This is a genomic window from Curtobacterium sp. BH-2-1-1 (assembly GCF_001806325.1).
Classification (GTDB): Bacteria; Actinomycetota; Actinomycetes; order Actinomycetales; family Microbacteriaceae; genus Curtobacterium.
In genome coordinates, this window is the sequence record NZ_CP017580.1 from 457,117 (window position 1) to 513,129 (window position 56,013).

54 protein-coding genes (2 of these 54 cut by a window edge) are annotated in these 56,013 nt (G+C 71.7%); 19 read left to right on the top strand and 35 right to left on the bottom strand.

The window, feature by feature from the left end; translation table 11 throughout:
- From dapF to BJK06_RS02125, 14 genes are all read right to left on the bottom strand, one after another.
- Positions 1–191, bottom strand: partial view of a diaminopimelate epimerase gene (gene dapF / locus BJK06_RS02060; RefSeq protein WP_070416504.1) — the 5' end (the start) only. It extends 700 nt beyond the left edge of the window; 191 of the gene's 891 nt are visible here — the first part of the coding sequence; the start codon lies at positions 189–191; its stop codon lies beyond the left edge, outside the window.
- A complete protein-coding gene (gene miaA, locus BJK06_RS02065) occupies positions 188–1,129 on the bottom strand; it encodes a tRNA (adenosine(37)-N6)-dimethylallyltransferase MiaA (RefSeq protein WP_083295383.1) in 942 nt (313 codons plus the stop codon). The genes dapF and miaA overlap by 4 nt, the downstream gene beginning before the upstream one ends.
- Positions 1,130–1,163: 34 nt before the next feature.
- Positions 1,164–2,663 carry a tRNA (N6-isopentenyl adenosine(37)-C2)-methylthiotransferase MiaB gene (gene miaB / locus BJK06_RS02070; RefSeq protein ID WP_070416505.1) on the bottom strand — a complete coding sequence of 500 codons (1,500 nt, stop codon included), beginning with the start codon at positions 2,661–2,663 and terminating at the stop codon, positions 1,164–1,166.
- Positions 2,664–2,692: 29 nt separating this feature from the next.
- The gene (locus BJK06_RS02075; protein WP_083294985.1) at positions 2,693–3,559 is read right to left on the bottom strand and encodes a regulatory protein RecX; all 867 of its coding nucleotides are present in this window, start codon (positions 3,557–3,559) and stop codon (positions 2,693–2,695) included.
- Positions 3,556–4,623 (bottom strand): recombinase RecA, encoded by a 1,068-nt coding sequence (gene recA, locus BJK06_RS02080; protein ID WP_070416506.1) that lies wholly within the window; start codon positions 4,621–4,623, stop codon positions 3,556–3,558. The genes BJK06_RS02075 and recA overlap by 4 nt, the downstream gene beginning before the upstream one ends.
- A gap of 262 nt (positions 4,624–4,885) precedes the next feature.
- Positions 4,886–5,110, bottom strand: coding sequence for a DUF3046 domain-containing protein (locus tag BJK06_RS02085; RefSeq protein WP_022907383.1), 225 nt, complete (start codon positions 5,108–5,110; stop codon positions 4,886–4,888).
- A gap of 100 nt (positions 5,111–5,210) precedes the next feature.
- On the bottom strand, positions 5,211–5,519 hold the full coding sequence (locus BJK06_RS02090) for a helix-turn-helix domain-containing protein (protein ID WP_058742950.1): 309 nt from the start codon (positions 5,517–5,519) through the stop codon (positions 5,211–5,213).
- 154 nt (positions 5,520–5,673) lie between these two features.
- Positions 5,674–6,213: a nicotinamide-nucleotide amidohydrolase family protein gene (locus BJK06_RS02095; protein ID WP_083294986.1), complete on the bottom strand. Its 540-nt coding sequence runs from the start codon at positions 6,211–6,213 to the stop codon at positions 5,674–5,676.
- Positions 6,210–6,863: a CDP-diacylglycerol--glycerol-3-phosphate 3-phosphatidyltransferase gene (gene pgsA / locus BJK06_RS02100; RefSeq protein ID WP_083294987.1), complete on the bottom strand. Its 654-nt coding sequence runs from the start codon at positions 6,861–6,863 to the stop codon at positions 6,210–6,212. Before pgsA ends, BJK06_RS02095 begins: the two co-directional genes overlap by 4 nt.
- On the bottom strand, positions 6,860–9,802 hold the full coding sequence (locus tag BJK06_RS02105) for a DNA translocase FtsK (RefSeq protein WP_070416508.1): 2,943 nt from the start codon (positions 9,800–9,802) through the stop codon (positions 6,860–6,862). The genes pgsA and BJK06_RS02105 overlap by 4 nt, the downstream gene beginning before the upstream one ends.
- Positions 9,803–9,970: 168 nt before the next feature.
- Complete coding sequence (locus tag BJK06_RS02110) at positions 9,971–11,647, bottom strand: ribonuclease J (protein WP_070416509.1); 1,677 nt, start codon at positions 11,645–11,647, stop codon at positions 9,971–9,973.
- A gap of 48 nt (positions 11,648–11,695) precedes the next feature.
- Complete coding sequence (gene dapA / locus BJK06_RS02115; RefSeq protein ID WP_070419131.1) at positions 11,696–12,673, bottom strand: 4-hydroxy-tetrahydrodipicolinate synthase; 978 nt, start codon at positions 12,671–12,673, stop codon at positions 11,696–11,698.
- A gap of 252 nt (positions 12,674–12,925) precedes the next feature.
- On the bottom strand, positions 12,926–13,444 hold the full coding sequence (locus BJK06_RS02120) for a dihydrofolate reductase (RefSeq protein ID WP_070416510.1): 519 nt from the start codon (positions 13,442–13,444) through the stop codon (positions 12,926–12,928).
- Complete coding sequence (locus BJK06_RS02125) at positions 13,444–14,274, bottom strand: thymidylate synthase (RefSeq protein ID WP_070419132.1); 831 nt, start codon at positions 14,272–14,274, stop codon at positions 13,444–13,446. Before BJK06_RS02125 ends, BJK06_RS02120 begins: the two co-directional genes overlap by 1 nt.
- Before the next feature lie 58 nt (positions 14,275–14,332).
- Here BJK06_RS02125 and BJK06_RS02130 point away from each other — a divergent pair, with 58 nt between their 5' ends.
- The gene (locus BJK06_RS02130; protein ID WP_181015130.1) at positions 14,333–15,244 is read left to right on the top strand and encodes a TIGR01777 family oxidoreductase; all 912 of its coding nucleotides are present in this window, start codon (positions 14,333–14,335) and stop codon (positions 15,242–15,244) included.
- Between the two features lie 53 nt (positions 15,245–15,297).
- On the opposite strand, the gene BJK06_RS02135 is transcribed toward BJK06_RS02130, so the two are convergent.
- Together BJK06_RS02135 and BJK06_RS02140 are read right to left on the bottom strand one after the other, a co-directional pair.
- Positions 15,298–15,759: a tetratricopeptide repeat protein gene (locus BJK06_RS02135; protein ID WP_374930688.1), complete on the bottom strand. Its 462-nt coding sequence runs from the start codon at positions 15,757–15,759 to the stop codon at positions 15,298–15,300.
- A 5-nt stretch (positions 15,760–15,764) separates the two neighbouring features.
- A complete protein-coding gene (locus tag BJK06_RS02140; protein ID WP_070419133.1) occupies positions 15,765–16,511 on the bottom strand; it encodes a 4-hydroxy-tetrahydrodipicolinate reductase in 747 nt (248 codons plus the stop codon).
- Positions 16,512–16,534: 23 nt separating this feature from the next.
- Here BJK06_RS02140 and BJK06_RS02145 point away from each other — a divergent pair, with 23 nt between their 5' ends.
- Both BJK06_RS02145 and BJK06_RS02150 read left to right on the top strand, forming a co-directional pair.
- Positions 16,535–17,011, top strand: coding sequence for a GNAT family N-acetyltransferase (locus BJK06_RS02145; RefSeq protein ID WP_070416513.1), 477 nt, complete (start codon positions 16,535–16,537; stop codon positions 17,009–17,011).
- A 33-nt stretch (positions 17,012–17,044) separates the two neighbouring features.
- Positions 17,045–17,536, top strand: coding sequence for a DoxX family protein (locus BJK06_RS02150; RefSeq protein ID WP_070416514.1), 492 nt, complete (start codon positions 17,045–17,047; stop codon positions 17,534–17,536).
- Here BJK06_RS02150 and BJK06_RS02155 read toward each other — a convergent pair.
- Entirely contained in the window at positions 17,524–18,126 is a 603-nt protein-coding gene (locus BJK06_RS02155) for a histidine phosphatase family protein (RefSeq protein WP_070419134.1), read from the bottom strand. The two genes, BJK06_RS02150 and BJK06_RS02155, sit on opposite strands and share 13 nt — an antisense overlap.
- Positions 18,127–18,134: 8 nt before the next feature.
- Positions 18,135–19,469, bottom strand: a complete 1,335-nt coding sequence (locus BJK06_RS02160) for a pitrilysin family protein (protein WP_070416515.1) — start codon at positions 19,467–19,469, stop codon at positions 18,135–18,137.
- Positions 19,470–19,718: 249 nt separating this feature from the next.
- On the opposite strand from BJK06_RS02160, the gene BJK06_RS02165 reads away from it, so the two are divergent.
- Both BJK06_RS02165 and BJK06_RS02170 read left to right on the top strand, forming a co-directional pair.
- Positions 19,719–20,366, top strand: coding sequence for a TetR/AcrR family transcriptional regulator (locus tag BJK06_RS02165; RefSeq protein WP_070416516.1), 648 nt, complete (start codon positions 19,719–19,721; stop codon positions 20,364–20,366).
- A 127-nt stretch (positions 20,367–20,493) separates the two neighbouring features.
- Positions 20,494–21,021, top strand: a complete 528-nt coding sequence (locus tag BJK06_RS02170) for a YbhB/YbcL family Raf kinase inhibitor-like protein (protein ID WP_070416517.1) — start codon at positions 20,494–20,496, stop codon at positions 21,019–21,021.
- Positions 21,022–21,091: 70 nt separating this feature from the next.
- On the opposite strand, the gene BJK06_RS02175 is transcribed toward BJK06_RS02170, so the two are convergent.
- Entirely contained in the window at positions 21,092–23,365 is a 2,274-nt protein-coding gene (locus tag BJK06_RS02175) for a polyribonucleotide nucleotidyltransferase (RefSeq protein WP_070416518.1), read from the bottom strand.
- 279 nt (positions 23,366–23,644) lie between these two features.
- On the opposite strand from BJK06_RS02175, the gene BJK06_RS02180 reads away from it, so the two are divergent.
- A complete protein-coding gene (locus tag BJK06_RS02180) occupies positions 23,645–24,838 on the top strand; it encodes a hypothetical protein (protein ID WP_070416519.1) in 1,194 nt (397 codons plus the stop codon).
- Here BJK06_RS02180 and BJK06_RS02185 read toward each other — a convergent pair whose 3' ends face one another.
- The 5 genes from BJK06_RS02185 to BJK06_RS02205 form a co-directional block, all read right to left on the bottom strand.
- Entirely contained in the window at positions 24,839–25,759 is a 921-nt protein-coding gene (locus BJK06_RS02185; RefSeq protein ID WP_219810649.1) for an FAD:protein FMN transferase, read from the bottom strand.
- Positions 25,756–26,082 carry a hypothetical protein gene (locus tag BJK06_RS02190; RefSeq protein WP_070416521.1) on the bottom strand — a complete coding sequence of 109 codons (327 nt, stop codon included), beginning with the start codon at positions 26,080–26,082 and terminating at the stop codon, positions 25,756–25,758. The genes BJK06_RS02185 and BJK06_RS02190 overlap by 4 nt, the downstream gene beginning before the upstream one ends.
- A 107-nt stretch (positions 26,083–26,189) precedes the next feature.
- Entirely contained in the window at positions 26,190–26,840 is a 651-nt protein-coding gene (locus BJK06_RS02195) for a CE1759 family FMN reductase (RefSeq protein ID WP_070416522.1), read from the bottom strand.
- Positions 26,841–26,979: 139 nt separating this feature from the next.
- The gene (gene rpsO, locus BJK06_RS02200; RefSeq protein ID WP_070416523.1) at positions 26,980–27,249 is read right to left on the bottom strand and encodes a 30S ribosomal protein S15; all 270 of its coding nucleotides are present in this window, start codon (positions 27,247–27,249) and stop codon (positions 26,980–26,982) included.
- A 102-nt stretch (positions 27,250–27,351) separates the two neighbouring features.
- The gene (locus tag BJK06_RS02205) at positions 27,352–27,798 is read right to left on the bottom strand and encodes a VanZ family protein (RefSeq protein WP_175473608.1); all 447 of its coding nucleotides are present in this window, start codon (positions 27,796–27,798) and stop codon (positions 27,352–27,354) included.
- A 112-nt stretch (positions 27,799–27,910) separates the two neighbouring features.
- On the opposite strand from BJK06_RS02205, the gene BJK06_RS02210 reads away from it, so the two are divergent.
- From BJK06_RS02210 to BJK06_RS02220, 3 genes are read left to right on the top strand one after another with little or no spacing between them, the layout of a single operon-like run.
- Positions 27,911–28,957: a glycoside hydrolase family 6 protein gene (locus BJK06_RS02210; protein WP_083294990.1), complete on the top strand. Its 1,047-nt coding sequence runs from the start codon at positions 27,911–27,913 to the stop codon at positions 28,955–28,957.
- Between the two features lie 34 nt (positions 28,958–28,991).
- Positions 28,992–30,041 carry a M4 family metallopeptidase gene (locus BJK06_RS02215; protein ID WP_070416524.1) on the top strand — a complete coding sequence of 350 codons (1,050 nt, stop codon included), beginning with the start codon at positions 28,992–28,994 and terminating at the stop codon, positions 30,039–30,041.
- 28 nt (positions 30,042–30,069) lie between these two features.
- On the top strand, positions 30,070–30,342 hold the full coding sequence (locus BJK06_RS02220) for a protealysin inhibitor emfourin (RefSeq protein WP_070416525.1): 273 nt from the start codon (positions 30,070–30,072) through the stop codon (positions 30,340–30,342).
- A 155-nt stretch (positions 30,343–30,497) separates the two neighbouring features.
- On the opposite strand, the gene BJK06_RS02225 is transcribed toward BJK06_RS02220, so the two are convergent.
- From BJK06_RS02225 to BJK06_RS02235, 3 genes are read right to left on the bottom strand one after another with little or no spacing between them, the layout of a single operon-like run.
- Positions 30,498–32,741 carry an ATP-binding domain-containing protein gene (locus tag BJK06_RS02225; RefSeq protein WP_175473609.1) on the bottom strand — a complete coding sequence of 748 codons (2,244 nt, stop codon included), beginning with the start codon at positions 32,739–32,741 and terminating at the stop codon, positions 30,498–30,500.
- 59 nt (positions 32,742–32,800) lie between these two features.
- A complete protein-coding gene (locus BJK06_RS02230) occupies positions 32,801–33,637 on the bottom strand; it encodes an aldo/keto reductase (protein WP_070416527.1) in 837 nt (278 codons plus the stop codon).
- The gene (locus tag BJK06_RS02235) at positions 33,637–34,008 is read right to left on the bottom strand and encodes an FKBP-type peptidyl-prolyl cis-trans isomerase (RefSeq protein WP_092094011.1); all 372 of its coding nucleotides are present in this window, start codon (positions 34,006–34,008) and stop codon (positions 33,637–33,639) included. Before BJK06_RS02235 ends, BJK06_RS02230 begins: the two co-directional genes overlap by 1 nt.
- Before the next feature lie 79 nt (positions 34,009–34,087).
- On the opposite strand from BJK06_RS02235, the gene BJK06_RS02240 reads away from it, so the two are divergent.
- Both BJK06_RS02240 and BJK06_RS02245 read left to right on the top strand, forming a co-directional pair.
- Positions 34,088–35,410 (top strand): MFS transporter, encoded by a 1,323-nt coding sequence (locus BJK06_RS02240; protein ID WP_083294991.1) that lies wholly within the window; start codon positions 34,088–34,090, stop codon positions 35,408–35,410.
- Between the two features lie 102 nt (positions 35,411–35,512).
- Positions 35,513–36,604: a YihY/virulence factor BrkB family protein gene (locus BJK06_RS02245; protein WP_070416528.1), complete on the top strand. Its 1,092-nt coding sequence runs from the start codon at positions 35,513–35,515 to the stop codon at positions 36,602–36,604.
- Positions 36,605–36,635: 31 nt separating this feature from the next.
- On the opposite strand, the gene BJK06_RS02250 is transcribed toward BJK06_RS02245, so the two are convergent.
- From BJK06_RS02250 to BJK06_RS02260, 3 genes are all read right to left on the bottom strand, one after another.
- Positions 36,636–38,108 carry an aspartate ammonia-lyase gene (locus tag BJK06_RS02250; RefSeq protein WP_070419138.1) on the bottom strand — a complete coding sequence of 491 codons (1,473 nt, stop codon included), beginning with the start codon at positions 38,106–38,108 and terminating at the stop codon, positions 36,636–36,638.
- A gap of 198 nt (positions 38,109–38,306) precedes the next feature.
- Positions 38,307–38,603 carry a hypothetical protein gene (locus tag BJK06_RS02255; RefSeq protein WP_070416529.1) on the bottom strand — a complete coding sequence of 99 codons (297 nt, stop codon included), beginning with the start codon at positions 38,601–38,603 and terminating at the stop codon, positions 38,307–38,309.
- Positions 38,603–39,859: an inorganic phosphate transporter gene (locus BJK06_RS02260; protein ID WP_083294992.1), complete on the bottom strand. Its 1,257-nt coding sequence runs from the start codon at positions 39,857–39,859 to the stop codon at positions 38,603–38,605. Before BJK06_RS02260 ends, BJK06_RS02255 begins: the two co-directional genes overlap by 1 nt.
- 116 nt (positions 39,860–39,975) lie before the next feature.
- Between BJK06_RS02260 and BJK06_RS02265 the strand changes: the two genes are divergently transcribed.
- The 3 genes from BJK06_RS02265 (at position 39,976) to BJK06_RS02275 (ending at position 43,852) form a co-directional block, all read left to right on the top strand.
- The gene (locus tag BJK06_RS02265) at positions 39,976–41,664 is read left to right on the top strand and encodes a sodium:proton antiporter (RefSeq protein ID WP_070416531.1); all 1,689 of its coding nucleotides are present in this window, start codon (positions 39,976–39,978) and stop codon (positions 41,662–41,664) included.
- 61 nt (positions 41,665–41,725) lie between these two features.
- Positions 41,726–43,336 carry an ABC transporter permease gene (locus tag BJK06_RS02270; protein WP_070416532.1) on the top strand — a complete coding sequence of 537 codons (1,611 nt, stop codon included), beginning with the start codon at positions 41,726–41,728 and terminating at the stop codon, positions 43,334–43,336.
- Positions 43,337–43,561: 225 nt separating this feature from the next.
- On the top strand, positions 43,562–43,852 hold the full coding sequence (locus BJK06_RS02275) for a hypothetical protein (RefSeq protein ID WP_070416533.1): 291 nt from the start codon (positions 43,562–43,564) through the stop codon (positions 43,850–43,852).
- 25 nt (positions 43,853–43,877) lie between these two features.
- Here the strand turns inward: BJK06_RS02275 and BJK06_RS02280 are convergent, their stop codons facing one another.
- The gene (locus BJK06_RS02280) at positions 43,878–44,402 is read right to left on the bottom strand and encodes an 8-oxo-dGTP diphosphatase (RefSeq protein ID WP_181015131.1); all 525 of its coding nucleotides are present in this window, start codon (positions 44,400–44,402) and stop codon (positions 43,878–43,880) included.
- 64 nt (positions 44,403–44,466) lie between these two features.
- On the opposite strand from BJK06_RS02280, the gene BJK06_RS02285 reads away from it, so the two are divergent.
- Together BJK06_RS02285 and BJK06_RS02290 are read left to right on the top strand one after the other, a co-directional pair.
- Positions 44,467–44,817, top strand: a complete 351-nt coding sequence (locus tag BJK06_RS02285; RefSeq protein ID WP_070416534.1) for a tryptophan synthase subunit alpha — start codon at positions 44,467–44,469, stop codon at positions 44,815–44,817.
- 34 nt (positions 44,818–44,851) lie between these two features.
- The gene (locus BJK06_RS02290) at positions 44,852–45,742 is read left to right on the top strand and encodes an aminodeoxychorismate lyase (protein WP_070416535.1); all 891 of its coding nucleotides are present in this window, start codon (positions 44,852–44,854) and stop codon (positions 45,740–45,742) included.
- Positions 45,743–45,815: 73 nt separating this feature from the next.
- Here the strand turns inward: BJK06_RS02290 and BJK06_RS02295 are convergent, their stop codons facing one another.
- The gene (locus tag BJK06_RS02295; protein WP_070416536.1) at positions 45,816–47,015 is read right to left on the bottom strand and encodes an amidohydrolase; all 1,200 of its coding nucleotides are present in this window, start codon (positions 47,013–47,015) and stop codon (positions 45,816–45,818) included.
- A 174-nt stretch (positions 47,016–47,189) separates the two neighbouring features.
- Here BJK06_RS02295 and BJK06_RS02300 point away from each other — a divergent pair, with 174 nt between their 5' ends.
- Together BJK06_RS02300 and BJK06_RS02305 are read left to right on the top strand one after the other, a co-directional pair.
- A complete protein-coding gene (locus BJK06_RS02300) occupies positions 47,190–48,398 on the top strand; it encodes a Fic family protein (RefSeq protein ID WP_070419140.1) in 1,209 nt (402 codons plus the stop codon).
- Positions 48,395–50,539 carry a S9 family peptidase gene (locus BJK06_RS02305; protein ID WP_070419141.1) on the top strand — a complete coding sequence of 715 codons (2,145 nt, stop codon included), beginning with the start codon at positions 48,395–48,397 and terminating at the stop codon, positions 50,537–50,539. Before BJK06_RS02300 ends, BJK06_RS02305 begins: the two co-directional genes overlap by 4 nt.
- An 85-nt stretch (positions 50,540–50,624) precedes the next feature.
- On the opposite strand, the gene BJK06_RS02310 is transcribed toward BJK06_RS02305, so the two are convergent.
- Complete coding sequence (locus tag BJK06_RS02310) at positions 50,625–52,154, bottom strand: CYTH domain-containing protein (protein ID WP_070416537.1); 1,530 nt, start codon at positions 52,152–52,154, stop codon at positions 50,625–50,627.
- A 60-nt stretch (positions 52,155–52,214) separates the two neighbouring features.
- On the opposite strand from BJK06_RS02310, the gene BJK06_RS18765 reads away from it, so the two are divergent.
- Positions 52,215–52,487: a mycoredoxin gene (locus BJK06_RS18765; RefSeq protein ID WP_070416538.1), complete on the top strand. Its 273-nt coding sequence runs from the start codon at positions 52,215–52,217 to the stop codon at positions 52,485–52,487.
- 123 nt (positions 52,488–52,610) lie between these two features.
- Here the strand turns inward: BJK06_RS18765 and BJK06_RS02320 are convergent, their stop codons facing one another.
- Both BJK06_RS02320 and BJK06_RS02325 read right to left on the bottom strand, forming a co-directional pair.
- Positions 52,611–54,740: a DEAD/DEAH box helicase gene (locus tag BJK06_RS02320; RefSeq protein WP_070416539.1), complete on the bottom strand. Its 2,130-nt coding sequence runs from the start codon at positions 54,738–54,740 to the stop codon at positions 52,611–52,613.
- 466 nt (positions 54,741–55,206) lie between these two features.
- Positions 55,207–56,013 carry the 3' portion of an aminoglycoside phosphotransferase family protein gene (locus BJK06_RS02325; protein WP_070416540.1) on the bottom strand. Its footprint extends 438 nt past the window's final position, so 807 of the gene's 1,245 nt are visible here — the last part of the coding sequence; its start codon lies off the right edge, out of view — the gene reads right to left on this strand; its stop codon occupies positions 55,207–55,209.

Here is a 56,013-nt window from a genome sequence, read left to right on the forward strand (position 1 = left end):
ACGAGCGCCTGCCCTTCCGGCAGCGCCTCGGACCGGACCGCCCGGATGACGCCGTCGCCGCCGACACCGAACCGGCGGTCGGCGATGGCCCGGATCCGCTCGGGGGTCAGGTCGACCGACGCGTCGGGGTCGGCGAACAGGACGAAGTCGTTGCCGGTCCCCTGGCCCTTGGTGAAGTGCAGCTCGGTCACGGGACGATCCTACGGGCAGCCGCTGTCAGAGCCGCCCGATCGGCGCCGGTGACGTCGAGCAGCTCCGCGTCGGCGTACCGCCGGAACCACGACACCTGCCGTCGGGCGTACTTGCGCGTCGCGATGCCCGTCGCCTCCACCGCCTGGTCGACGGTCGCATCCCCGCGGAGCACCTCGAGCGCCTGCGAGTACCCGATCGCCGCCCGCGCGGTCCGCCCCGACTCGAGGCCCTGCTCGCGCAGCCCACGGACCTCCTCCACGAGACCGGCGTCGAACATGCGCGCCGCGCGCTCGTGCAGCGCGGCGACGAGCTGCGCTCGGTCGCGGTGCAGGTGCAGGATCCGAGCGGGTCGCCAGGCGCGGGGCGCGGACGGGAGGCTCGGTGTGACCACCTCGGATCGGCTCGCGATCTCGAGTGCACGGATCAACCTCCGCGGGTTGCGTGCGTCGATGGTCGCCGCGGCCGCCGGGTCCAGGCCGCGGAGTCGTTCCAGCAGGATGCCCGGCCCGAGTTCCTCGTGCTCGCGCTCGAGGCGGGCGCGGAGTTCGGGGTCGGTCCCGGGGAACGCGAGGTCGAAGAGCACGGCCGAGACGTACAGCCCGCTGCCGCCGACGAGCAGGGCGACGTTCCCGCGGCCGTGGATGGCCTCGATCTCCGCCCGCGCATCACGCTGGTAGGCGGCGACACTGGCCTCGTCCGTGACGTCGAGCACGTCGAGCTGGTGGTGCGGGATGCCCCGGCGCTCCTCGACGCCGAGCTTCGCGGTGCCGATGTCCATGCCGCGGTAGAGCTGCATGGCGTCGGCGTTGACGATCTCGGCGGGGCGGCCTGCGGCGCGGAGGCGTTCGGCGATCGCGATTCCGAGGTCGGACTTGCCGGTGCCGGTCGCCCCGACGACCGCGATCAGGTCGCCGCCGGGCTCGGGGTCGGCGCGCACGGGGCCCACGGGCTCCTCGCCGGCGCGCTCCTCGTCAGCGGCCGACACGGATGCTGGGCAGACCGAGCGACACCGGCCGCGGGCCGTCGGCGCCCCCGGCGGGGGCCGGCGTCGGGACGCCGCAGCTCTCCGCCTGGGCACGGTCCCACGCGTCGCCCGCGCGGGTCCGGCGGATCCGCAACGGTGCGTCCCCGTCGGCGATCAGGAAGTGCGGCGCCGAGCGGGTGACCTCGACGGTGACGACGTCCCCGGGGCGCGGCACGTCCGATCCGCCCGGCACCGAGAAGTGCACGAGTCGGGAGTCCTCGGCGCGCCCCGACAGCCGGTGCGTGGCGTCGTCCTTCTTGCCCTCACCTGTGGCGACGAGGACCTGGACCGTGCGCCCGACCTGCTTCGCGTTCTCTTCTGCCGTGATGTGCTCCTGCAGGGCGACGAGCCGCTCGTACCGCTCCTGCACGACGTGCTTCGGCAACTGCTCGTCCATCGTCGCCGCGGGCGTCCCCGGCCGGATCGAGTACTGGAACGTGAACGCCGAGGCGAACCGCGACTGCTCCACGACGCGCAGGGTGTCCTCGAAGTCCGCGTCGGTCTCGCCGGGGAAGCCGACGATGATGTCCGTCGAGATCGCCGCGTGCGGGATCTTCGCCCGGACGCGGTCGAGGATGCCGAGGAACCGTTCGCTCCGGTAGCTGCGGCGCATCGCCTTGAGGACGCGGTCCGACCCGGACTGGAGCGGCATGTGCAGCTGGGGCATCACGTTCGGCGTCTCGGCCATCGCGTCGATGACGTCGTCCGTGAAGGCGGCGGGGTGCGGGCTGGTGAACCGGACCCGCTCGAGGCCCTCGATCTGGCCGGCGGCACGGAGCAGCTTGCCGAACGCCTGGCGGTCCCCGAACTCGACGCCGTACGAGTTGACGTTCTGCCCGAGCAGGGTGACCTCGATCGCGCCGTCGTCGACGAGTGCCTGGATCTCGGCGAGCACGTCACCCGGGCGACGGTCCTTCTCCTTGCCGCGAAGCGACGGCACGATGCAGAACGTGCAGGTGTTGTTGCAGCCGACCGAGATCGACACCCAGCCACTGTGCGTCGAGTCGCGCTTGGTCGGGAGCGTCGACGGGAAGACGTCCAGCGACTCGAGGATCTCGATCTGCGCTTCGTCGTTGTGCCGGGCGCGCTCGAGCAGCGTCGGCAGTGACCCCATGTTGTGCGTCCCGAAGACGACGTCCACCCACGGCGCCTTCTCGAGGATGACGTTCTTGTCCTTCTGCGCCAGGCACCCGCCGACCGCGATCTGCATGCCGGGGTGCTCGCGCTTGATGCCCGCGAGCTGCCCGAGGTTGCCGTACAGACGGTTGTCGGCGTTCTCGCGCACGGCGCACGTGTTGATGACGACCACGTCCGCCTGCTCGCCGTCGGCAGCGACGTACCCCGCGGCCTGGAGCGACCCGCTCAGCCGCTCGGAGTCGTGCACGTTCATCTGGCACCCGTAGGTGCGGACTTGGTAGGTGCGGGGGCGCGCTGCGACGGTGGCCATGGTCGTCCCAGTGTAAAACCGTCGCGACGCTACTCGAAGCGGACGGAGCCGCGAGGTCCCGCCGGCGGACGCCCACCGCCGTCGAGCGCACGCTCGACCGCGATCCGCACGATGCCGCCGTTGTAGCCCTTGCGCATCAGGAAGCCCGAGAGCCGTCGCTCCGCCGTCGCTCGGTCGAGCCCGCGGAGCTGCCCGGCACGCTTCTGCGCGAGGTCGATCGCACGGACGAACTCGTCGTCCTCGTCGTCGGCGGCTGCGTCGAGCGCCGCGTCGATCGCGACCTGGTCGATGCCGCGGCGCCGCAGTTCGGCGACGACGCCCTGGCGCCCCAGACCCTTGCGGTCGTGCAGGCGGTCGACGAGGTCGGTCGCGAGCGCCACGTCGTCCACGAGTCCGACGCGGGTGAGCCGCTCGATCTCGTGCTCGACGACGTCCGGGTCGAGGTCGTTCTTTGTCAGCATCGTGCGCAGCTCGGACTCGCTGACGCCCTTGCGACCGAGCGCCCGCATGCTGAGCCGCTCGGCGTCGGCACGCTGTTCGTCGATCGGCCGTGGGGCGTCCGCGGGGTCGACTTCGGCACCGCCGTCGATCGCGAACACGGACGCCGTCGTAGCGTCTGCCGTCCGGTCGTCGTCGTAGCCGTCCTGCTCGGCACGGGCACTGCGGCCGCTGCCGTCCCCGACGACGGGCGAGAGCCACTCCGCCTGCGCCCGAGCGCCCTGGATCGGTAGCGGGACCGGCGCGTCGGCGTCGGCTCCGCCGTGGTCCGTCACGGCATCCGTGTCGCCCGCCGTCGCCGGCCCAGCCGCGGATCGGCGACGGGACCGCGCACCGCGCGCACCGAACAGGTCGGTGACCGGTGCGAGGTCCTCGTCGCCGTCGTGGTCGGTCGTCACGCGCCCTTGCGCTCCGCGATCTTCGGCGCGATCGACTCGACGGGAGCCTCGACCGCCTCGGCCGACGCACCGCCGACGCCGAGCTTCGCGAGGATCTTGCCCTCGATCTCAGCAGCGATCTCGGGGTTCTGGATCAGGAACGACCGCGAGTTCTCCTTGCCCTGCCCGAGCTGGTCGCCGTCGTAGGTGTACCAGGCACCGGACTTCTTGACGATGCCGTGGTCGACGCCGAAGTCGAGCAACGAACCCTCGCGCGAGATGCCCGTGCCGTACAGGATGTCGAACTCGGCCTGCTTGAAGGGCGGGGCCATCTTGTTCTTGACGACCTTGACGCGGGTGCGGTTGCCGACCGCGTCGGTACCGCTCTTGAGCGTCTCGATGCGACGGATGTCGAGGCGGACCGACGCGTAGAACTTGAGCGCCTTACCGCCGGCGGTGGTCTCGGGGCTGCCGAAGAACACACCGATCTTCTCGCGCAGCTGGTTGATGAAGATCATCGTGGTCTGCGTCTGGTTCAGGCCACCGGCGAGCTTGCGGAGTGCCTGCGACATGAGGCGGGCCTGCAGACCGACGTGCGAGTCACCCATCTCGCCCTCGATCTCGGCGCGCGGCACGAGCGCCGCGACGGAGTCGATGACGACGAGGTCGATGGAGCCGGAACGGACGAGCATGTCGGCGATCTCGAGCGCCTGCTCACCGGTGTCCGGCTGGGAGACGAGCAGCGCGTCGATGTCGACGCCGAGCTTCTTCGCGTACTCGGGGTCGAGCGCGTGTTCCGCGTCGATGAAGGCCGCGATGCCGCCGGCGCGCTGGGCGTTGGCGATGGCGTGCAGCGTCAGGGTCGTCTTACCCGACGACTCCGGGCCGTAGATCTCGATGATGCGGCCACGCGGGAGCCCGCCGATGCCGAGCGCGACGTCGAGGGCGACCGAACCGGTCGGGATGGTGGCGACGGGGGCGCGCTCGTCCGAGCCGAGGCGCATGACCGTGCCCTTGCCGAACTGACGATCGATCTGGGCGAGAGCGGTCTCGAGGGCCTTCTCGCGGTCCTGGGGTGAGGGCATGATGTGCTTCCTTCGTGCTCGGTGTCGGCCGCCTGTAGGCTGTCGCGTCCACCCGGCCGGTGGTGCAGGGCCGGTGCTTCAGCGACAAGGCTTCGGGCTGTTCCCGTTGACTCGAACCTAGGGCGGGCCACCGACATCACTGCCGACGACCGCGCGATCTGTGGACGAACTCTCCGGACAGCGCCGCTGTGGAGGAAGCTACCACCGATCGAACACCCGTTCGAGCAACACGCCGAACAGAGTTTCGGACGGAGACCGCGCGTCAGTCCCGCGGTTCCGCCAGCCCCTTGCCGTGCCGCTTCTCGAGCGGGACGTCCTGCGACTCGCACAGGGCCTCCCACACCCGGCGCGCATCGATGCCCGCGTCGAGCGCCTCGGCCGCCGAGCGTCCGCCGAGTTCCTCGAGCACCACGTCACGACTGACGACGGCACCGTAGGCATCGCCGAACACCTGGTCGACGGCCCGCCAGAACTCACTCACACGCATCATCCCAGCGTAACCGCGCCGCCCCGCAGCCAGAGCACGGCCCCGGAACGCCGAACACCCCCGCTGGCGGACCAGCGGGGGCGTTCGGGAAGCGGTGGCGTCAGCGCACCGCGAGGTCGTTGTCGAACTCGGCGACGAGGTCGTCCGGGAGCGTGTCGGGCACCGGGGTGAGCCCCTCGACCACCGCGAGACGGTCGCCGACCTCACGCATGATGGTCGAGATGGGGGTGTCCAGCGCGTCCGCGACGGACGCGAGGATCTCCGAGCTGGCTTCCTTCTGCCCACGCTCGACCTCGCTGAGGTACCCGAGAGCCACGCTGGCCTTGGACGCGACCTGACGGAGGGTCCGGCCCTTCTGCAAGCGGAAGTCCCGCAGAACGTCGCCGATTTCCTGACGAACGAGAACCATGAGAACTCCTCCTCTCTGTCGTCTCCGCGCCCGCTCGGTCCTGATGGCCGAGTTCGGGTTCAGCAACAGTAGCGTTGCCGGTTGCAGCATGCTAACCACGCCGGCTGCTCTACTGCTGGAGATTGCGTGAGATGTAACCCAGTGGAAACGGGACCTATTCCCGGGCCCGGATCGTGGACGACATCCGTGCCAGGAGTTCGGAGACGGTCGCCCAGCGGATTGCATCGCGATCGCCGTCGAGGTGCAACTCGTACGCCTGGGCACCGTCGGCGTCCGCGATGCCGACGAAGACCGTCCCCACCGGCTGACCGTCCTGCGGGTCGGGTCCGGCGACACCCGTCGTGCTGATGCCCCAGGTCGCGGGCGCTCCGTCGACCGCGAGTGCTGCTCGCACGCCCGAGGCCATCTGCCGAGCCACCTCGGGGTCGACCGCACCGTTGGACGCGAGCAGCGCCGACGAGACGCCGAGCACGGTGTGCTTCACGGGCGTCGCGTAGGCCACGACTCCCCCGCGCACCACGGCGCTGGCGCCCGGCACGCCGACGAGGGTCGCGACGACGAGTCCACCGGTGAGCGACTCCGCCACGGCGACGGTGTCGCCCCGTTCGGTCAGGCGCGCGACGAGGTCGCGGGCGTCCGTCCGGACGTCGGGTCCTGGAGGCGCGGTGCCGGTGACGTCGTCGGCCGCCGTCACGCGGTGGTCCGGTTGTGCTTCCACGCCTGGTACAGGTAGTCGATCCCGCTCAGGATGGTCGCCAGGAAGGCCGCGGTCATCAGGATGCCGTTCACCCAGTGCGCCCAGTCCCCCACGAGGTTCCACCACGGGAAGAGCGCGGCGGTCAACGCGACGGCCTGCAGCACGGTCTTGATCTTGCCGCCCCGGCTCGCCGGGATCACCCGGTCCGAGAGCACCGCGAACCGGAAGACCGTGATGCCGATCTCGCGCACCATGATCAGCACGGTCACGTACCAGGGGAGCTCGCCGAGGATCGACAGCGCGACGAGCGCACCGCCGATGAGGACCTTGTCCGCGATCGGGTCGACGAGCTTCCCGAAGTCCGTGACGAGGTTCTGCCGGCGGGCGATGATGCCGTCGGCGCTGTCCGTGACGATGGCGACGACGAACACGACGGCCGCCCAGATGCGCAGCGGCCCGTCCGTGCCGGCGTCCGTCAGGAGCAGCACGAAGAACAGCGGCGCCATGAGGATGCGCACGACCGTGATGATGTTCGCGACGTTGCCCGTCGACGCCGGGCCGGGGCCCTTGCGCAGGAGTCGTCCGCGCCACGGGAAGCGTGCGCCGTGCGTGGTCTCCGTGCTGTCCGAGGCGGTCATCGCACTCACTCCCTGCCCGTCAGTCCCCACGCGTCCTCATCGGGCTCGTCGTCTGCTTCATCGTACCCGCGCGTCATGTCCGCCACCGGGTCGGCACCGTAGCGGTCGCCGTCGTCGGTCGGGGCCGACGCCGGCGCCGGAGCCGCGGGAGCCGGACCGGCGGCGGGGGCGGCCGGGGCAGCACCCGCTGGTGGCTCCTCGCCCCGGAGCTTCGCGAGCACGGCCGGCAGCTGGTCGGTCGTGACGAGGACGTCGCGCGCCTTCGAGCCCTCGGACGGCCCGACGATGTCGCGGGACTCCATGAGGTCCATCAGACGGCCGGCCTTGGCGAACCCGACGCGGAGCTTGCGCTGGAGCATCGAGGTCGACCCGAACTGCGTCGACACGACCTGCTCGACCGCCGCGAGCAGCAGCTCGAGGTCGTCGCCGATGTCCGCGTCGATCTCCTTGCGCTCGACCACGGCCTGGACGTCCTGGCGGTACTCCGGACGGGCCTGGCGGGTGACGTGCTGGACGACCTCGGCGACCTCGCTCTCCTGCACCCAGGCACCCTGGACGCGGAGCGACTTCGAGGACCCCATCGGCAGGAAGAGCGCGTCGCCCTGCCCGATGAGCTTGTCGGCGCCCGGCTGGTCGAGGATGACCCGGGAGTCGGTGACGCTGGTCACCGCGAAGGCGATCCGCGACGGCACGTTCGCCTTGATGAGTCCGGTGATGACGTCGACCGACGGACGCTGCGTCGCGAGCACCAGGTGGATGCCGGCGGCACGGGCGAGCTGGGTGATGCGGACGATCGACTCCTCGACGTCACGCGGTGCGACGAGCATGAGATCGGCGAGCTCGTCGACGACGACGAGCAGGTACGGGTACGGCTTGAGCTTCCGCTCGCTGCCGGCCGGCAGGACGATCTCGTTGTTCGCGATCGCCTTGTTGAAGTCGTCGACGTGCCGGAACCCGAACGACGCGAGGTCGTCGTACCGCATGTCCATCTCCTTCACGACCCACTGCAGCGCCTCGGCCGCCTTCTTCGGGTTCGTGATGATGGGCGTGATGAGGTGCGGGACGCCGGCGTAGATCGAGAGCTCGACGCGCTTCGGGTCGACGAGGACCATGCGGACCTCGGACGGCTTCGCGCGCATGAGCAGCGACGTGATCATCGAGTTGATGAACACCGACTTGCCGGACCCGGTGGAGCCGGCGACGAGCAGGTGCGGCATCTTCGCGAGGTTGGCCACGACGAAGCCGCCCTCGACGTCCTTGCCGACGCCGATCGTCATCGGGTGCTTGGACTTGCGAGCGGCGTTCGAGCGCAGGACGTCACCCAGGGAGACGGTTTCACGGTCGGTGTTCGGGATCTCGACGCCGATCGCGCTCTTGCCCGGGATCGGCGACAGGATGCGGACCTCGTTCGAGGCGACCGCGTACGACAGGTTCTTCGACAGGGCGGTGACGCGCTCGACCTTCACGCCGGGGCCGAGCTCGATCTCGTACCGGGTCACCGTCGGCCCACGGGAGAACCCGGTGACCTTCGCGTCCACCTTGAACTCGGTGAGGACGCTCGTGATCGCGGCGACGATGTCGTCGTTCGCCTGGCTGCGTGCGACCGACGGCGTGCCGGAGCTCAGCGTCGTGGCGGCCGGCAGCCGGTAGGGCGCGGCCGGGTCTTCATCGGGGCCGGCCACCGGGGGCAGGCCGTCCGTGTCGTCGCCGGCGTCGACTGCGAGGTCCTCGGCCGGGAGCGACGGCGAGACCACCGGCGACACCGAGGCGTCCGGACGGACGACCTCGGCCGGCGCCGGGCGTTCCGGCACCGGGGTCCCGAAGTCGCGCAGGGCCTGTTCGGCGATCTGCAGGTCCTGCTCGACCGAGTCGTTGAGGTTGACCGAACCGGGCTCGGCCGGCGTGTGGTCGACCAGACCGGCGGCGGCACCGGCGTTCGGGCCGGGAGCCGGCGCGGCTGCGGCGGCCGGGGGCACGGTCGACGTCGCACCGCTGATCACGGGGCTGTCGTACGCGGGGTCCTCTTCGCGACCGGACTTGTTCCGGCGCCACCACGGGATGGTCCCGCCCTCGGCGTCGGACTCGGCGCCCTTGTCGTCCTCGAAGCCGAGGTCGTCGAACAGCTGGAAGTCGGTGTCGCCCTTCGCGCCGCGCTTCTTCGTCGGCTTGGTCCGTGCGGCGGGCGCCTCGGCGACGGGCTCGTCCGTCTCCGTCGCGGGGGCCGGCGCGCCGAACAGGTACGCGTAGAGCTCGTGCAGGCGCCGACCGATCTTGTTCGGCGGCGTCTTGGTGATGATGAAGAGCGAGAGCACGAGCAGCAGCACCGCGACCGGCACCGCGACCCACTCGGTGGCGACCGCGACGAGCCAGGCGATCACGACCCAGCCGATGACACCGCCGGCGGTCGCCAGCGCGGGCATGCCGTCCGAGGCGCTCGGCTGCCCGCCGAACACGTGGCAGAGCGCCGCGATGGACACGAGCAACAGGCCGAGACCGATCCCGATCCGGGTGTTGTCGTGCACGGACGCCGGGTGCCGGAAGAGCCACCCGGCGAAGACGACCATGATGACGGGCAACGCGAAGGCCAGCCGGCCGAACAGCCCGCCGAACGTGTACGCGTCGAGCGCCACCGAGACGGCGTTCGACGGGTTGAGCCACTCGACCACCGCGCCGGCGACCGCCAGCACGAAGAGCAGGAACGGGAACCCGTCGCGCCGCTGGTCCTTCTCGAGCGTCTCCGTGCCGAGCAGGCGGAAGACCGCGCCGACGCCGTGCGCCATCGCGAGCCAGAACGTCACGAGGGGGTTCTGTTCGCGGAAGACCGGGGTCGGTGCGGCCTGCGGCAGCTTCTTCGTCGTGGCCTGGGTGCGCGACGAGCCACGCGTCCCGCTTCCACGGGACGACGAGGACGCGCGCGAGCGCGTGGTCGACTTGGTGCCTCCGGCCATGGGCAGAACCCTAATCCCCCCTCAGGACAAACCGAGCGCGGCCCGCCGGTCAGCCGACAGGCCGGAACGTGCCAGGAGGCGCGGTGCACGTCCGTCAGGAACGTGCACCGCGCCTCCTGGACACGGCCACTGCGACCACCGCGACGTGCGCGGTGGTCGCGACGAGCACTACGCCTCGATGACCACCGGCACGATCATCGGACGACGACGGTGCTTCGTGTTCACCCAGCGGCCCACGGTCCGGCGGACGACCTGCCCGAAGGCGTGCCCGTCGCGCGTGCCGTTCGCGGCCGCCTCCGCGAGCGCCTTCGCGATCTGCGGACGGACGTCGTCGAAGACCGAGTCGTCCTCGGCGAAGCCGCGCGACTGGATCTCCGGGCCGACGACGCACTGGCCGGTGGTGAAGTCCACCGCGGCGAAGATCGAGATGAAGCCCTCTTCCGCGAGGACCCGGCGGTCCTTGAGGTCGGCGTCGGTGATCTCGCCCACGGTCGACCCGTCGACGTAGACGTACCCGATGTCGAGCTGGCCGGCGACCCGGACCTCGCCGTCCTTCAGGTCGACGACGATGCCGTCCTGCCCAAGGATGACGTTCCGCGGCGGCACACCGGTCTGGATCGCGAGGTCCGCGCTGGCGTACAGGTGGCGGTGCTCGCCGTGCACGGGCAGCACGTTCTTCGGCCGGAGGATGTTGTAGCAGTAGAGCAGTTCGCCGGCCGACGCGTGTCCGGAGACGTGCACCTTGGCGTTGCCCTTGTGCACGACCTTCGCGCCGAGCTTGGTGAGCCCGTCGATGACGCGGTACACGGCGTTCTCGTTGCCCGGGATCAGCGACGAGGCGAGGATGACGGTGTCGCCCTCGCCGATCTCGATCTGGTGCTCGAGGTTGGCCATGCGCGCGAGCACGGCCATCGGCTCGCCCTGCGACCCGGTCGACATGTAGACGATCTGGTCGTCGGGGACGTTCTTCGCCTTCTTCGTGTCGATGAGCACGTTCTCGGGCACCCGGAGGTAGCCGAGGTCGGCGGCGATCGTCATGTTGCGGATCATCGAGCGGCCCATGAACGCGACCTTGCGGTTCGCGGCGGCGGCGGCGTCGAGGACCTGCTGCACACGGTGCACGTGCGACGAGAAGCTCGCCACGACGACCTTCTTGCGGGCGCGCGTGATGATGTTCTCGAGCACGGGTCCGATGTCGCGCTCGGGCGCGGTGAAGCCCGGCACGTCGGCGTTGGTCGAGTCCGGCAGGAACAGGTCGACGCCCTGCTCCCCCAGGCGTGCGAAGGCACGGAGGTCGGTGATGCGGTCGTCCAGCGGGAGCTGGTCCATCTTGAAGTCGCCCGTGTGCAGGACACGACCGGCGGGGGTCGTGATCGCGACGGCGAGGGCGTCCGGGATGGAGTGGTTGACGGCCACGAACTCGAGGTGGAACGGGCCGAGCTGCTCGGTCTGGTCCTCGGCCACGACGAGCGTGTACGGCTTGATCCGGTGTTCCTTGAGCTTCGCCTCGACGAGGGCCAGGGTCAGCGTGGAGCCGATCAGCGGGATGTCGTCGCGGAGCTTCAGCAGGTACGGGACGGCGCCGATGTGGTCCTCGTGGCCGTGCGTGAGCACGACGCCGAGGACGTCGTCGAGGCGGTCCCGGATCGGCGCGAAGTCCGGCAGGATCAGGTCGACCCCGGGCTGGTGCTCCTCGGGGAAGAGCACGCCGGCGTCGACGATGAGCAGCTTGCCCTCGTACTCGTACACGGTCATGTTGCGACCGATCTCGCCGAGTCCCCCGACGGGGATGACGCGGAGGGTGCCGGCTTCGAGCGGCTGCGGTTCGGAGATCTGTGTGGGCATTCGGTCCTACGGATTCGGGCGACGCGCGTCCTGCGCGCCGCGTGTTCGCTAGCGGGTGGTGCCTGGCACCTTCGGAAGAGCACCGCCGGCCGCTGCGTTGCGGTCGGGGCGGAAGTTGGAGAAGTCGGCGCCCGGGATGTCCCGGACGGCTTCGAGCGAGGTCTCGATGGCGTACGCCTCGGAGTCCTCGGGGCCGACGAGCGGCAACCGGACGCGCGGGCTGCCGATGCGGCCGAGCCCGTGCAGGATGTACTTCGCCGCCACGGTACCCGGCACGCGCGTCATCACGGCACGGACGAGGGGTTCGACGCGCTTGTGCTCGGCGGTCGCGGTGGCCAGGTCGCCCCGGTTCACGGCGTCGACGATCGTGCGGTACGGCGTCGACGTGATGTTCGCCGTGACGCCGATGAGCCCCGTCGCGCCGATCGACAGGTGCGGGAGCACGTTCGTGTCGTCGCCCGAGAAGTACATGAGGTCGGTGTTGTTGAGCACCCGGGACACCTCGGCGAAGTCGCCCTTGGCGTCCTTCACCGCGAGGATGTTCGGGTGGTGCGAGGCCCGCACGATCGTCTCGTACGTGATCGGGATGCCCGTGCGACCGGGGATGTCGTACAGGATCACCGGCAGGTCGGTCGCGTCGGCGATCATCCGGAAGTGGGTGAGCACACCGGACTGCGTCGGCTTGTTGTAGTACGGCGTGACGATCATCACACCGTCGGCGCCGGCCTTCTCGCTCTGCTTGTAGAGGTGGATCGCGTGCGCGGTCTCGTTCGACCCGCCACCGGTGATGATCTTCGCGCGCCCGGCGGCGACGGACTTGCCGACCTCGACCAGCCGGAGCTTCTCGGGGTCGGTCAGCGTGCTCGTCTCACCGGTCGTGCCGGTGACCACGATGCCGTCGGCGCCGGCGGTGATGCAGTCGTCGATGTGCTGCTCGACGCCGGGCCAGTCGACCTCGCCGTCGGCCGTGAACGGGGTCACGAGGGCGACGAGGACCTGACCGAAGGGATTCTCACGCGGGGACACGGGCACCAGCGTACCGGGGATGCGCGCGAGGGCTGCCGTCCGCGTGGACGGTGCGGCCCAGGAGGCGCGGCTCGACCCCGCCCCGCACGCTGCGGCCGCGCGGCGCGTGGCCGGCCGGCGCTGGCGCGGCGCGTGCCCGGAACGTGTCGAACCAGGTTTCCGACGTCGAACCATCGGCGAGGCCTGGTGCGATGTCGTTTCCGTGGTTCCACGCGGCAGGGCCCGCCGCGGCGGCGCCCGCGGCGCCCGCCGCTACGCGCGCCGGCGCCACTCGAGGAAGCGGTAGCGCGTCCCGTCGACGCGCGACTCCTGCCACGGCCCCTCGTCGACGAGCGACCACCCGGCCGCCCCGGCGAGCGTCGGCGCCACGGTGTCCCCCGGCACCTCGACGTCGATCACCGTCTCGGAGACCCGGTCGGCGAAGGGCACCCCCGCCGCGTACACCTGCCCGCCGCCGATGATCCACACGGGCTCGTCGGTGTCCAGCGCGGTCGCCAGGTCGTGCACGACCTCGGCCCCGTCGGCCGTCCACGAGCCGTCATGCGTCAGCACGACGTTCCGCCGTCCGGGCAGCGGCCGGAAGCGCTCCGGCAGGGACTCCCACGTGCGACGCCCCATCACGACCGTCGCGTCGCCGGTGACCTGCCGGAAGTGCGCGAGGTCCTCCGGTACGTGCCACGGCATCCCGCCGTCGGCCCCGATCACGCCGTTGGTCGAGCGCGCCCAGACCATCCCGACACCACGGACGGGTTCGGTCCACGAGGACGACATCAGACGGCGACCGCGGCCGTGATCGCCGGGTGGTGGTGGTAGCCGACGACCGTGAAGTCCGCGTACTCGTAGTCGTCGATCGATCCCCGCGGCGCGAGCTCAAGTGTAGGGAGCGCGTACGCCGTCCGGGACAGCTGCTCCTCCACCTGCTCGACGTGGTTGTCGTAGATATGGCAGTCGCCGCCGGTCCACACGAACTCGCCGACCTCGAGCCCGGTCTGCGCCGCGATCATGTGGGTGAGCAGCGCGTACGAGGCGATGTTGAAAGGGACGCCGAGGAACATGTCCGCGCTCCGCTGGTAGAGCTGGCACGAGAGCTTGCCGTCGTTGACGTAGAACTGGAAGAACGCGTGGCACGGGGCGAGCGCCATCTCGGGGATGTCGGCGACGTTCCACGCCGAGACGATCAGGCGGCGGCTGTCCGGGTTCGTCGTGATCTGCTCGATGACCTGGGCGATCTGGTCGACGTGCTCCCCCGACGGCGTCGGCCACGAGCGCCACTGCACGCCGTACACCGGGCCGAGGTCGCCGTCCTCGTCCGCCCACTCGTTCCAGATCCGGACGCCGTGCTCCTGCAGCCAGCGGGCGTTGCCGTCGCCGCGCAGGAACCAGAGCAGCTCGTAGGCGACGGACTTGAAGTGCACCCGCTTCGTCGTGACGAGCGGGAAGCCCTTCGACAGGTCGTACCGGAGCTGTGCGCCGAACAGGCTGCGGGTCCCCGTCCCGGTGCGGTCGCCCTTCGGAGTCCCTTCGGTGAGGACACGCCGCAGCAGGTCCTCGTAGGGGGTCGCGACGGTGGGGTCGGGCTGCACGGTCTCGCTGTCGGTCACGACCACGAGCCTACGACGAGCCGGAGACATCCACGGGCAGTTGAGTAGCGTGAACGACATGACGACAGCGCCGCTCTCGATCCTGCTCGCCGGTGCGTCCGGCTTCATCGGTACGCCCCTCGTCCACGCCCTGCGCGAGGCCGGGCACCACGTCACCACCCTCGTCCGACGAGAGCCGCGCACGGCGAGCGAGTTCCGCTGGTCCCCGGGCCCCCGGAAGCTCGACCCGGCGATCCTCGACGGCGCCGACGTCGTGATCAACCTCGCCGGCGCGAACATCGGCAAGCTCCCCTGGACCGAGACCTACAAGCGGGAGATCCTGCAGTCGCGGGTGTCCGCCACCGAGACCCTCGTCGAGGCCATGCGCCACGCGACGAACCCGCCGCCGCTGTTCCTCTCGGGCTCGGCCTCGGGGGTCTACGGCGACCGCCCCGCCGACGTCCTGCAGGACGACGCGGCCGCCGGCACCGGCTTCCTCGCCGAGGTCTGCACCGCGTGGGAGGCCGCCGCGAACGCCGCTCCCGAGGGCGTCCGCGTCGTGACGCTCCGCACCGGCATCGTCGTCGGGAAGGGCGGCGGTGCGCTCGCACCGCTCGTCCCGCTCACGAAGACCGGGCTCGGCGGCCGCCTCGGCACCGGTGGGCAGCACTGGCCGTGGATCGCCCTCGAGGACGAGGTGGGCGCGATCGTGCACCTCGCGACGAGCCCCGACGCCGCGGACGTCGTCGGGCCGGTGAACCTCGCCGGCCCCGAGGCCGCCGTCGCCGACCGCATCACCAAGCGCGTCGCCGAGGACCTGCACCGGCCCTACCTCTTCCGGATCCCGGAGTTCGCGCTCCGGCTGCTCCTGCAGCAGGCGGCCGACGAGATGCTCCTGTCGAGCCAGCAGATGGTGCCGACGAAGCTGCTCGAGTCCGGCTACGCGTTCCGGTACCAGCGCGCCGAGGACGCGGTCGACGCCGCGTTCTGACGCGACCGGCTGTTAGCCCGGAGGCGCGGTGCGGGCCCGCACCGCGCCTCCTGTCAGGACACGCGTGCCCTGGTGAGCGCTTCGCGCATCGCGGCCCGCGCCCGCTTGCGGTCACCCGCGGCGTCGTAGACGACGCCGAGTCGGTACCACCCGCGCCAGTCCGTCGGGTCGGACTCGACGGCGGCCTGGTAGTCGGGGAAGAGCTCGTCGGCGGCCTCGCGCGTGGGACGCCCCGAGGGACGGACCGGGACGACGTCAGCGGGAGCGCCGCCCTCCTGCTCGAGCCGGGCGCCGAGCCGCGTGATGCGCAGGCCGAAACGGAACTCGAGCACGAGCAGCAGCGCACCGATCGCCGCGACGACGAAGAGCGCGACGCCGATGCCGATGCCGATCGGGATGCCCGTCGCGATGAACGCCACGGCACGCTGCCCGACGAGCACGATGTACAGCGCCAGCAGCACCGCCATGAGCGCCGCGCCCCAGAAGGGCGAACGGAGGGACCGGGTCAGGCGCACGGCGGTCAGCCGATGCCGAGGACGCTGCCGAGGCCGACCGTGAGGCCGCGCATCGACCCCACGGCGGACAGCGCCGCCCGGATGCCGGCCACGTAGGCGACGTCGTCGTTCGTGTCGTGCCGGATGGTCAGGGTCTCGCCGGGGCCGCTCAGCACCACGTCCTGCACGGCCGTGACGCCCGGCAGACGGAGCGAGTGGATCGGGACGCTCGCGACCTGCTGCCCCCGCGCGCGCTGGTCGACGTGGGGCGCGTCGACCGGACCGACCTCGCGCCGGGCGTCGGCGATGAGCTCGGCCGTGCGGACCGCGGTGCCCGACGGGGAGTCGATCTTGCCGGCGTGGTGCGTCTCGACGATCTCGACCGAGGGGAACCACGGAGCGGCGATCGTCGCCAGGTGGGTGCCGAGCACGGACCCGATCGAGAAGTTCGGGACCACGAAGACGCCCTGCTCCGGACGCGATTCTAGCCCCGCGCGGAGTGTCGCGAGTCGGTCGCCGGACCACCCGGACGTGCCGACGAGCACGTTCGCGCCGCTCACGAGGGCGTTGTCGACGATCGCGGGGCTGAGCGCCGGGACGGTCACGTCCACCACGATCGCCGCGCCGCCGAACACGTCGGGACCGGCCTCGTGCGCCCCGTCCTTGGAGGACAGGCTCGCGACGAGCTCGAAGTCGGGCAGTTCCTCGACCACGGCGGCCACGAGGCCCCCGAGACGACCGGTGGCGCCGACGACGGCGACGGGAGTGACCATGTCCACCATCCTAGGATCGACGCATGACGCTCGAGGTCAGGACCGTGCCGGCAGACATCCCCGAGGTCGACGCGCTGCTCGACGCGTACCTCGACGAGCGCGAGGCCACGTTCGCGAGCGCGCAGGGGTCGTACTCGCGGAAGCGCACCCCGGCGGCCGAGTTCACGCCGCCGGTCGGCACCTTCGTCGTCGCGTACGACGGAGGTCGCGCGGTCGGGTGCGGCGGCCTCCGCCGGATCCCCGACGACGGCGACGACGTCCGGTTCGAGGTGAAACACGTCTTCGTGACCCCGGAGGGGCGCGGACGCGGCGTGGCGACGGCGGTCATGGACGCGCTCGAGGCACGCGGTGTCGAGCTCGGCGCGACGGCGATCGTGCTCGACACGAACGACTCCCTCGTCGCCGCCGGTGCGATGTACCGCGGTCGGGGCTACGAGCGGGTACCCGCGTTCAACGAGAACCCGAACGCGACCGCCTGGTACCGCAAGCCGGTGCGCTGAGGCGATCCGCGCCTCCGCTCCGAACGGCAGGGCATGGTCCTGCTCCTCCGTGCCCTCGACTCCCCGACCCGCCTGCCGTTCCTCTCGATCTCGCTCGTCCGGGTCGCGCTCGGACTGTTCTTCGCCGCGTCCGGGTGGAACAAGACCGTGACCGCTCCGGGTCGCGCGGCGATGGCGGAGACGATCCGTTCGATCGGCGCGCCGGTGCCCGAGCTCACAGCCACCGTGGTCGCGGGCTGCGAGCTCGTCTTCGGCGTGCTGCTCGCCGTCGGCCTCGTGACGCGGGCGGCTGCGGCCGTGATTGGCGTGATCAGCACGGTCGCGCTCACGACCGTGGCGGTCCACCAGCTCGGGCCGGCGGACGCGGTGACCTGGTACAGCGACCTGCTGTACCTGCCCGAGGTGCTGTACCTGCTCCTCGCGGTGGTGCTGGTCGCGCTCGGCGGTGGGCCGTTCGGGCTGGACCGGGTGCTCCGAGCGCGGGTCGCCGCACTCCGGGCGCGCAGGGCCCGTCAGACGGGTTGACCGACCGGCAGGCCCGTCCTGAGCTCGACGGGCAGGTGCGCCAGGTCGTTGAGCGCGACGACCTCGGCCGGCTTGGCCGAGCGGATCCGGATGATCGTCAACGCCGTGTGCGCCACGTTCGTCCCCATCCAGCGCCACTCGGGTGCCTGGAACGCCTCGCGCACGAACCAGCCGATGACGGCGTTGTGCGTGATGAGGAGGTCGTGCCGGTCCTCGCGTGCCGGGGTGAACCACTCCGCCACCGCATCGCCCATCTGGGCCTGCCCGGCGACGATCTCCTCTTCCGTGATGCCGCCGTACCACCCCTGGTAGGCGTGCGGCATGTCCGGCGTCGGACCCGACGGGATGCAGTCGAAGAGCAGGGTCGACGGCTCGGGCTCGATCGCCGGGAGCCGCTGCGACAGGAACGACGCGGTCTCGCTCGGCGCTTCGAGCGGCGAGTGGTAGACGCCGTCGAACGGCACGCCGCCGAGACGGTCCGCGACGAGCATCGCCTGCCGCTTGCCGCGCTCGGACAGCTTGCCGTCCCGCAGCCCGTGTTCGGCGTCCTGGTGTTCTCCGTGCCGGACGAGGTAGAGGTAGTGCGACATGTCGGTGCTCAACCGCCGATCCCGATCGCGGCCGCGAGCTCGTCCTGCTGCACCGCACCGACCACCGAGGTGATCGTGGGCCGGGTCAGGAGGTCGCGGGCCAGGTCGAGGACGTCGTCGGTGGTGACCCGGTCCACGCGCTCGAGGGCGGTGGCCAGGTCGGTGAACTCCCCCGTGCCGAGCTCGGACCGGCCGAGTCGGGTCATCCGGGCGTCGGAGTCCTCGAGCGAGAGCGTGAGCGCCCCCTCGATCTGCCCCTTCGCGCGACGGAGCTCGTCGCTGGTGATGCCGTCGTCGACCATCCGGCGGAACTCCGCGTCGACGATCTCGACCACCCCGGCCACGTTGTCGGGGGCACACCCGGCGTAGACGCCGAAGGCACCGTTGTCGAGGTAGGCGGGCGCGAAGGAGCTCACCGCGTAGGCGAGTCCGCGGCGCTCGCGCACCTCTTGGAAGAGTCGGGAGCTCATGCCGCCGCCGAGCACGGCGTTGAGCACGCTGAGGACCGGCCGCCGTTCGTCACGGAGGTCGAGGCCCTGCGACCCGCGGAGCATCGAGACCTGTTCGGTCGGACGGTGCACGACCGAGAGCTTGGGGATCGCCGGGTCCGCCACCGGCTGCGGCGTGCGCCGTGCCAGCGGAGCAGCGTTCGGGGCGCCCTGGAACACGGCCTCGACGAGCTCGCAGAAGCGGTCGTGGTCGATCGCCCCGGCGGCGGTGACGACGATGCCGTTCGGCGCGTAGTGCTCGCGGTAGTGGGCGAGGACCTCGTCCCGCTGCACGGCGCGGATGCTCTCCGGTGTGCCGCCGATCGGCCGGCCGAGGGCGTGCCCGTCGAAGGCCGCGGCGAAGAACGCCTCGCCGGCGACGTCGGCCGGGTCGTCCGCCGCCATCGCCAGCTCTTCGAGGATGACCCCGCGCTCGATGTCGAACGCCGCGTCGTCGAGGACGGAGCCGGTGACCATGTCGCCGATGACCGAGACGGCCATCGGGACGTCGGCGTCACGGACCCGTGCGTAGTAGCACGTGTACTCCTTGGCGGTCGCGGCGTTGTGCTCGCCGCCGACGGAGTCGAACGAGATCGCGATGTCGAGGGCCGACCGGGTCCGGGTGCCCTTGAACAACAGGTGTTCGAGGAAGTGCGTCGAGCCGTACTGGCCGTCGCGTTCGTCGCGGGAGCCGACCCCGACCCAGAAGCCGAGGCTCGTCGAACTCGCTCCGGGCATGGCCTCGGTCAGGACCCGCACGCCGGACGGGAGGACGGTTCGGCGGACGAAGGCGCCCCCGGACGTCAGGAACGACGTGTCCGGGGCCTCGAGCGGCAACGGCACTGGGTGGTTCATCGCAGACGAGCCTACTGACCCCGGAGCGCCCGTCGCCCAGTTTCCACAGCCGCTCACGGTGTCACTCGAAGTGGGGTACAGATAAGGAGGATAGAAAGACTCGTCTGTCTGTCCTCCTTGTGGTACAGTTCTCGTACCGGATCGGAAGCCCCCCTATATTCCGATCCGGTGGCTCGGGACATCAGTCCTCACGCGGCACGAGTCCCCCCGCTCCGCCGCGGAGCCGATGAGCCCAAGGAGAGCCACGCTGTGACGGTCGATTCCCCCCAACCGACCGTCCAGCGTCTCCCTGGCCCGAGCACGAACCTCGCGTCGCCGGACGGGTCGAGCGTCCCCCCGGCTCCCCGTTCCGGCGGCGCGAAGGTCCGGATCCTCGAGACCGCCACGCGGCTCTTCTACGAAGAGGGCATCCACGGCGTGGGCGTCGACCGTCTCATCTCCGAGGCGAGCGTCACGAAGGCGACGTTCTACAAGCACTACGGGTCGAAGGACAACCTGATCCTGGCCTACATCCGGACGCAGCACGAGCGCGTGCAGCAGCGGATGGAACAGCTCATCGCCGATGCCGGCTCGCCCGAGGCAGCCGTCCGGGCCTGGGTCACGGCCCTCACTGACGAGGTCAACGACCCCGACTTCCGCGGCTGCGCGTTCCTCAACGCCGCCGCCGAGTACCACGACCCGCGCGACCCCGTGCGCGAGGTCGTCGCGATGCACCGCGACTGGTACACCGAGCGACTGGCCGACCTGCTGCAGGAGTCCGGCCACACCCTGCCGGGCGACGGTGCGGACGAGCTCATGCTCGCACGCGACGGCGCCATGTCCGGCGCGTACGCCGGTGACGCGATCGCGGCGACGGCGGCCCTCGGCCGCGTCGTCGAGCGCGTGCTCGCCGCCTGACGACGCACGTCGCGTCGACGAACGCGACCGTCTGTCGGCCTGGAGGCACGGGTCGGCCCCGCACCGCGCCTCCCGTCCGCCGGTCGGCACCGAGCGACATCCGAGCACGCGGGTGTTGGCTGGGGACATGGCCAACGACCCCAACTGGAACCTCCCCGAGGTCCCGACCTTCACCCTGACCAGCCCCGACTTCACCGAGGGCGGCGTGCTCCCGACGTCCGCCCGCGGCACCGACGCCGGCGGCGAGGACCGCTCCCCCGCGCTCGAGTGGTCCGGCGCTCCGGAGGGCACGCAGAGCTTCGTGCTCACGGTGTACGACCCCGATGCCCCGACGGGGTCCGGGTTCTGGCACTGGAGCCTCACGGACGTCCCGGCGTCGGCGACCTCGCTGCCGGCCGGTGCCGGGACCGACGACGCGCTGCTCCCCGCCGAGGCGCTGCGCCGCCGCAACGAGTTCGGCACGGACACGTTCCTCGGCGCGGCACCGCCCGCCGGGCACGGGCCGCACCGGTACTTCTTCACGCTGAGCGCGCTCGATGTGCCCGTCCTCGAGGCGCCCGCGGACGCGACGCCCGCGGTGGTCGGCTTCGTGCTCCGCGAGCACCTGCTCGGCCGCGCGCAGCTCGTCGGCACGCAGGAGACCCCCGCCGCGTAGTCCCGCAACGGCGAACGGCCGCCGCCCCGGAAGGGACGGCGGCCGTTCGTGCGTCAGGACGCGGGAGGGATCAGCCCTCGGCCGGGGCCTCGGCATGGGACTCGTGTCCCTTGCGGCCCTCGGTGTCCACCTCGTCGGCGACGACCGGTGCGAGCGACAGCTTGCCGCGGTCGTCCACCTTGGTGACCTCGACCAGGATCTTCTGGCCGACGCCGAGGACGTCCTCGACGTTCTCCACACGCTTGCCACCGGCGAGCTTGCGCACCTCGGAGACGTGGAGCAGACCGTCGCGGCCCGGGAGCAGCGACACGAACGCACCGAACGTGGCGATCTTGACGACCGTGCCGAGGAACTGGTCCCCGATCTCCGGGTTCGTCGGGTTCGCGATCGCGTTGACCTGGGCGCGAGCGGCCTCGGCCGACGGACCGTCGACGGCGCCGATGTACACGGTGCCGTCGTCCTCGATCGAGATGTCGGCGCCGGTCTCGTCCTGGATGCCGTTGATCGTCTTGCCCTTCGGGCCGATCAGCTCGCCGATCTTGTCGACGGGGATCTGCACCGAGATGACACGAGGAGCGGTGTCCGCCATCTCGTCGGGGGCGTCGATCGCCTCGTTCAGCACACCGAGGATGGCCGAGCGAGCCTCCTTGGCCTGCTTGAGCGCGGCGTCGAGGACCGACGACGGGATGCCGTCGAGCTTCGTGTCCAGCTGGATGGCCGTGACGAAGTCCGAGGTGCCGGCGACCTTGAAGTCCATGTCGCCGAGCGCGTCTTCGGCACCGAGGATGTCGGTCAGCGCCGCGTAGCGGGTCTGGCCGTCGACGGTGTCGGAGACGAGGCCCATCGCGATGCCCGCGACCGGGGCCTTGAGGGGCACACCGGCGTTGAGGAGCGACAGGGTCGAGGCGCAGACGGAACCCATCGACGTCGAACCGTTGGAGCCGAGGGCCTCGGACACCTGACGGATGGCGTAGGGGAACTCCTCGCGCGACGGCAGCACCGGCACGAGGGCGCGCTCGGCGAGGAAGCCGTGCCCGATCTCGCGACGCTTCGGCGAACCGACACGACCGGTCTCACCCGTCGAGTACGGCGGGAAGTTGTAGTGGTGCAGGTAGCGCTTCTTCGTGACGGGCGACAGCGAGTCGATCTGCTGCTCCATCTTGAGCATGTTCAGCGTGGTGACGCCCAGGATCTGGGTCTCGCCGCGCTGGAAGATCGCCGAACCGTGGACGCGCGGGATCACGGCGACCTCGGCGTCGAGCGGACGGATGTCGGCGAGGCCGCGACCGTCCATGCGGATCTGCTCGGTCAGGATCCGGCCGCGGACGACCTTCTTCGTGACCGACTTGTAGGCACCGCTGACCTGGCCGTTGGCGCTCTCGGGGAGCTCGCCGGCCGTCACCTTGGCGGCGATGGCCTCCTTGACGCGGGCCTTCAGGGCGTCGTCGGCGTCCTGACGCTCGAGCTTGCCGGCGATCTTGTAGACGTCGCCGAGCTCGGACAGCGCGATGGCCTCGACCGCGTCGTAGACCTCGGGGGCGTACGGCGGGAAGACCGGGTAGTCCTGGATCTCCTTGGCCGACTGGGCGGCCATCTTCGCCTGCGCCTCGACGAGCTGCTTGAGGAACGGCTTCGCCGCCTCGAGCCCCTGCGCGACGACGGCCTCGTCGGGCTTGGTCGCGCCGCCCTGGATGAGGTCCCAGCTGTGCTCGGTGGCCTCGGCCTCGACCATCATGATGGCGACGTCCTCGTTGCCGGCCTCGTCCGTGACGACACGTCCAGCGACGGTGAGGTCGAAGACGGCCTCGGCGAGCTGCGACGCCTTCGGGAACGCGACCCACTGGTCACCGATGAGCGCGAGGCGCACACCGGCGATCGGGCCGGAGAACGGCAGACCCGAGATCTGCGTCGACGCGGACGCGGCGTTGATCGCGAGCGCGTCGTAGAACTCGTCCGGAGCGATGCTCAGGACGGTGATGACGATCTGGACCTCGTTGCGGAGGCCGTCGACGAACGACGGGCGCAGCGGCCGGTCGATGAGGCGGCAGACGAGGATCGCCTCGGTGCTGGGACGGCCTTCACGACGGAAGAACGAACCGGGGATCTTGCCGGCGGCGTACGAGCGCTCCTCGACGTCGACGGTCAGCGGGAAGAAGTCGAACCCTTCACGCGGGTGCTTGCCGGCGCTGGTGGCCGAGAGGAGCATGGTGTCCTCGTCGAGGTACGCGGCGACAGCGCCCTGCGCCTGCTGTGCGAGCCGACCGGTCTCGAACCGGACGGTGCGCTTGCCGTACTTGCCGTTGTCGAGAACGGCTTCGGCGAACTTGATCTCGGGACCCTCCAAAAGGGTGCCTCCTTGATGTGTTCGGCAGGCTGGGGCCACGGCACCCGATGGTGCGTGCGCGCCGAAGGGATCGGGACGCATGTCTGGCCAGCAGTAGAAGCACTCGGGAAACCGTCCGGCCCGCGAGCCACCACCGATGACCAGCTCCGTGCCCGGCCTGCGCAGTGTTTGTCGTAACGCCCGGGGAAACGGTCCCTGGACGTGATGGACTTTACCAGTCCTCAGGGATTCGGCGGCGAGGCTCACGGCGAACCGGAGTGTCCTCGCTAGCCTGCTGCCATGCGCCTCACCCCCTCCCGGGGCTGGTTCGTCGCGGCCGCAGTGGTCGTCGGCGCGCTCGTCGCCCCCGTCGTCACCGCTGTCCCGGCGAACGCGACGGAGTACCCGAGCTGGCAGGACGTCGAGCACGCGAAGGGCAACGAGCAGACCAAGAAGGCCGAGGTCGCCAGGGTCCAGGCGGCGCTGGAGTCCGCCCAGCAGGCCGCAGCCGTGAAGTCGCAGGCCGCGCTCGTAGCGTCCCAGCGTGCGGACGCGGCCGAGTCGGCACTGGCGTCGGCCACCCAGGCCGCCACGAGCCTCCAGACCCAGGCGGACCAGGCGGCGAAGACGGCGGACCGCGCCCAACAGCGCGCCGGCCAGCTCGCCGCGAACCTCTACCGCGACGGCAGCTCGAGCCAGATGACCACGCGCATCGCGACGGCGAAGGACCCCTCCCAGCTGCTGTACCAGCTCGGCGCGCTCGACCAGCTGTCGTCGACGTGGGCCGGCGTGATGGACGACGCCTCGGTCGCCGCGAGGACCGCGTCCTCGCTGCACGACCAGGCCACCCGCGCCGAGGACGAACGCGCCGACCTGGCCGACGCCGCCGAGACGAAGGCGAGCGCGGCGAAGGACGCCGAGGCCGCTGCCGACGCCGCGGTCGACGACACGCAGCAGCACAGCGACGAGCTCTACGCCCAGCTGGCGTCGCTCAAGGACACCACCGCGAAGACCGAGCAGCGCTACCAGCTCGGCGTGCAGGTCGCGGCACAGAAGGCCGAACAGCAGCGGAAGCGCGAGGAGGCGGCCGCGGCGGCAGCAGCCGACGCGGCACCGAGCCCCACCGTCCCGTCGACGAGCGGCGGCGGTTCGTCCTACCCGAGCACGGGCGGCGTCGTGGTCGACCCGGCGGGTGCCCAGGCGTACGCCCGCAGCGCCATCGGGTCGTACGGGTGGGGGTCGGACCAGTTCTCGTGCCTGGTGTCCCTGTGGACGCAGGAGTCCGGCTGGCGTGCGAACGCCCTGAACGTCTCGAGCGGTGCGTACGGCATCCCCCAGTCGCTCCCGGCGGAGAAGATGTCCGTCGCCGGCGCGGACTGGCGGACGAACGCGGCGACCCAGATCAACTGGGGCCTCGCCTACATCCACGACGCCTACGGCTCGCCGTGCGGGGCGTGGAACCACGAGATGAGCGTCAACCCGCACTGGTACTGATCAGCCGTCGTCGGCGGGCCAGCCCCCGATCCGGACGACGGTGCCGTCCGCAGCGACCAGGCGTGCCGCGCGGCCGCTCCGCCGGAGCATCTCGGTGGCACCGTGTCCGCGGACGACCGCGGCGGTCGTCATCGTGTTCGCCGTGACGCACGACGGCGCGACGACGGTCACCGAGCGCCAGACCGGCTCGGCCGGCAGCCCCCACCGCGGGTCGAGGATGTGGTGCCGGGCGTGGCCGTCCTGCTCCCACCGCCGCTTCCGGGTGCTCGAGGTCGCGACGGACCAGCCGGAGGCGATCCGCACCTGGTCGGCGGGGTCGTCGTCGAGGTCCTGCACCCGGACCTGCCAGCCGCCGGACGGGTCGGGCCCGGCCGTCGCCACGTCCCCGCCGAGCGAGACGAGCGCGCCGATGCCGAGGCGGGCGGTGATGCTCGCCGCGGCCATGTCGGCAGCGGCGGCCTTGGCGGTGGCACCGAGGTCGAGCGTGACGCCCTCGGGCACGCGCAGGAAGGTGCCGGACAGCAGGACCCGCTGCCACGCCGGGCGGCCGTCGAGCGTTCGGGCCACGGCCTCGGGCGTCGGCACGGGTGCGGCGTCGGCGAACGCGGCGTCGTAGCCCAGCGACGCCATGCGGGCGCCGAGGGTCGGGTCGACGTCGCCGTCGGAGGCGCGTGCGGCGTCGAGCGCGTGGTGCACGAGTGCGGCGAGGAGCGGGGAGACCTCGGCGCCGCGCACCAGGTCGGCTGCGCGGGCGACGAGCTCGGAGTCGCTGCGGAAGCGGCTGCACGCCGCGTCGACGGCGGCGGTGACCTCGACGACGCACGCCCGTGCGGCGGCGAGGTGGCGGCGGTCACGGTGGTCGAGGACGACACGGGCGGTGGTGGTCCAGAGGTCCCACTCGGCTGCGGCACGCACGGTCACGATCCCGTCGTGGTCGCGTCGGTGGCGCCGGAGCCGCCGGTCGTGCCCTGGCTCACGCCCTGGTCGGTCGAGGTCCCGGCGTCGGTCGAGCTCCCGGTGTCGGACGAGGTCCCGGAGTCGGTCGCGGTCCCGGCGTCGGACGAGGTCCCGGCGTCGGACGAGGTCCCGGCGTCACTCGTCGACGATTCGGCCGAGCCCGTCGTGGCCTGCTCGTGCCCGAACCACACCCCGGCCCCGGTCAGCGCCGCGACCACGAGCCCGCCCACGCTGACGAGCGCACTCGTCGTCCAGCCGGGTCGCCGGCCGTTGCCCCTGGTGTCCATCGGTCCTCCTCGTCGTCACGATCCGTCGTCACGACGAGGTTCCCGAGCCCACCGGTGAGCGGGCCGGGCAGGGGCTGCACCCCCGCCCGACGACCGCTGTGGGCGGCCTAAGAGCGCACGGCCGAGTGACCGAGCCCACCGAGCAGGGACGCGAAGTCCGCCGTCTCGGGGAGCGCGTCGGCTTCCTGCGGGGTCCGACGGGAGGCGCGGATCGCCCAGGCCAGGTCCTCACCGGCCCGGCGGATGCGACCGTCCAGTGCGGCCGAGTCGCCCTCGCTCCCCCAGTCGTCGGTGGCGGCGAACACACCGGTGGGGACGACCGCGGCGCGGAGGTACGCGAACACCGGACGCAGCGCGTGCTCGATCGCGAGCGAGTGTCGTGCGGTGCCGCCGGTGGCTCCGAGCAGGACCGGCATGTCGGCGAGCGAGTCCTTGTCGAGCACGTCGAGGAACGACTTCGCGAGACCGCTCACGCCGGCGGTGAAGATCGGCGTGACGAACACCACGGCGTCGGCCTCGACGACCGTCGCCATCGCGGCGGACAGCGCCGGTGCGGCGAACCCGGTGAGCATCGCGTCGGTGATCTCGTGCGCCAGCGGACGCAGGTCGACGTGCAGGACGTGCGCCGCGCCTCCTGGCAGGCCGGACGGGCTCGGTGCGGCGAGCGCCGCGATCGTGGCCTCGCCCAGGCGGTCGGCGAGCAGGCGGGTGGAGCTGGGCTCGGAGAGCCCGGCGGAGACGACGGCGATGGTGGTCATGGTGAGTCCCGACTTTCGATGCGTTTGCATGAACATCGTATCCAACCGCACGTCCCCCGCAACCATTCCCGGGGGAACGGAGAACGCCCCGGTCCTCGTGTGAGGGCCGGGGCGTTCGGTCAAGCCGTGGGTCGGTCGACTAGCGACGCAGGCCGAGACGCTCGATGAGCGCACGGTAGCGGGCGATGTCGACGTCGGAGAGGTAACCGAGGAGACGGCGACGCTGACCGACCATGAGCAGCAGACCACGACGCGAGTGGTGGTCGTGCTTGTGCTCCTTGAGGTGCTCGTTCAGGTCGTTGATACGACGCGTCAGAACGGCGACCTGGACCTCGGGGGAACCGGTGTCGCCCGGGTGGGTCGCGTACTCTTCGATGATCTCCTGCTTGACCTTCGCGTCAAGTGCCATGCGTAGATCCCCTTTCAGTCCGTTGCGCGGTGCCCGTGCCTGATGCACGAGCGCTCTTTGTCCGCGGCCGTTCGACGGCAACCGCGCAAGACTACCAGATCGCTAGACGGTCCTGGCGCGCAGCCGACGCCGACGCGGTGCCGGCAAGAGGCTCCGGACGAGGCCGACGAGCGTCGCGCCGAGCAGACCGCCGAGGCCGTTCGACAGGACGTCGCGCGGATCGGCCACGCGGTAGGGCAGGTAGGTCGCCTGCGCGAACTCGATGCCGGTGGAGAGCACGACCGCGACGACCGCACCGAGGATCCACCACCGGCGCGGGAGCCACAGCGCGGCGAGCATCCCCACGGGCACGAACATCGCGATGTTGGCGAGGAACTCCACGCGGTCGTAGCTGAACCACGTGCCGTGCGGGAGCTGCTGCACCCAGGCGATCGCGTGCAGGACGAGGGAGTTCTGCGCCGCCGAGAAGACCTGCGGGGTCAGCGTCATCCGCCAGATCACCCAGGCGTACGCCGCGGTCAGGGCGAGGAGGAGGAGCTTCCGGAACATCCGGCCAGTCTGGGACACGGTCCTGGCAAGAAGCGGCGGCGACGCTGGGTGAACGCCCGGCGGGACGGGCCGGGCCTGGGCACGCCGGGGTCGCACCTGCGAGCATGGGCGCATGCCGAGTCTCGAGGGAACCCGTGGACGCCGCAGCCCCGGCCGTCGTCAGTGGACGTGGATCGGGCTCGCCGCGGTCGTCGTCGCCGCGCTCGTCGTGACGCTCGTGCTGGTGCTCCCCCGCGGCACCGAGCCCACCGGCAGGCAGGTCGCCGAGCGGAAGACGGCGTCCGAGGCGTTCCCCGGCGGCCTCGCGGAGCAGCCCGAGGCCGAGAACCAACCCGGCAAGCGGGAGTCCGAGGCGCGTGCCGACGGCGACGACACCACGGCCCGGAAGATCGCCATCATCGCGGACGAGCCGATCGCCACCTGGCTGACGAACACCTCGGTGTCCGAGACGCGTCAGACCATCCGGGACGTCGTCCGCAGCGCCGAGCGGCAGCGGAAGACACCGGTGTTCGTCCTCTACAACGTCCCGGACCGCGACTGCGGCAGCTACTCCAAGGGCGGGACCGCCGCGGACGAGTACCTGCCGTGGGTCCGGTCGGCGGTGCGGGCCATGGCGGGTTCCCGGGCCGTCGTGCTCGTCGAGCCGGACGCCATCGCCCAGATCCAGGTGTGCAAGCGCCTCGAGCAGGACCGCCTGCCCCTGATCCGCAAGGCCGTCGACGAGCTCAGCGGCCACGGCCTCACCGTGTACCTCGACGGCGGGAACGAGAACCGCGTGCCGACGGCGACGATGGCGAAGTGGCTGCGCGAGGCCGGGGTCGACCGGGTGCAGGGCTTCTTCACGAACGTCTCGAACTTCTACCGGGTCGACCAGGAACGCGCCTACGCCGACCGGCTCGCGGACGCGATCGGCGGCGACCCGCACTTCGTCATCGACGTCTCGCGCAACGGTCAGGGTTGGCGCGGCACGTGGTGCAACCCGGACGGCGCCGGCCTCGGCCAGGCCCCGCACGTCACCCGCGGTTCCACCCGGCTCGACGCGCTGCTGTGGGTGAAGACGCCGGGGCTGAGCGACGGCACCTGCAACGGCGGGCCGGCCGCCGGACAGTGGTGGGAGTCGTACGCCCTCGGGCTCGTGGAGAACCGCAAGCAGGACTGACCGCGGTGTCGGTGCCCGGTGGTTGCATGACGCCATGACCCCGACCGACCGCATCCGATCCGTCGTCCCGCCCTACCTGCTCCGCGCCGTCGCCGACGCCCAGGGCTTCCCACGCGCGGCCTCGGCGGCACGGACGGCGCTGGCGTCGCTCGACACCGTCCAGCGTCCGAAGCACGAGCACCGGGTCCGTCCGCAGGGCGTGAGCGGCACGGTCGACCGGTCGCCGCAGCGGACCATCTCCGACGCGCACGGCAGCACCACGCTCCCGGGGACCCCGGTCCGGCGCGAGGGCGACCCGGACTCCGGCGACCCCGCGGTGGACGAGGCGTACACGGGCCTCGGCGACACCCACGCCTTCTGGCTCGAGGTCTTCGGCCGGGTGTCGATCGACGGCGCAGGCCTCCCCCTCGACGCCACGGTGCACTACGGGCAGGACTACGACAACGCCTACTGGGACGGCAGCCGGATGGTGTTCGGCGACGGCGACGGCGAGGTCTTCAACCGCTTCACGATCGCGGTCGACGTCATCGGCCACGAACTCGCGCACGGCGTGACCCAGTACACCGCCGACCTCACGTACGAGGGGCAGTCCGGGGCGCTGAACGAGTCGATCAGCGACGTCTTCGGCTCGCTCGTCGCCCAGTACGCCCGACGCCAGAGCGCCGACCAGGCGTCGTGGCTCATCGGCGAGGGGCTCTTCACCCCGGCCGTGCACGGCGTCGCGCTGCGGTCGATGCGGGCTCCGGGCACCGCCTACGACGACCCGGCGCTCGGCAAGGACCCGCAGCCCGCGACGATGGCCGGGTACGTCGACACCACCGAGGACTCCGGCGGCGTGCACACGAACTCCGGCATCCCGAACCACGCCTTCTACCTGGCCGCCACGGCGATCGGCGGCAACGCGTGGGAAGGCGCCGGAGCCGTCTGGTGGGACGCCCTCACGTCCGACGCCGTCACCGCCTCGATCGACTTCGCCGGGTTCGCCACCGTCACCGTCGACGCCGCACGCACGCGCTTCGGGGACGGGTCGGCGCAGCACACCGCGGTGCAGGACGCCTGGCGCACGGTCGGCGTGCTCGACTGAGCCGGGCTGCCGGCGTACCGTCGGGGGCATGCACATCGACGTCCGCCGCAGTGGGGGCATCGCCGGCACCACCAGGGGCTGGCGCGTCGACACCGATGCCTGCGACGACCAGGGCGGGTGGTCGGAGCTCGTCGGTGCCCTGCCCCGCGACGCCCCGAGAGCCCCTGCGCCGGGCGTCCGCGACGACTTCACGTGGACGATCACCGTCGAACGGACGACGGTCACGATCCCCGGCACCCGCCTCGACGGCCCGTGGGCGGCGCTCGTGACGCGCGTGCGGGCCGAGGGCACCCCGACCTGACGGAGGTGCGCCGCGCCTCCCGTGCGCCCGCGCGTGCGCCCGTGCGCTCGTGCGCTCGCTTCGTGAGCAGTAACGGTCGGGTCGCCCGCGCGCACCCGACCATTCCTGCTCACAAAGTGACGCGCGCGGCGCTCACGAAGTGACGCGCGCGGCGCTCAGGCGACGTCGACGACGGTCAGGCGGCGCGTCGGGCGCGTCATGGCGACGTACACGGCAGCAGCCGCACGCGCCGCGTCCGCACCGACCCGCTCCGGGTCGACCAACAGCACGCCGTCGAACTCGAGGCCCTTCGCATCGGCACCCGTGAGCACCGTGACGGACCCCGGCCGGGGTGACCCGAGCGACCGGACGTCCACCTCGGTCCGGGCCAACCGCTCGCGGACCGCGTCCACGTCGGCCTCGGGCACGATGACGCCGATCGTGCCGGCGCCGATGTGCTCCCGCTCGCTGCCGACGATCGCGGCGACCGTGTCGAGCACCTCGGCCCGGCTGGACGTGACGCGCACCACGGGGTCGCCGTCGCGGACGGCCTCGGTCCGGGTCACCGCGAGGCCGGCGGCGTCCGCGAAGGCCCCGGCGGCCTCGACGATCGAGCGCGGCGTGCGGTAGTTCACCGTGAGTTCCTCGACGCGGTGCTCGATCGGCACCTGGGGCGCGCGGCCCCGACGACGGCGGGCGAGGGCGCCGACGACGTCGTCCCACGTGCGGGCGGCCCCGGGCGAGGACCCCTGCGCCATGTCCCCCACGATCGTGAACGAGCGGAGCGGGTTCCGGCGGGCGAGCACCCGCCACTGCATCGGGGAGAGCTCCTGCGCCTCGTCGACGACGATGTGGCCGTAGGTCCACTCGCGGTCCTCGGCGGCGCGCTCGGCGGTGGAGCGGGGGTCGCCGCCCTCGGCGAAGGAGCCGGCGACCTGCTCGGCGGTGACGATGCCCTCGACGCCCATGTTCTCGATGGCCTGGCGGGCGTTCTCGATGTCGCGGTTGCGGCTGGCCTTCGCCGCGCGCTTTGCGGCCCCGCCGGTCGGGTCGAACGGGCCGAGGAGCTCGGCGGCCTCGTCGAGGAGCGGGACGTCCTCGACCGTGAACGCGGCTCCCCGCTCACGCAGCAGCAGGGCCCGGCGCTCCGGGGTCCAGTGGGGGGTGAGCGAGGCGAGCCAGTTCGGCCGGGCGTACAGGTCCTCGAGGAGCTTCTCCGGCGGCAGCGGCAGCCACGCGGTGTTGAGGAGCACGCGGGCGTCGTACGACGACCGGATGTCCTCGCGCAGGACCTTCTCGTCCGCCTCGTCGACGGTGGTCCCGCGCTGGCGGAGCTGCTCGGCGAGCAACCGCGTCATCGCGTCGAGCGCGGTCTTGTTGAACGTGACGCGGGCGGCGTTGTGGGGCTTCCCGCGGTCCTGCGCGCGCTTCATGGCGTCGGCGACGAGCTCGGGCGGCACGACGAGCCGCTCCCCCTCGACGTCGAGCGTGACCGACTCGGTCGGGACGACCTGGCGGGACCGCACCGCGCGACGGAGCAGCTGCGCCATCTCGGCCGAGCCCTTCACCGCGGCGACGTCGCGCTGGTCGTGCTTCGTCGCGTGCACGCCCGGGTAGAGCGAGCCGAGCGAGGCCATCACCACGCCGGTCTCGCCGAGCGACGGGAGCACCTGCTCGATGTAGGTCAGGAACGCCGGCGACGGGCCGACCATGAGCACGCCGGACCCCCGGAGCCGCTCGCGGTACGAGTACAGCAGGTAGGCCGCACGGTGCAGGGCCACGGCGGTCTTGCCCGTGCCGGGGCCGCCCTGGACGATGAGGACGCCCTCGAGCGGGGAGCGGATGATCCGGTCCTGCTCGCCCTGGATCGTCGCGACGATGTCCGTCATCCGGCCGGTGCGCTCGGCGGTGACCGCGGCGAGGAGCGCGCCCTCGCCCTGCAGGTGCGTGCGCTCGTCGTCGTAGAGCGTGGCGTCGAAGACCTCGTCCTCGATGCCGACGACGCTGCGGCCGTCGAGGGTCAGGTGCCGGCGGGCGCGCATGCCCATCGGGTGCGCGGCGGTCGCCTGGTAGAAGGCGCTGGCACCGGGGACGCGCCAGTCGAGCAGGAGCGGTCGGTGGTCGCGGTCCCGCAGGCCCACGCGACCGATGTAGCGGAACGAGTCCTCGTCGCTGTCCGGCTCGGACACCTCGAGCCGCCCGAAGACCAGGCGGTCGCCGACGCGCTCGAGCGTCGCGATGGTGTCCTCGTAGAGCCGGGCGTACGCATCGCGTTCACTGCGGCTCTGGTGGTTCCCGCCGACCGCTTGACGGCGGGTTTCGGCGAGACGCTGCTCGGCCTCGGCGGTCAGCTCGTCGAGACGGCCGAACAGGCCGTCCACGTAGCCGCGCTCGCGGTCGATCTCGGTCGGTTCTGACACACACAACCCTTCGGGACAGGGGAACCCAGTGTAGTCCCCCCATCCCGAAGTGAGGCTTCCTACATCTCTTCGTGCGTGTCCGGGTCGCCGTCCCAGAGGCGTCCGCGCTCGAGGCCGGAGATCGCCGCGACCTCGGCGTCGGTCAGCTCGAAGCCGAAGACGTCGAGGTTCTCGCGCTGCCGGGCCGCGTCGCCGGACTTCGGCACCGGGACGGCACCGATCTGGACGTGCCAGCGGAGCACGACCTGCCCGGGGGTGACCCCGTGCGCGGCGGCGGCGTCGACGATCGGCTGCTCCGTGAGGAGTTCCGACCGCTTCGCGAGGGGGCTCCAGCTCTCGGTGACGATGCCGAGCTCCTGGTGCACCTTCCGCAGTTCGCCCTGCGGGAAGTACGGGTGCAGCTCGACCTGGTTCACGGCCGGGGCGACACCAGTGGCGTCCACGATGCGACGCAGGTGCTCCGGGGTGAAGTTCGAGACGCCGATCGAGCGGACCTTGCCGCTGTCGCGGAGGTCGACGAAGGCCTTCCAGGTGTCGACGAACTTGTCCACCGACGGGTTCGGCCAGTGGATCAGGTACAGGTCGACCGAGTCGAGGCCCAGGTTGCCGAGGGTCTCGTCGATCGAGCGGTGCGCCTCGTCGTAGCCGTGGTGGCGGCCGGGGAGCTTCGACGTGACGACGAGGTCCTCGCGTGCCACCTCGGACTCGCGGACGGCCTTGCCGACGGCGTCCTCGTTGCCGTAGTTGAGCGCGGTGTCGAGCAGCCGGTAGCCGCCCGCGATCGCCGTCCCGACGGCCGCCGCGCCCTCGTCGCCGTTCAGCCCGTAGGTGCCGAGGCCGAGCTCCGGGAACCGGTGTCCGTCGTTCAGCTCGATGGTCGGTGCGCCGACCTGCATCAGCGGACCCCGAGCAGGTCGATGACGAAGATCAGGGTCTTGCCGGACAGGAAGTGGCCGCCGCCGGCGGGGCCGTAGGCGAGCTCCGGCGGGACGACGAGCTTGCGGCGCCCGCCGACCTTCATACCGGGGATGCCCTCCTGCCAGCCGCGCACCAGGGCGGCGAGCGGGAAGTCGATCGGCTCGCCGCGGTTCCACGAGCTGTCGAACTCCTCGCCGGTCTCGTACTCGACGCCGGCGTAGTGCACCTTGACGGTCGACCCGGCGGAGGCCACGTCGCCGGAGCCCTCGACGATGTCGGTGATGACGAGCTCGGTGGGGGCGGGGCCCTCGGGGGCGTCGAACTCGGGCTTGCTGTTCAGGTCAGTCATGCCCGCCAGTCAACCAGAGAGCGCGGACACGGCCCCGCACGTCCACGGACGGCGCCGCAGCCCCCAGAATGGTTCCACCGTGACATCATCCACACCGACCGGCGAGCGCCGACGCCGTCTCCTCGCCGACCTCACCCCGCTCCGCCGCTCCCCCGCGTTCGCCCGGCTCTGGCTCGGCACCGCCATCGCCGGCATCGGCACGCAGATGACCACCGTCGCCGTCGGCCTCGAGGTCTACGACATCACCGGCTCCACCTTCGCGGTCGCCCTCGTCGGCGTGATCGCGCTCCTGCCGATGATCGTCGCCGGCCTCTACGGCGGGATGCTCGCCGACGCGTTCGACCGGCGCACCGTCGCACTCGTGTCCGCCGTGATCGCCTGGGCCGCCGTGGCCCTGATCGCCACGCACGCCTGGCTCGGACTGCACAGCGTCGCCCTGCTCTACGTCCTCGCCACGGTCAACGCCGTCGCCGCGACCGTGAGCAACGCGTCCCGCTCCGCGATCGTGCCCCGGCTCGTGGGCACGGACCTGCTGCCGGCGGCGAGCGCCCTCGGCGGCATCGCCTCGGGGTTCCAGGTCACGGTGGGTCCCGCGGTCGCAGGTGTGCTCATCGCGGCCGTCGGCTTCGCCCCGACGTACACGATCGACGTGGTCCTGTTCACGTTCGCGTTCCTCGGGGTGTTCACCCTGCCGCGGATGGCCGCCGACCGGGACGCGCTCCGTCCGGGGCTCAGCTCGCTCGTCGAGGGGGCGCGGTTCCTCCGACGGTCGCGGAACATCACCATGACGTTCGTGCTCGACATCGTCGCGATGACGTTCGGGCAGCCCCGCGTGCTCTTCCCCGCGATCGGTGCGCTCGTGATCGGCGGCGGGTCGATCACCGTCGGCACCCTCACCGCGGCGTACGCGATCGGAGCCCTGCTCTCGAGCGTCTTCTCCGGTCCGCTCGGACACGTCCGCCGCCAGGGCGAGGCGGTCGGCTGGGCGATCACCGCCTACGGTGGCGCGATCGCGGCGTTCGGCGTGGTCATCGCCTGCGCCCACGCGCTCGGCGGCCGCGAGGGCGACGCGTTCAGCACCGGCATCCTGCCCGCGCTCGGCCTCGCGGCACTCTTCCTCGCGGCGGCCGGCGGCGCGGACAACGTCAGCTCGGTGTTCCGGAACACGATCCTGCAGGCCGCCTCCCCGGACGGCTTGCGCGGACGCCTGCAGGGCATCTTCATCGTCGTCGTCACCGGTGGACCGCGGCTGGGCGACCTCTACGCGGGGCTGGTGGTCGCCGCCGGCATCGCGTACCCGCCGATCATCGGCGGCGTGCTGATCATCGGCCTGGTCGCGCTGCTCCTCCGCGCGGTGCCGTCCTTCCGCCGGTACGACGCACGGCACCCGCACGCGAACTGACGAGCGGAGCGGCCGCCGGACGCGACCGTCGACCGGACGGGAGGCGCGGTGCGGGCCGCCACCGCGCCTCCTGGCCCGCAGGTGTCGGGTACCGTACAACGCATGCCGGACAGCGCATCGCGCGACCTCCAGCGGACGGGAGTCCGCGCCGTGGTCCGGCGCACCTACCACTCGGTCATCCGGCACCGCGTCGTCGACGCGGCGGCGTCGCTGACGTTCTTCGCGCTGCTCACGGTGTTCCCGACGACGCTGACCGTGGTGTCGGCCCTGTCGATCGTGGACCGGCAGGGCGACAGCCTCGAGGACATCATCGGGATCCTCGGGTTCATCGTCCGCCCCGAGACGGCCTCGCACCTCGAGGGTCCGCTCCGGCAGCTCCTCACCCTGGACAACCCGTGGCTCGGCTTCGCGATCGGCGTCGTGCTGACGCTGTGGTCGCTCTCCGGGTACGCGACGGCGTTCGGCCGGGCGATGAACACCGCCTACGAGGTCGAGGAGGGGCGTCGCATCTGGAAGTTCCGCAGCATGATGCTCCTCGTCACGCTGCTCGTGATGGCCGGCGGTGCGATCGCGATCGTGATCCTGCTCGGCACCCCGACGATCTCCGCCGCGGTCATCCGGTCCTTCGGGTGGGCGCCGTGGATCGACGACCTCTGGAACGTGGTGAAGTGGCCGATCCTCGCCGCCGACCTCGTCGTGATGGTCGCGGTGCTGTACTACGCGACGCCGAACGTGAAGACGCCGCAGCTGCGGTGGGTGTCCGCCGGTGCCGGGTTCGCCATCGTGACGTGGGCGCTCGCGACGCTCGGGTTCTCGCTCTACGTCGAGACGATCGGCGGCGGCAACAAGGCGTACGGCTGGCTCGGTGGCGCGATCCTGCTGCTCGTGTACCTGTACATCTCGAACTTCGTGCTCGTGGTGGGCGGTGAGCTCGACTCCGAGGTGATCCGGATGCGCCAGCTGCTCGCCGGCATCGAGGCCGACGAGTCCATCCGGCTGCCGCTGCGGGACGTCACGCGGAACTTCACGCTCGCCCGGTGGCGGGACGCCGACATCGCCGCCGCACACCACGTCCGGACGATCGCGGCGCAGCGGGCGGCCGAGGACGACGCCGATCCCGCCCGTGCCGAGGCGGCGGAACACCTGCGGGACCTGTCCCGGCAGGTGCGGGTCGGCGAGCCGCCGATGCCGTAGGCACCCCGCCGCGCCGCGACCCCGCCGCGCGTCAGCGCTCGCGCGCCGCCCGGTCGAGCATCTCCTCGGTGACGACCGGGATCGCCCCCGTCGCCAGCTCGATGCCCGACAGCCGCGCCGGGCTCAGGACGCGCTGGACCTGGTCCTCCTCCATGAGCCCCGCCGCGGTCACGAGCGTCGAGATGGGCGTCGAGGTCGTCAACGCCGTGTGCGCGATCGACGCCGCGGCCGCGTACCCGATGTACGGCGTGAGCGCGGTGACGACGCCGACGTTCGTGTCCACCTGTGCTGCGAGCTTCGCCTCGTTCGCCTCGATCCCGGCCACGCAGTTCACCCGGAGCGTCGCGCACCCGCTCGCCATCCACTGCAGCGACTGCAGGATCGAGTGGGCGATGATCGGCTCGAACGCGTTGAGCTGCAGCTGCCCGCCCTCGGCCGCCATCGTGACCGTGGTGTCCGCTCCCACGACGGCGAACGCGATCTGGTTCACGACCTCGGGGATGACCGGGTTCACCTTGCCCGGCATGATCGAGGACCCCGCCTGCCGTGCCGGGAGCGTGATCTCCCCCAGGCCGGCCTGCGGACCCGAGGCCAGCAGCCGCAGGTCGTTGCAGATCTTCGAGAGCTTCGCCGCGCTCCGCTTCACGGTGCCGGAGAGGGTCATGAACGCGCCGGCGTCGCTCGTCGCCTCGATGAGGTCCGGTGCCGTCACGATGTCGAGCCCGGACGCGACCTGCAGCTGGCGGCGGACCTCGTCACGGTACTGCGGGTCGGCCGTGATGCCCGTGCCGATCGCCGTCGCACCGAGGTTCGTCTCGGCGAGCAGCGGCATGACCGTCTTGAGCAGGAGGACGTCCTCCTGGATGGTGTGCGAGAACCCGGTGAACTCCTGCCCGAGGGTCATCGGCACCGCGTCCTGCAGCTGCGTGCGTCCGATCTTCAGCACGTCTTGGAAGGCGTGCCCGCGCTCCGCGAACGCGTCGGACAGCGCCTCGAGCTGCGACACGAGCCGCCGTACGCCGAGGATCATCGCGAGCTTGATGCTCGTCGGGTACGTGTCGTTCGTCGACTGGCTGCGGTTGACGTGGTCGATCGGGTGCAGGTACCCGTAGTCGCCCTTCTCGCGGCCGAGGAGCTCGAGGGCACGGTTCGCGAGCACCTCGTTCGTGTTCATGTTCGTCGAGGTACCGGCACCGCCCTGCACGATGTCGACGACGAACTGGTCGCGGAGCGAGCCGTCGCGGACCTCCTGCGCGGCACGGTCGATGGCGTCGGCACGCTCGGCGTCGAGCACCCCGATCGCCTTGTTCGCCCGGGCGGCCGCCTGCTTGACGGTCGCGAGGGCCTCGATGAGGTCCGGGTAGACCGCGATCGGCACCGAGGTGATGGGGAAGTTCTCGAGGGCGCGGAGGGTGTTGATGCCCCAGTACGCGTCCGCTGGGACGTCACGCGACCCCAGGGAGTCGGTCTCGGTACGGGTCTGTGCTGCTTCGTTGCCGGTCACGCCCACGAGGGTAGCCCGTCCGGCCGGTCGGGGCCGGGCCCCGGCCCGGGCGGGCGCGTCGCGACGTGCGCGGACGTCGCGGGTGGCGCCGTGGACGCGCGCGGTGACGGCCTGGAGGCGCGGTGCGGGCCGTCACCGTGCCTCCAGGCCGTCAGGGGGTCGCGCCCAGGGCACGCACGCCGGTCGGCGCCGGACGCGTCAGTGGAACTGCGGGACGATGAGGTAGATGCCGTAGAGGACGGCCGCGCCGGAGACGACGAAGCAGGCGACGGACAGGGTCCGGAACCAGCGCACGGCGGTCGTGACGTTCGACGGGTGCGGGAACCCGACCGTCGCCGGACCGATCGTGCCGTCGTCCTTCACGGTGAACTTGCCGGCGCGGGTGTCGGCGGCGCTCCAGAAGCGGAGGCCGATCGAGTACACGGTGACCACGAAGCACGCGCCGACGAGCGAGACGATCGCCACGGTGAGGAACGCGAACCAGTCGATGCTCATCAGCGTCGTCCTCCCTTGCGGCCGGCCATGCGGCGCAGGGTGCGCTCGCGGCTCAGCTCGGCTCGACGCGCGGCGACGGTCTCGGCGCGCTTCTTCCGCTGCAGGTCACGCAGCTCCTTGCGGGTGAACACCGCGTTGGCGGCGACGTCCACCTCGATCGCGGCGGCCTGCTCGTGCGGCTTGCGGAGCGACCACAAGTAGAGCCCGAGGATCACCGCGGCGCCGACGACCGCGTCGATGACGAGGCCCGTGACGCCGAGGCGGGCGATGCCGGACGCGACCGCGCCGACGGCAGCGGCTGCCGGGAGGGTGATGAACCAGGCGATCACGATCTTGCCGGCGGTGGACCACTGGATCTTCGACCCGCGGCGGCCCAGACCGGCGCCGATGATCGATCCGGAGGACACCTGCGTGGTGGACAGCGCGAAGCCGAGGTGGCTCGAGGCGAGGATCGTCGCCGCGGTCGACGCCTCGGCCGCGAACCCCTGCGTCGCGCGGATCTCGGTGATGCCGGACCCGAGCGTGCGGATGATGCGCCACCCGCCGGTGTACGTGCCGAGGGCGATCGCCAGGGCGCAGGCGATGACGACCCAGAACTGGACGCCCTGCTCGGACGACTGCGCACCCGAGGCGATGAGGGTCAGCGTGATGACGCCCATCGTCTTCTGCGCGTCGTTCGTGCCGTGCGCGAGCGACACCATCGAGCTCGTGAAGACCTGGCCGATGCGGAAGCCGCCGCGCTCGTTCGGGAAGACCGGGCGCCGGGTGATCCGGTACGCGATCCGCGTGGACAGGAACGAGACCAGCGCGGCGATCACCGGCGAGAGGAACGCGGGGATGATCACCACCGTCAGCAGGGCCGCGTAGTTGACGGCGTTGAACCCCGCACCGACGATCGCGGCACCGATGAGCCCGCCGAACAGCGCGTGCGAGGACGACGACGGCAGGCCGCGGAGCCACGTGATCATGTTCCAGACGACCGCCCCGATGAGCCCGGCGAAGATCATCTCCGGGCTGATCGCCACGCCTCCGGGCCCCTCGTTGATGAGGCCGTGCGAGATCGACGTCGCCACCGCGGTGCTGAGGAACGCACCGACGAGGTTGAGCACCGCGGCGACCGTGACGGCCACCTTGGGCTTCATCGCACCGGTGGCGATCGGGGTCGCCATCGCGTTGGCGGTGTCGTGAAAACCGTTTGTGAAGTCGAAGAAGAGGGCCAACGCGATGACCAGGACGACTATGAGTGTGATGTCCACCGCGGGCAAGTGTCCCAGGCTGGACGCCGCCTGGCAAACCCTGTCGGACACCTGCTGTTCATGTCGCCTTCGGACTCGTTCAGATCCGGAACCATTCCGATGGGAGAATGGACGGCATGGACACCGTCGAGCTCCTCATCCTGTTGGTCGGATCGCTCGCGGTGACGGGGTTCGCTCGGGCCAAGGGACTGCCGGCGCCACTGCTCGTGACGGCCGTCGCCCTGGCCGCGTCGTTCCTGCCAGGCCTCCCGCCGATCGAGATCGACTCCGAGGTCATCCTGACGATCATCCTGCCGCCGCTGCTCTACTCGGCGGCGCTCGACGTGTCGTGGCAGAGCTTCCGGCAGTCGATCAAGCAGATCCGTCGACTCGGCATCTTCCTCGTGATCATCACGGCACTGGCCGTCGGCCTCGCGGCGTACATCATCATCCCCGACATGGACTGGCCCGCGGCGATCCTGCTCGGCGCGATCGTCGCCCCGCCGGACGCGGTGTCGGCCGCCGCGATCGGCCGGAAGCTCGGGCTCCCCCGCCGCGTGATGACGGTGCTGTCCGGCGAGAGCCTCATCAACGACGCTGCGTCCCTGACGCTCGTGCGCGTGTTCACCCTGATCGCGGCGGGCACCTCGCTCACGATCTGGCAGGACCTCGGGATCTTCGGCCTCGCGATCGGCGTCGGGCTGGCGGTCGGCATCGTCCTCGGCGTCGCGGTGCACTGGATCCGGATGCGGATCAACGACCCGGTGGTCGAGACGATCATGAGCATCCTGCTGCCGTTCGTCGCGTACATCCTCGCCGAGGACCTCTCCGGCTCCGGGGTGATCGCGGTGGTGACCGCCGGCCTCTACATCGGCTACAACTCGCCGAAGGAGGGCTACGCGACCCGGCTGCAGGAGCGCCCGCTCTGGACGAGCATCGACGTCATCCTCGAGGGGTTCGTCTTCGCCCTGATCGGCCTCCAGCTCAACACCGTCGTGCAGGACCTCGTCGAGAGCGAGCGCAGCCTCGGGCAGACCCTGACCGCCGCGGCCGTGGTGCTCGTGGTGGTGATCCTCGTGCGGCCGCTCTTCGTGTTCGAGTCCTACGTGCGCAACCGCTTCAACGGCAGGTGGTTCCGACCCCTGCGCATCCGGCTCTCCCGCGGCCACCCGTCCCTGCGGTGGATGCGCGGCTCGGCGGAACCGAAGCTCAACTGGCGCGAGCTCACCGTCATCTCGTGGACGGGCATGCGGGGCGTGGTGACCCTCGCCGCGGCCGTGTCGGTCGTCGCGAACCCGGTCGACATCAAGGCCCAGGACACCATCTTCATCATCGCGTTCATCGTGACGGTGGGGACCCTCCTGCTCCAGGGACTCACCCTGCCGTTCGTGATCCGGTCGCTCAAGGTGCAGGACCCGGCCGAGGGCGAGGAGGACGTCCGCAGCGAGATGCGCCTCAACCAGCGCACGACCGAGGCCGCGATCGAGCTGCTCGAGAAGCGACGTCCGGAGTGGTCGAAGCAGTACGGCGACGAGGCCGTCGACGCCGTGGTGAACCGGCTCAAGGCCCGGCTCGAGCGACAGGCGGAGACGTTCCGCCGCGACGCCGAGGAAGAGGAGGACGAGGAGCGCAACGCCCCGGTCCGCCTACGGGGTGCGCAGATCCAGGACATCCGGCGGGAACTGCTCGACCGTCGCCGCGAGATCGTGCTCGAGGAACGCGAGAAGGGCAACCTCGACGAGGAGGTCATGCGCCGCGTGCTCGTGACCCTCGACGCCGAGGAACTCGCGATGGACTCGGCGCAGGCGTCGCGCAGCCGGTCCTGACCGCGACCAGGATCCCGGGCGTATCCTGGCGGCCCGACCCAGAACAGGAGCGCATCGCCGAGTGAGCACGCCGCGGAACGACGTCCCCAGGAACAACGACCTCCCGGATCGTGACGGGGGGCCGCGGCAGCCATCCGCTCCCAAGCAGCGCACGACGCGTCCGTCCACCCGCGGTGGTTCGAAGCCCCGACGCGGTGCCCCGGTCGCCGGCACCCGGCCGACCCGCACCGGCTCCGGTGGTTCCGGTCGCGTCCGGCAGGCACCCGTCCCGGAGCCGCAGCGCATCAGCGGCTACCGGCGCTGGTTCGGGACGCTGCACCCGTCGCTCCAGTTGATCGGCCTGCAGCTCTGGATGCCGCTGTTCTTCATCGTCGGCTTCTGCCTCTGCTACGTCTTCGCGTTCCACGCCCCGCACCCGCACGACGTCCCCGTGGCACTCGTCGGCAGCGACCCGACCCTGGTGGCCGCGATGCAGAAGGCGCTGCCGGGCGAGTACCTCTTCCACACCTACGACTCCCTCGCGCAGGCCAAGCGCGACGTGCTCGCCGGCACCATGGCCGTGGCGTACGACCCCTCGACGAACGAGGTCTTCAAGGCCACCGCGCACCAGTTCCAGGTCGCCTCGCTCGTCCCCGTGACGCTGAGCACCGTCCTGACCGGCATCGGGATCGCAGCCCCCACCGTGACCGAACTGGCTCCGCTGCCCGCCTGGGACGAGTACGGCACCGTCGCCATGTACGTCATGCTCGCCTGGTGCATCGGCGGCTACATGGTCGCGATGTTCATCGGCATCATGGGCGGCCCGCTCCGGCACCGCACGCGCATGGCCGTCATCGTCGTCGGTGGCCTGGTCATCTCGCTCATCACGAACACCCTCGCCGGGCCCGTGGTCGGCGCCATCCACGGACACTGGATCGAGCTCGTCCTCATCGCCTGGGGCTGGATCGTCGCGATCGGCCTCGCCGTCAACGGCCTGAGCTACTTCGTCGGCCGGTTCATCGCCGCGCCGGCCATGATCTGCTTCGTCTTCCTGTCGATGCCGTCGTCCGGCGGCGCCTACCCGAAGTGGTTCATGCCGGAGCCGTTCGCGTGGCTCAACAACGTCGTCGTCGGCTCGAGCATGGTCGACATGATCAAGCACCAGATCTACGGCGTCGGCCCGTCGTACTCGCGCGGCCTCATCACGATGGCCTGCTACGCCGGCGCCGGACTCGTCCTCATGTACTTCGGCAAGCAGTGGTGGGAGCGCCGACGCATCCGTGCCATCGTCACCGGCCGCACGACGATGTTCCAGGACGCCCAGACCGCGAACCGCGAGTTCCTCGGCAAGCAGCGCGACGCCGAGCTCGAGCGCCACGGGCTCACCTCGACCGAGACCGGCACGCTGAGCGTCCTCCACGATGACGACTGGGAGGACGAACGCGTCGGCGGCGACGTCTTCATGGGCGGTCGCGACGGCCTCGAGACCGAGACCACGCCCACGGGTCGCATCCCCGTCGTCCGCGGGGACCGCACCGGTCCGGTGCAGCGTCCAGGAGGCGCGGCGACCGGCCCCCGCACCCGTCCCGTCCCACGGGCCGATGGGTCCAGGGCACCGGGTCGCGCCGACGCCACGGGTCGCGCCGCCGACGGTGCCGGTGAGCGCCCGCACGGTCGGCACGCGGACCGCTGACCCCCGGGCGCCGCGCCGCGCGCGCCTGCGGCGCCCGTGCGTGTGCATGTTCCGACATCGCACGCGTCGATCGACGGGCACGATGTCGAACGGTGCACACGCATCCGATGCACGTGCACACTTCGACACTGTGCCAGTCGATCGACGCGCGCAGTGTCGCACGGTGCACGCGCATCGACACGACCGACGCCCGGACCGCGTCCGCACGGCGCGTATCCTGGGGGCATGAACCCGCGCATCGCCTGGCACCGCGTCCTCGTCACCGTCGTCGTCGTGTTCCTCGTGCTGACGGTCGGGTTCTACGCGGCGAGTGTGCTGCTCGCCCCCGCCGACGGCCGCAACGTCGCCGGGCTGTTCGTCGGCTGGGCGATGTTCGCGATGATCGGCGCGATCGTGTTCGGCATCATCGACTTCTTCGTGCGCCCGCTCGGCGGACGGAGCGGTGACGCCGAGGTCATCGCCGCGGCCGAGGAAGCCCGCACCGGCAGCACCCGCACGCAGACCCCCTCCCGGTAGGACGACGCGCTGGGACGGAGTCGGGTCAGGGTCCCGACGGCGCTGCCACCCCGGTGCCGGTGTAGCCCGACACCGTGGCATCGTCCTCGGCGAACGTGAACCGCGCCCGCACCGATCCCCCGCCGAGCACGCCCGGCAACCAGTACTTCGCGTCGTCCCACATCGCGTCGAACGGCACGGCGTCGACCGGGATCCAGCGGGGTTCGAGTTCGTCGCTGCCCGACGGGCTGCCCTGCCAGCGGCGGCAGACGAAGACGTCCGAGACCTGGGACCAGGACGGGCGGTACGGGAACCGGTAGTCCAACGTGCCCCGCGCCTCCAGGTCCGCCGCGTCGATCCGCAGGCCGACCTCTTCCGCGACCTCACGCACCGCCGTCTCGACGGCGGACTCCCCCGGTTCCCGCTTGCCGCCGGGTCCGACGAGCCGGCCGGCCCCGAGGCCGCGTCGCTTCTCCCCGAGGAGCACCTCGGGGCCCTGTTCGCCGTCGCGCACGAGGTAGACGACGACCACGGCTGGGTGCTGGGACTTGCTCGGGTCGCGTGGGGTCACGCGTCCAGTCTGGCCGAAGTTCTGGCGTAGGCTTTTTCCATGGCGGGCACGCTGCGGGGGCACCATGGCTGAGCCGGGCAGGACCGGGCGCAGCCTCGAAGTGCTGCGCGCCGAGGCAGCCGAGGAGATCTCGATGATCGTCGAGCACCGCAGCCGCCAGGGCGAGGACCCGTGGGAGTTCATGCCGACGCTCCCCACCGTGGACGAGCAGGTCGTGCTCATCCTCCGCGCCGACGCGGTCGAGCTGGACGCCGCGATCGGGCAGCGGAGCGCGCAGTGGTCGATGCACCCCGCCTCCGGGCAGGGCACCCGCCTCGGCGAGGAGTACCACCGGCTCCGCCGCATCGCGCTGCAGCACCCCGAGCTGACGCCGGCGGTGTGGAAGCTCATGGGCGCGCTCCCCGAAGCCGGCTAGGTCGTTCCCGGCCGGGCTGCGGTTGGATGGCCCCATGACCGAAACCGTGCTCGCCGTCCTGAACCAGCCCTCCCGCGACCGCGCGCCGCACGACCCCGCGGCGGACGCGTTCACGTGGGCGAAGCCCCTCGAGGAGCACGTCCAGGTGCAGGACCTCGGCATCATCCGCGGCGACGGGGTCTTCGAGACCGTCACCGTGATCGACGGCCACCCGCAGGCGCTCGAGGCGCACCTGGCGCGCTTCGGCCGCTCGGCCGCGATGCTCGACCTGCCTGCACCCGACACCGACGCCTGGCGCCGGGCGATCGAGGCGGTGTGCGCCCGGCTCGACCCGGTCCGCGAAGCCTTCGTCAAGACCGTCCTCACCCGCGGCGTCGAGGGCTCGGACCGCCCGACGGGGTGGGTCTACGCGGCACCGTCCGGCGACTCGACCGCCGCACGCACCGAGGGCATCTCGGTCGTCACGCTCGACCGCGGCTACCGGCACGACGTCGAGCGGACGTCCCCGTGGCTGCTGCAGGGCGCGAAGACGCTGTCGTACGCGGTGAACATGGCAGCGCTCCGCGAGGCCGGCCGACGCGGTGCGGACGACGCCGTGTTCGTCTCGACGGACGGCTACGTGCTCGAGGGCACGCGCGCGAACCTCGTCCTCTCCGTCGGTGGGCGGCTCGTGACGCCGCGCACCGACATCGGGATCCTCGCGGGGACGACGCAGGCCGACGTGTTCCGCTTCGCCGAGGAAGCGGGCATCGAGACCGCCTACGAGCTCGTCACGTTGGACGACTTCCACGCGGCGGACGCGGCCTGGCTCGTCTCGAGCGTGCGCCAAGCGGCGCCGATCCGGTCGGTGAACGGTGTCGCGCGGGCGATCGACGCGGAACTCACGACGCGCATCAACGACTTCCTGCTGGCGCGCGAGGTCTGAGACCCGCCTGCGGGCGGCGGACGGGAGGCGCGGTGCGGGCCCGCACCGTGCCTCCAGTCCGGAACCTTGGTCGCTACCAGCGCGGCGTGGTGACGCCCGTGCCGTCGGCCCACTCGAAGACGGACTCGCCCTCGATCCAGACGCGCGTCGCGCGGCTGGTCGCGTCGAGCGGGTCGCCGTCCCACAGGACGAGGTCGGCGTCGTAGCCCTCGGCGAGGCGGCCGACGCGGTCCCCGAACCCGAGGAAGTCGGCGGGGTTCGTCGTGAGCGCCTCGAGCGCGGTCTGGCGGGGCAACCCCTCCTTCACCGCCGCGGTGGCCTGGTCGACGAGCATGCCGATCGGGACGACCGGGGCGTCGGTCGTGATCGCCACGCGGACCCCGGCCGCCGCGATCGCCGCGAGGTTCGGGATGCCGCGGTCACGGAGCTCGACCTTCGAGCGGCTCGTGAAGAGCGGGCCGTAGATGACGGGGATGTCCTTCTCGGCGAGGACGTGCGCGATCTTGTGCGCCTCGGTGCCGTGGTTCACGACCAGGCGGTACCCGAACTCCTCGGCCAGCCGGATCGCGGTGGCGATGTCGTCGTGGCGGTGCGTGTGCTGGTCCCACGCGAGCTCGCGGTCGAGGACGCGGACGAGCGCCTCCTTCGTGAGGTCGCGGGCGAACGGCTCGCCCTTCGCGGCGGCGGCGTCGCGGGCGGCACGGTAGTTCTGGGCCTCGACGAAGGCGTCGCGGATGATCTTCGCGACGCCGAGACGGGTGGACGGGGTCTGTCCCTTGCCGCCGTACACGCGCTTCGGGTTCTCGCCCAGCGCGCTCTTGATGCTCACCGCGTCGGAGATGAGCTGCTCGTCGATCGTGCGGCCGCCCCAGGTCTTGATCGCGACGGTCTGGCCGCCGATCGGGTTGCCGGACCCGGGCTTGACGACGATCGAGGTGATGCCGCCGGCGAGGGCGTCGCGGAAGCCCTCGTCGTCGATGTCGATCGCGTCGATCGCGCGAACCCCGGCCATGTTCGGGCCGGTCATCTCGTTCGTGTCGTTGCCCGCCTCGCCGTTCGCCTCCTCGTGGATGCCGACGTGCCCGTGCGACTCGACAAAGCCCGGGACGAGCCACGCACCGGCGGCGTCGACGACCGGCAGCCCGGCCGGGGGCGAGACGTCCGGGCCGATCGCGGTGATGCGACCGTGCTCGACCACGACGGCGCCGCCGTCGAACTCGGGGGCGGTGACGGGGACCACGTGTGCGTTCGTCACGACGAAGGAGTTGCTCATGCCACCACGGTACCGACGGGGGCGGACACCGCGGCCGTGCACACGACATGCAGATTCCTCGCGGCGGTGGCCGACGCCGCTCTAGCGTCGAGCCGTCGACCCGTCGAGCCGTCGACCCGTCGTCCCGTCGTCCCGGCGTCCCGTCGTCCCGTCTCGTCCACCGTGGAGGAACCGATGCCCCGCACCGAGCACCCCTGGCCGTCCCACACCACCGTCACGCTGCCCTGGCGCAGCAGCGTGCGCGGCCAGCGGCACGACCGCGAGACGACGTCGGTGGTGGCGTCGGTCCCGCCGCGCATCGCCCGGCTCCCCTGGTCCCCGGACGCCGACACCGCAGCGCTGCTCGACCGCGCCGCCGCCGTGCTCGTGCACCTCGACGAGCACCACGGCGACCGGCTCGCCGTGCTCGGTCGCGTGCTCGACCGGACCGAGGCCGTCGCGACCTCCCGCATCGAGGACGAGCACGCCACGCTCGACGACCTCGCGCGGGCCGTCGTCGGCGTCCGGGCGAACCGCAGCGCGACGGCGATGGTCCGGGCCGGCGGGGCGATCGAGACGCTCGTGTCCTCCGCGGCGTCCGGCACGATCACGGAACGGGCGCTGCTCGCGGCCCACCACCGGCTCCTGCGCGACGACCCGGTCGACGGCCGGGACACCGGACGCTGGCGGGACGTGCAGAACTGGATCGGCGGCGGCGCCACGCCCCGGCTCGCGCGCCACGTCCCGCCGCCGGCAGCGCTCGTGCCAGAGCTGATGGACGACCTGTTCGCGTTCCTCCACCGCGACGACCTGCACCCGATCGCGCAGGCGGCCATCGCGCACGCGCAGTTCGAGTCGATCCACCCGTTCACCGACGGCAACGGGCGGATCGGCCGCGCGCTCGTCGCCGCCGTGCTCCGGCGTCGTGGCCTCGCTCGGACCGTCACGGTGCCGGTCGCGACCGCCCTGGTCGCCGAGCGGGACCGGTACTTCTGGCACCTCGACCGGTACCGTCGTGGTGTCGTCGACGAGTGGGTCCGTGACGTCGCGATCGCGATCGGCACGGTGTGCGACGAAGCCACGGTCACGGCGCTGCTCCTCGACGAGGCCGCCGTCCCCCGCGGGTCGCGGTGGTGGCCGACCCGGGCGCACGACGCCGTCGCCCGGACCCTCCTCGACGATCCCGTCGTCACCGAGGACCACCTCGAGCAGCTGCTCGGCGACGACGCCCGCTCGATCGACACCGTGACCGACGACCTCTGCCGCGCCGGGGTGCTGCGGCCGGTGACCGAGCGGCGCCGTCGCCGAGCGTGGCTCGCGGTGGCCGTCGCCGACGAGGTGACGGCCTTCACCGACCGCGTCCACGACGCCGTCACACACCGGGCGAATAGGGTGGGGTGGTGAGCACCGAGCACGCCCAGGCCACCCCGCCCACCGCCGCCAAGCGGCCCGTGACGCGGACCCACCACGGCATCGACTTCGTCGACGACTACGAGTGGCTGCGCGACAAGGAGTCGCCGGACACCCTGGCCTACCTCGAAGCCGAGAACCGCCACACCGAGCAGGCGACGGCGCACCTCGACGGACTGCGCGACCGGATCTTCGCCGAGGTGAAGAACCGCGTGCAGGAGACCGACCTCTCGGTGCCCGTCCGCATGGGCGACTGGTGGTACTTCACGCGCACGGCCGAGGGCAGCCAGTACGGCGTGCACTGCCGTGCGCCGATCAGCGGGCCGGACGACTGGACCCCGCCTGCCGTGACCGAGGGCGAAGCGACGCTCCCCGGCGAGCAGGTCGTCCTCGACGGCAACGCGCTCGCGGACGGGCACGACTTCTTCTCGCTGGGCTCCTACGACATCAGCGACGACGGCACACGGCTCGTCTACGGCATCGACGTCGAGGGCGACGAGCGGTACACCCTGCACGTGCGGGACCTCACGACCGGCACCGACCTCGGCGACGAGATCCCGAACACCGGCTCCGGGGCGACGTTCGACCCGTCCGGGCGCTTCGTGTTCTACCCGACCGTCGACGACTCCTGGCGGCCCGACCGCATCTGGCGGCACACCGTGGGCAGCCCGGCGGCCGACGACGTCGTCGTGTTCGAGGAGCCGGACGACCGCTACTGGGTCGGCGTCGGGGTCACCCGGTCGTCGCAGTACATCGTGATCGAGCTCGGGTCGAAGATCACCTCCGAGGCGCTCGTCCTCGACGCGGCCGACCCCACCGGCGAGTTCCAGGTCGTGTGGCCCCGGCGCGAGGGCGTCGAGTACGAGATCGAGCACGCGATCGTGGGCGGCAGCGACCGGTTCCTCGTCCTGCACAACGACGGTGCCGAGAACTTCGAGCTCGTCGACGTCCCCGCGGACGACCCCACGTCGGAGCGTGACCGGCGGGTCGTCGTCGCGCACCACGCCGAGCGTCGGATCGAGGCGGTGGACGCCTTCGCCGGACACCTCGCGCTCGAGTACCGGTCCGAGGCGCTCCCCCGCGTCGCGATCATCCCGATCGAGGGCGACGGCTACGGCGACGCGCACGAGGTCCCCTTCGACGAGGCACTGTTCTCGGCCGGGCTCGGTGGCAACCCGGAGTGGGACCAGCCGACGCTCCGGATCGGGTTCACCTCGTTCGTCACCCCGTCCGAGGTGAGCGACCTCGACCTCGCGACCGGCGAGGTCACGGTCCTGAAGCGTCAGCCCGTGCTCGGCGGCTACGACCCGGCCGACTACGTCCAGGAGCGCGACTGGGCCACCGCCGACGACGGTACCCGCGTGCCGATCTCCCTCGTGTGGCGCCGTGACGCGGTCGACATCGACCGTCCGGCCCCGCTGCACCTCTACGGCTACGGCTCGTACGAGCACTCGATCGACCCCGGGTTCAGCGTCATGCGCCTGTCGATGCTCGACCGCGGCGTCGTGTTCGCCGTCGCCCACGTTCGCGGTGGCGGCGAGATGGGTCGGCACTGGTACGAGAACGGCAAGACCCTCACGAAGAAGAACACCTTCTCCGACTTCGTCGCGGTCGCCACGCACCTGATCGACACCGGACGCACCACCGCCGACCGCCTCGTCGCCGAGGGCGGCAGCGCGGGCGGGCTCCTGATGGGCGCTGTGGCGAACCTCGCCCCGGAACGGTTCGCCGGGATCCTCGCGGCGGTGCCCTTCGTCGACGCGTTGACGAGCATCCTCGACCCCGACCTGCCGCTGACGGTCATCGAGTGGGACGAGTGGGGCGACCCGCTGCACGACCCCGAGGTCTACCGGTACATGAGCGAGTACTCGCCGTACGAGAACGTCCGCGACGACGCGCAGTACCCGAAGATCCTCGCCGTGACGTCCATCAACGACACCCGTGTGCTGTACGTCGAGCCCGCCAAGTGGACCGCGAAGCTGCGGGAGGTCGGCGCTCCGGTGCTGCTCAAGACCGAGATGGCAGCGGGGCACGGCGGGGTCAGCGGCCGGTACGCCTCGTGGAAGGAGCGGGCGTTCGAGCTCGCCTGGCTCCTCGACGTCCTGGGGCTGGCGGACGAGGCGCCCGCCGCGTGACGACTTCGTGAGCAGGAATGGTCGGGTTGCCCGTGGGCACCCGACCATTTCTGCTCACCAAGCGAGCGCGCGAGCGCGCGGCGCGTCACACGCGGTTGAGCGCGTGCACCGCCTCGTCGTAGGACTCCTCTGCGAGGCGCACCCGGTCACCCGCGAGCACCCCGTACCCGAACGTGCCCTCGCCGCCGCGCTCGGCGATCGCCGCGTTCGTGCGCAGCGTGTCGAGCGCGTGCAGGGAGCGCACCCGCTCGGTGAGGACGTCGGCCGCCGTCCCGATCCGCTTCCACAGTGCGTGCGGGAACGCGTCGTCGCCGAGCACGTCCATCGTCAGGCGCGCGCGCATCGTCGCCTGCCAGGCGGCCTCGGTCGTGGCGCGGTCGGCGGCCTCACGCGCAGCGGCGGTGTCCGAGGTGTCGTCGGCGACCGCGGCGCGCACGAGTTCGCGGACCTCCGGCTTCACCTGGGCGACGACGTCCTGCGCGACCTTCTTCGGCGAACGGAGGGCCCACGCGGTCGGTGCGGGTCGCTCGACCGCGTCGTCGAGGGCGTCGAGGAGCTCGAGGAACGGCTCGCCGTGCAGGAACGCCACGACGTCCCGGACCGACTGGTCGCGACGTTCGCGGGTGGCCGCCAGGATCCGCTCGCGCGTCATGGCGTCGACGAGCTCGTCCTGCGCCGGGGTCGACGCGCGCGGCAGCCGGTCGATGAGGTACTCCGCCAACGCAGCGCGCGCGGTGACGGCGGCGAGTCCGTCCGCCCCCGCGGCAGCGCGGTCGACGGCGTCGCCGGCGGCGAACGCCGGACGGTACGCGCCGAGGATCGCGGCGATCTCGAGGGCGGTCTCGGCCGCCTGCCGGAGGTCGGTGGCGTCGCCGGAGCGGAGCCGCGCCTCCTGGGCGAGGAGCGCGGCGCGGAGCTTCCGCAGCCGCTTCACCAGCACGCGTGCGGTCGTTCCCTTGTCCGGCTTGTCCTCGGCATGGAGGCGCGGTGCCGGTGCTCCTGCCAGCCCACGTGCCAGCTTGGACGAGACGGCGGCGGGGCCGGCGCCGACGGCGGCGAAGCGCCCGTCCAGCGACGCGAAGAGCTCGTGGGCGACCTGCGGGTCGACGCCGCCGACGATCTCGACCTCGACCTCGCGCCAGGTGCGCGGGGTCTCGGGGGCGTCGTCGTCGAGCCGCGTCGCGCGGACCTGGTCGTCGGCGAGCTCGGCGATCTGGTCGCCGTCCTCGTCGAGCAGCCGCGTCACCGTGCGGGTCGTCGCGATCCGGACCACCGGGTGGAGGCCCCGGCCACGGCGCTCGGTGAAGAGTGCGGCGAGGACCTCGTCGGGGACGGTGTCGGCGTCGTCGGTGAGCGGGAAGTGCTGCTCGTGCCTGACGGTGTCGGACGAGGCGCGCTTGATGTGCCAGCCGGCGTCGGGGCCACCGGTCCGGCGGCGCACCGTCACGCGGGCGGCCACGAGGTCGTACCGCTCGGTGTCCCAGTACGTCGCGTCGAGGTCGAACGGCTCCTGGTGCTCGGTGCGGATGATGCCGCCGATGCCGACGAGGTCCGGCAGGGCACCGCCCTCGGGCAGGTCGTAGGTTCGCTCGATCTCGAGGTGCGTGTCGCTCACGCGGTCCTGTCTACCAGGGCTTCCCGGTGTTCCCCGAACCGGCGGGGTTAGCCTGAGCACATGAGCGAGACGATCACCCGCGACGCGTTCGTGCCGGAGGCCGGCGCCGTCACGATGTTCACGACCAGCTGGTGCGGCTACTGCGCGCGCCTGAAGAACCAGATGTCCAAGGCCGGGGTCCCCTACCGCGAGGTCGACATCGAGCAGACGCCCGGCACGGCCGAACTCGTCGCCGAGGTCAACGGCGGCAACCAGACCGTGCCGACGCTGGTGTTCCCCGACGGCAGCACGGCGACGAACCCCTCGCTCGCCGAGGTCCAGTCGCGCATCTGACACCGCGGGCGCCCACGTCGAACCACGAAACCGACATCGAACCAGGCCGAAGCCCCGGTTCGATGTCGGTTTCGTGGTTCACAGCCGGGCGCGCCACGCGTCACGCGCCGGACGGCGCCGGCCCTAGCCGCGCTCCAGTGCCTCGGTCAGCAGCGCCGCCATCGCGTCGAGCTGGATGTCGCCGGAGTCGACGATCTCCTCGTCCGAGCCGTCGAGCGCGCGGGCGGCCAGGGACGCCTTCGAGTCGATGAGCTCGGCGATCTTGGTGTCGATCGTCTGGGCGGCGATGATGCGCCACGCCGTGACGGGCTCCTCCTGCCCGATGCGGTGCACGCGGTCGATTGCCTGGGTCTGCTCGGCGCTCGTCCACGACAGCTCAGCGAGCACGACGTTCGACGACACCTGCAGGTTCAGGCCGACGCCCGCCGCGGTGAGCGAGCAGACGATCACGGCGACGTCGGGGTCGTTCACGAACGAGTCGATCTCGGCCGTGCGCTGCGCCGGCGTCTGGTCGCCCCGGACCGTCGCGGTGCGGAGGTGTCGACGTGCGAACACCTCTTCCGCCTGGTCCATGACGTCGAGGTGCTTCGCAAAGAACACGACCTTGCCGACGTTCGAGGCGAGCTGCGCCGCGTAGTCCGCCGCGAGCTGTGCCTTGGCCCGGCCGATGCGCCGCACCATCGAGAACACGTTCTCCCCGGTCGGCGAGGCGTCCTGGTCCTCGAGCTCCCAGCGCGCGACCTGGCGGACGAGCTTGTGGTCGATGCCGACGACCGGGTCCTGCCCGGTGCGGGCGTCGAGCGCCTGGTGGTACCGCTTGACGAGCTTCGCGGTGAGCTCGCGCTCGGCGTCGCGGATCGAGCGGCCGACCTCGTCGTCGAGTTCGACGGGGATGTCGGCGATCCGACGTGCCGGGATGTCCGCGGCGACGTCGACCTTGCGGCGGCGGACGATGCCCTGGTCGATGACGGCCTTGCGCGCCTCGACGAAGAAGCCCGGGTCGGCCGGCGTCAGGCCGATCTCCTCGAGCTCGTTCATGAGCTTGGCGCGCGGCTTCTTGTCGTCGATCCAGCCGAGGTACTCCCAGATGGTGCGGAAGTCCTCGACCGAGTTGATCAGCGGCGTACCGGTGAGGGCCATCAGCAGCGGCGACGCGGTGCGCGACCGGATCGCCTCGGCGAGCTGCAGCACGAACTTCGAGCGCTGCGAGTCCTTGTTCTTGATGAAGTGCGCCTCGTCGACGACCATGCCCTTGAACCCGAAGTTCCCGAGCCAGCCGGCGTGCCGGTCGAGGATCTCGTAGTTCACGATGACGATGTCGGCGAACCCGTCGAGGTCGTCCCCGTCGCCGTGGATGACCGTGGCGGTGCGGTTCGGGACCCAGCGGGCGGCCTCCCGCTTCCAGTTCGTCTTGACGACGTTCGGCACGACGACCAGCAGCGGGAAGGCGTTCGCGGCCTCGGCGGCGAGGAGCGACTGCGCGGTCTTGCCGAGGCCGGGCTCGTCGGCGAGCAGGAACGTGCGGTGGCCCTGCGCCGCGGCGGCGATGAGCTCCGCCTGGTGCTTCATGAGCGTGGTGCCCGACCGCGAGTGCAGCGTCGTGGGCTCCGGCAGCGGCATCGTCGCCGCTCCCCCGCCCGCGCCGTACTCGAACGACTTGAACAGCGGGCCGAACAGCTCCCAGTTCGCCAGGCGACGCGGGTGCGCGACGGGCTGATCGGCGAGCGCGAAGTCCGGCGGCAGGAACGGGTTCGCGAGCTGTCGCTGCACGACCGCCTGCGGCACGACCGCACGCACCGGGCTCTCCACCGTCGGCGAGGGCTCCGCCGCGATGACGAGTTCCTCGGGCTGCAGCTCCATGCCGCCCGCGATCATCATGTCGCGCTTCACGGTGCGGGTCGTCTCGCTGACCGACGCCTCTTCCGTGAGGAGCTGGATCACGCTGGTGTCCCGCGCCGCGGTCTTCGCGAGGATCGTCGCGACGCCGTCGAGCCGCTTGAGCTGCTCGGCGCGCTGCGAGTCGGTGAGTTCGGTGTCCGCCTTGACCCGTGCGCGCTCCTCGCGCATGAGCAGGGCGACCGCCTGGAACTTCGAACGGTTCGACGCCTTGAGCGGTCCACGCTGCGCCGCCGCCTCGACCTCGCGCACGGCGCGGGCGAGCACGGGGATGACGCCGTCGTTGTCGAGCGGCCTGGTGCGACGCGACGCGGTCCGCGTCCCGCCGGCTGCTCGCCGGGTGCCTGATCGAGCCAACGCTCCTCCTGTTCCGCCCGTTCGTGCGGGCGAGCCGCCCCGCGGGGCGGAAGTCCTGAACCGGCGCCTGGCACGGCTCCGGTGTTCCGGGGGCCACCGTGGCCCACCGCTTCGCCGGTCCCCGTCCGGGGGACGTGGAGTCCCGCGGACCGTTCCCATCGCGGCCACCGGGTGGGGCCGGATGCGACGGTCCGCGCCGGGATCCGGCGCCGTCACACGCACGTGATGCCCCCTCGGAGCGATCACGGACCCGGTTCCCACGTCGGTCAAGTGACCGACTGCTGCGTCCGGAATCGACGCGGCACGCGGGAACGCGGTGCGTGCGCGCTCAGTTTACTCCCCGACCACCGACGGAGGCGACTCGACGACGCCCGCGCGAGTCGCGCCTCCTGGGATCCGCCTGCTGTCGGGTCCAGGAGGCGCGGTGCGGACCCGTCCCGCGACCTGCGTCGCGCAGGTGGTCGCGTCAGGCCTGTGGTGCGGAGCGCGGGCGGAGGAGCCCGTCGGACGGGACGATCGGCGTCGCCTCCGCGAGGGCCGCCTGCGTCGCCGCCAGCAGCTCCTCCGCGGTGTGGATGCCGTTCGCGGAACCGGTCGTGGCCTGGCCGCCGGCGTGCGCGAGCAGTTGCGCGCCGATCGCCGGGCCGATCCGGTCCGACTGGTCGGGGTTGCGCGCGATCCAGTCGCGCGCGACGGCGTCGGCGAGGCGTTCCGCGGCCGCCCCGCGCTCCGCGTCGCCGCGCGACCGGTGCCACAGCCCCGTGACGACGAGGTGCGCCACCACGGCACCGATGTCGCGCACCGGGTAACCCCAGCCCGCCGTGTCGATGTCGAGCAGGCCGGAGATGCGCCACGGCTCGTCCTCGTCGACGAAGACCTGCTCGAGGTGCAGGTCGCCGTGCACGACCTGCTTCGTGGCCGTCGCCCAGCCGATCGAGCGTCGTCCGATGGCGTCGTAGAGCGCGTCGATCTCCTCGGCGTCCTGCGGCAGCGCGGCGACGAGGGTGCGGCGGTGCCAGTCGGCGTGGTCCATCGCGTCGGCGCGGGCCTGCTGCGTCATCGGGACCGTCGCGATCCGCCCGGTGAGCGCGGCGAGGGAGGCCACGAAGCGCGGGTCGTCCGCGATCTCGAGGATGCGGCTGCCGGCGGGGACCCCGCGGATGCGTTCGAGGACGAGCAGGCCGTCCCCACGGCTCGACAACACCCGCGGCACCGGCAGTCCGGCGGCGACGAACTGCTCGTGCGACTTCTCGATCGGGGCCACCCGGTGCGG

Excerpts from the sequence above, each read along its gene's own strand:
- miaB (WP_070416505.1), bottom strand. The coding sequence starts at position 2,663 with ATGGCCACCGTCGCAGCGCGCCCCCGCACCTACCAAGTCCGCACCTAC.
- recA (WP_070416506.1), bottom strand. The coding sequence starts at position 4,623 with ATGCCCTCACCCCAGGACCGCGAGAAGGCCCTCGAGACCGCTCTCGCC.
- BJK06_RS02085 (WP_022907383.1), bottom strand. The coding sequence starts at position 5,110 with ATGCGTGTGAGTGAGTTCTGGCGGGCCGTCGACCAGGTGTTCGGCGAT.
- BJK06_RS02090 (WP_058742950.1), bottom strand. The coding sequence starts at position 5,519 with ATGGTTCTCGTTCGTCAGGAAATCGGCGACGTTCTGCGGGACTTCCGC.
- BJK06_RS02105 (WP_070416508.1), bottom strand. The coding sequence starts at position 9,802 with ATGGCCGGAGGCACCAAGTCGACCACGCGCTCGCGCGCGTCCTCGTCG.
- BJK06_RS02110 (WP_070416509.1), bottom strand. The coding sequence starts at position 11,647 with ATGCCCACACAGATCTCCGAACCGCAGCCGCTCGAAGCCGGCACCCTC.
- BJK06_RS02120 (WP_070416510.1), bottom strand. The coding sequence starts at position 13,444 with ATGTCGTCCTCGTGGACCGAACCCGTCCGTGGTGTCGGGATGGTCTGG.
- BJK06_RS02130 (WP_181015130.1), top strand. The coding sequence starts at position 14,333 with ATGACGACAGCGCCGCTCTCGATCCTGCTCGCCGGTGCGTCCGGCTTC.
- BJK06_RS02140 (WP_070419133.1), bottom strand. The coding sequence starts at position 16,511 with ATGGTCACTCCCGTCGCCGTCGTCGGCGCCACCGGTCGTCTCGGGGGC.
- BJK06_RS02145 (WP_070416513.1), top strand. The coding sequence starts at position 16,535 with ATGACGCTCGAGGTCAGGACCGTGCCGGCAGACATCCCCGAGGTCGAC.
- BJK06_RS02150 (WP_070416514.1), top strand. The coding sequence starts at position 17,045 with ATGGTCCTGCTCCTCCGTGCCCTCGACTCCCCGACCCGCCTGCCGTTC.
- BJK06_RS02155 (WP_070419134.1), bottom strand. The coding sequence starts at position 18,126 with ATGTCGCACTACCTCTACCTCGTCCGGCACGGAGAACACCAGGACGCC.
- BJK06_RS02160 (WP_070416515.1), bottom strand. The coding sequence starts at position 19,469 with ATGAACCACCCAGTGCCGTTGCCGCTCGAGGCCCCGGACACGTCGTTC.
- BJK06_RS02170 (WP_070416517.1), top strand. The coding sequence starts at position 20,494 with ATGGCCAACGACCCCAACTGGAACCTCCCCGAGGTCCCGACCTTCACC.
- BJK06_RS02180 (WP_070416519.1), top strand. The coding sequence starts at position 23,645 with ATGCGCCTCACCCCCTCCCGGGGCTGGTTCGTCGCGGCCGCAGTGGTC.
- BJK06_RS02190 (WP_070416521.1), bottom strand. The coding sequence starts at position 26,082 with ATGGACACCAGGGGCAACGGCCGGCGACCCGGCTGGACGACGAGTGCG.
- BJK06_RS02195 (WP_070416522.1), bottom strand. The coding sequence starts at position 26,840 with ATGACCACCATCGCCGTCGTCTCCGCCGGGCTCTCCGAGCCCAGCTCC.
- rpsO (WP_070416523.1), bottom strand. The coding sequence starts at position 27,249 with ATGGCACTTGACGCGAAGGTCAAGCAGGAGATCATCGAAGAGTACGCG.
- BJK06_RS02205 (WP_175473608.1), bottom strand. The coding sequence starts at position 27,798 with ATGTTCCGGAAGCTCCTCCTCCTCGCCCTGACCGCGGCGTACGCCTGG.
- BJK06_RS02210 (WP_083294990.1), top strand. The coding sequence starts at position 27,911 with ATGCCGAGTCTCGAGGGAACCCGTGGACGCCGCAGCCCCGGCCGTCGT.
- BJK06_RS02215 (WP_070416524.1), top strand. The coding sequence starts at position 28,992 with ATGACCCCGACCGACCGCATCCGATCCGTCGTCCCGCCCTACCTGCTC.
- BJK06_RS02220 (WP_070416525.1), top strand. The coding sequence starts at position 30,070 with ATGCACATCGACGTCCGCCGCAGTGGGGGCATCGCCGGCACCACCAGG.
- BJK06_RS02230 (WP_070416527.1), bottom strand. The coding sequence starts at position 33,637 with ATGCAGGTCGGCGCACCGACCATCGAGCTGAACGACGGACACCGGTTC.
- BJK06_RS02235 (WP_092094011.1), bottom strand. The coding sequence starts at position 34,008 with ATGACTGACCTGAACAGCAAGCCCGAGTTCGACGCCCCCGAGGGCCCC.
- BJK06_RS02245 (WP_070416528.1), top strand. The coding sequence starts at position 35,513 with ATGCCGGACAGCGCATCGCGCGACCTCCAGCGGACGGGAGTCCGCGCC.
- BJK06_RS02255 (WP_070416529.1), bottom strand. The coding sequence starts at position 38,603 with ATGAGCATCGACTGGTTCGCGTTCCTCACCGTGGCGATCGTCTCGCTC.
- BJK06_RS02265 (WP_070416531.1), top strand. The coding sequence starts at position 39,976 with ATGGACACCGTCGAGCTCCTCATCCTGTTGGTCGGATCGCTCGCGGTG.
- BJK06_RS02275 (WP_070416533.1), top strand. The coding sequence starts at position 43,562 with ATGAACCCGCGCATCGCCTGGCACCGCGTCCTCGTCACCGTCGTCGTC.
- BJK06_RS02285 (WP_070416534.1), top strand. The coding sequence starts at position 44,467 with ATGGCTGAGCCGGGCAGGACCGGGCGCAGCCTCGAAGTGCTGCGCGCC.
- BJK06_RS02290 (WP_070416535.1), top strand. The coding sequence starts at position 44,852 with ATGACCGAAACCGTGCTCGCCGTCCTGAACCAGCCCTCCCGCGACCGC.
- BJK06_RS02295 (WP_070416536.1), bottom strand. The coding sequence starts at position 47,015 with ATGAGCAACTCCTTCGTCGTGACGAACGCACACGTGGTCCCCGTCACC.
- BJK06_RS02300 (WP_070419140.1), top strand. The coding sequence starts at position 47,190 with ATGCCCCGCACCGAGCACCCCTGGCCGTCCCACACCACCGTCACGCTG.
- BJK06_RS18765 (WP_070416538.1), top strand. The coding sequence starts at position 52,215 with ATGAGCGAGACGATCACCCGCGACGCGTTCGTGCCGGAGGCCGGCGCC.